Annotated in this window: 44 protein-coding genes and 1 pseudogene (2 of these 45 cut by a window edge); 17 read left to right on the top strand and 28 right to left on the bottom strand. The window is 74.0% G+C overall.

All coding sequences use genetic code 11. The features are described 5' to 3' along the window. Positions 1-482, top strand: partial view of an alpha/beta hydrolase gene (locus tag ACIPSC_RS24705; protein ID WP_400828236.1) — the end only. Its footprint begins 1,177 nt before the window's first position; the window shows 482 of its 1,659 coding nt (coding positions 1,178-1,659); its start codon lies off the left edge, out of view; its stop codon occupies positions 480-482. Positions 483-609: 127 nt separating this feature from the next. After that, the gene (locus ACIPSC_RS24700) at positions 610-1,278 is read left to right on the top strand and encodes a 2-oxo-4-hydroxy-4-carboxy-5-ureidoimidazoline decarboxylase (protein ID WP_400828235.1); all 669 of its coding nucleotides are present in this window, start codon (positions 610-612) and stop codon (positions 1,276-1,278) included. Between the two features lie 55 nt (positions 1,279-1,333). On the opposite strand, the gene ACIPSC_RS24695 is transcribed toward ACIPSC_RS24700, so the two are convergent. After that, on the bottom strand, positions 1,334-2,095 hold the full coding sequence (locus tag ACIPSC_RS24695; RefSeq protein WP_400828234.1) for a hypothetical protein: 762 nt from the start codon (positions 2,093-2,095) through the stop codon (positions 1,334-1,336). A 255-nt stretch (positions 2,096-2,350) separates the two neighbouring features. On the opposite strand from ACIPSC_RS24695, the gene sdhC reads away from it, so the two are divergent. The 4 genes from sdhC to ACIPSC_RS24675 are packed head-to-tail and all read left to right on the top strand — an operon-like array spanning position 2,351 to position 5,778. Continuing rightward, positions 2,351-2,731 (top strand): succinate dehydrogenase, cytochrome b556 subunit, encoded by a 381-nt coding sequence (sdhC, locus tag ACIPSC_RS24690; protein WP_238862918.1) that lies wholly within the window; start codon positions 2,351-2,353, stop codon positions 2,729-2,731. 8 nt (positions 2,732-2,739) lie between these two features. Continuing rightward, positions 2,740-3,231 (top strand): succinate dehydrogenase hydrophobic membrane anchor subunit, encoded by a 492-nt coding sequence (locus tag ACIPSC_RS24685; RefSeq protein ID WP_238862919.1) that lies wholly within the window; start codon positions 2,740-2,742, stop codon positions 3,229-3,231. Between the two features lie 31 nt (positions 3,232-3,262). Further along, positions 3,263-5,005: a succinate dehydrogenase flavoprotein subunit gene (gene sdhA / locus ACIPSC_RS24680; RefSeq protein ID WP_400828233.1), complete on the top strand. Its 1,743-nt coding sequence runs from the start codon at positions 3,263-3,265 to the stop codon at positions 5,003-5,005. Then, entirely contained in the window at positions 5,005-5,778 is a 774-nt protein-coding gene (locus ACIPSC_RS24675; RefSeq protein ID WP_313764122.1) for a succinate dehydrogenase iron-sulfur subunit, read from the top strand. Before sdhA ends, ACIPSC_RS24675 begins: the two co-directional genes overlap by 1 nt. 67 nt (positions 5,779-5,845) lie before the next feature. On the opposite strand, the gene ACIPSC_RS24670 is transcribed toward ACIPSC_RS24675, so the two are convergent. Then, the gene (locus ACIPSC_RS24670; RefSeq protein ID WP_400828232.1) at positions 5,846-7,498 is read right to left on the bottom strand and encodes a hypothetical protein; all 1,653 of its coding nucleotides are present in this window, start codon (positions 7,496-7,498) and stop codon (positions 5,846-5,848) included. A gap of 100 nt (positions 7,499-7,598) precedes the next feature. After that, positions 7,599-7,856 carry an SCO4848 family membrane protein gene (locus ACIPSC_RS24665; protein ID WP_400828231.1) on the bottom strand — a complete coding sequence of 86 codons (258 nt, stop codon included), beginning with the start codon at positions 7,854-7,856 and terminating at the stop codon, positions 7,599-7,601. A 143-nt stretch (positions 7,857-7,999) separates the two neighbouring features. On the opposite strand from ACIPSC_RS24665, the gene ACIPSC_RS24660 reads away from it, so the two are divergent. After that, positions 8,000-9,238, top strand: coding sequence for a D-alanyl-D-alanine carboxypeptidase family protein (locus ACIPSC_RS24660; protein WP_400828230.1), 1,239 nt, complete (start codon positions 8,000-8,002; stop codon positions 9,236-9,238). Positions 9,239-9,301: 63 nt separating this feature from the next. Here ACIPSC_RS24660 and ACIPSC_RS24655 read toward each other — a convergent pair whose 3' ends face one another. Both ACIPSC_RS24655 and ACIPSC_RS24650 read right to left on the bottom strand, forming a co-directional pair. Continuing rightward, the gene (locus tag ACIPSC_RS24655; protein WP_400828229.1) at positions 9,302-10,261 is read right to left on the bottom strand and encodes a YihY/virulence factor BrkB family protein; all 960 of its coding nucleotides are present in this window, start codon (positions 10,259-10,261) and stop codon (positions 9,302-9,304) included. A gap of 145 nt (positions 10,262-10,406) precedes the next feature. Next, complete coding sequence (locus ACIPSC_RS24650; RefSeq protein WP_400828228.1) at positions 10,407-11,408, bottom strand: glycosyltransferase family 2 protein; 1,002 nt, start codon at positions 11,406-11,408, stop codon at positions 10,407-10,409. Positions 11,409-11,614: 206 nt separating this feature from the next. Here ACIPSC_RS24650 and ACIPSC_RS24645 point away from each other — a divergent pair, with 206 nt between their 5' ends. Together ACIPSC_RS24645 and ACIPSC_RS24640 are read left to right on the top strand one after the other, a co-directional pair. Next, positions 11,615-15,187 (top strand): CDP-glycerol glycerophosphotransferase family protein, encoded by a 3,573-nt coding sequence (locus tag ACIPSC_RS24645; protein ID WP_400828227.1) that lies wholly within the window; start codon positions 11,615-11,617, stop codon positions 15,185-15,187. Positions 15,188-15,456: 269 nt separating this feature from the next. Then, positions 15,457-17,952: a CDP-glycerol glycerophosphotransferase family protein gene (locus ACIPSC_RS24640; RefSeq protein ID WP_400828226.1), complete on the top strand. Its 2,496-nt coding sequence runs from the start codon at positions 15,457-15,459 to the stop codon at positions 17,950-17,952. Between the two features lie 54 nt (positions 17,953-18,006). Here ACIPSC_RS24640 and ACIPSC_RS24635 read toward each other — a convergent pair whose 3' ends face one another. The 6 genes from ACIPSC_RS24635 to ACIPSC_RS24610 form a co-directional block, all read right to left on the bottom strand. Continuing rightward, positions 18,007-18,591, bottom strand: a complete 585-nt coding sequence (locus ACIPSC_RS24635) for a 2'-5' RNA ligase family protein (RefSeq protein WP_400828225.1) — start codon at positions 18,589-18,591, stop codon at positions 18,007-18,009. Then, a complete protein-coding gene (gene trpS, locus ACIPSC_RS24630) occupies positions 18,588-19,583 on the bottom strand; it encodes a tryptophan--tRNA ligase (RefSeq protein WP_400828309.1) in 996 nt (331 codons plus the stop codon). Before trpS ends, ACIPSC_RS24635 begins: the two co-directional genes overlap by 4 nt. 75 nt (positions 19,584-19,658) lie before the next feature. Further along, positions 19,659-20,981 (bottom strand): hemolysin family protein, encoded by a 1,323-nt coding sequence (locus tag ACIPSC_RS24625; protein WP_400828224.1) that lies wholly within the window; start codon positions 20,979-20,981, stop codon positions 19,659-19,661. Positions 20,982-21,065: 84 nt separating this feature from the next. Continuing rightward, positions 21,066-22,058 (bottom strand): malate dehydrogenase, encoded by a 993-nt coding sequence (locus tag ACIPSC_RS24620; RefSeq protein WP_400828223.1) that lies wholly within the window; start codon positions 22,056-22,058, stop codon positions 21,066-21,068. A 213-nt stretch (positions 22,059-22,271) separates the two neighbouring features. Then, positions 22,272-22,688 carry a DUF3017 domain-containing protein gene (locus ACIPSC_RS24615; RefSeq protein WP_313764132.1) on the bottom strand — a complete coding sequence of 139 codons (417 nt, stop codon included), beginning with the start codon at positions 22,686-22,688 and terminating at the stop codon, positions 22,272-22,274. 26 nt (positions 22,689-22,714) lie between these two features. After that, positions 22,715-23,569, bottom strand: a complete 855-nt coding sequence (locus ACIPSC_RS24610; RefSeq protein WP_400828222.1) for a bifunctional methylenetetrahydrofolate dehydrogenase/methenyltetrahydrofolate cyclohydrolase — start codon at positions 23,567-23,569, stop codon at positions 22,715-22,717. Between the two features lie 522 nt (positions 23,570-24,091). Here ACIPSC_RS24610 and ACIPSC_RS24605 point away from each other — a divergent pair. Then, positions 24,092-24,835: an RDD family protein gene (locus ACIPSC_RS24605; protein ID WP_400828221.1), complete on the top strand. Its 744-nt coding sequence runs from the start codon at positions 24,092-24,094 to the stop codon at positions 24,833-24,835. Positions 24,836-24,902: 67 nt separating this feature from the next. Here the strand turns inward: ACIPSC_RS24605 and purH are convergent, their stop codons facing one another. Together purH and purN are read right to left on the bottom strand one after the other, a co-directional pair. Beyond that, complete coding sequence (gene purH / locus ACIPSC_RS24600) at positions 24,903-26,480, bottom strand: bifunctional phosphoribosylaminoimidazolecarboxamide formyltransferase/IMP cyclohydrolase (protein ID WP_400828220.1); 1,578 nt, start codon at positions 26,478-26,480, stop codon at positions 24,903-24,905. Beyond that, positions 26,477-27,136: a phosphoribosylglycinamide formyltransferase gene (gene purN / locus ACIPSC_RS24595; protein ID WP_400828219.1), complete on the bottom strand. Its 660-nt coding sequence runs from the start codon at positions 27,134-27,136 to the stop codon at positions 26,477-26,479. The genes purH and purN overlap by 4 nt, the downstream gene beginning before the upstream one ends. Positions 27,137-27,506: 370 nt before the next feature. Here purN and ACIPSC_RS24590 point away from each other — a divergent pair, with 370 nt between their 5' ends. Next, positions 27,507-28,157, top strand: coding sequence for a hypothetical protein (locus ACIPSC_RS24590; protein ID WP_400828218.1), 651 nt, complete (start codon positions 27,507-27,509; stop codon positions 28,155-28,157). Positions 28,158-28,217: 60 nt separating this feature from the next. On the opposite strand, the gene ACIPSC_RS24585 is transcribed toward ACIPSC_RS24590, so the two are convergent. Continuing rightward, positions 28,218-29,864 (bottom strand): DUF6350 family protein, encoded by a 1,647-nt coding sequence (locus ACIPSC_RS24585; protein ID WP_400828217.1) that lies wholly within the window; start codon positions 29,862-29,864, stop codon positions 28,218-28,220. A gap of 135 nt (positions 29,865-29,999) precedes the next feature. Here ACIPSC_RS24585 and ACIPSC_RS24580 point away from each other — a divergent pair, with 135 nt between their 5' ends. After that, a complete protein-coding gene (locus ACIPSC_RS24580) occupies positions 30,000-31,904 on the top strand; it encodes a LuxR C-terminal-related transcriptional regulator (protein WP_400828216.1) in 1,905 nt (634 codons plus the stop codon). Between the two features lie 97 nt (positions 31,905-32,001). Here ACIPSC_RS24580 and sucD read toward each other — a convergent pair whose 3' ends face one another. The 5 genes from sucD to ACIPSC_RS24555 all read right to left on the bottom strand — a co-directional run bounded on the left by sucD (position 32,002) and on the right by ACIPSC_RS24555 (position 39,162). Next, entirely contained in the window at positions 32,002-32,883 is an 882-nt protein-coding gene (gene sucD / locus ACIPSC_RS24575) for a succinate--CoA ligase subunit alpha (RefSeq protein ID WP_400828215.1), read from the bottom strand. Between the two features lie 19 nt (positions 32,884-32,902). Continuing rightward, positions 32,903-34,075: an ADP-forming succinate--CoA ligase subunit beta gene (gene sucC / locus ACIPSC_RS24570; RefSeq protein WP_400828214.1), complete on the bottom strand. Its 1,173-nt coding sequence runs from the start codon at positions 34,073-34,075 to the stop codon at positions 32,903-32,905. Positions 34,076-34,412: 337 nt separating this feature from the next. Further along, the gene (locus ACIPSC_RS24565) at positions 34,413-35,585 is read right to left on the bottom strand and encodes a VWA domain-containing protein (RefSeq protein WP_400828213.1); all 1,173 of its coding nucleotides are present in this window, start codon (positions 35,583-35,585) and stop codon (positions 34,413-34,415) included. Between the two features lie 91 nt (positions 35,586-35,676). Beyond that, positions 35,677-38,034, bottom strand: a complete 2,358-nt coding sequence (locus tag ACIPSC_RS24560) for a DUF5682 family protein (RefSeq protein ID WP_400828212.1) — start codon at positions 38,032-38,034, stop codon at positions 35,677-35,679. Positions 38,035-38,079: 45 nt separating this feature from the next. Then, positions 38,080-39,162, bottom strand: a complete 1,083-nt coding sequence (locus tag ACIPSC_RS24555) for an AAA family ATPase (protein ID WP_400828211.1) — start codon at positions 39,160-39,162, stop codon at positions 38,080-38,082. Between the two features lie 175 nt (positions 39,163-39,337). Here ACIPSC_RS24555 and ACIPSC_RS24550 point away from each other — a divergent pair, with 175 nt between their 5' ends. Together ACIPSC_RS24550 and ACIPSC_RS24545 are read left to right on the top strand one after the other, a co-directional pair. Beyond that, a complete protein-coding gene (locus ACIPSC_RS24550) occupies positions 39,338-40,645 on the top strand; it encodes an SWIM zinc finger family protein (protein ID WP_400828210.1) in 1,308 nt (435 codons plus the stop codon). Between the two features lie 77 nt (positions 40,646-40,722). After that, positions 40,723-42,381, top strand: a complete 1,659-nt coding sequence (locus tag ACIPSC_RS24545) for a DUF5691 domain-containing protein (protein ID WP_400828209.1) — start codon at positions 40,723-40,725, stop codon at positions 42,379-42,381. An 86-nt stretch (positions 42,382-42,467) separates the two neighbouring features. Here ACIPSC_RS24545 and ACIPSC_RS24540 read toward each other — a convergent pair whose 3' ends face one another. Further along, the gene (locus tag ACIPSC_RS24540; RefSeq protein ID WP_400828208.1) at positions 42,468-42,875 is read right to left on the bottom strand and encodes a cobalamin B12-binding domain-containing protein; all 408 of its coding nucleotides are present in this window, start codon (positions 42,873-42,875) and stop codon (positions 42,468-42,470) included. 338 nt (positions 42,876-43,213) lie between these two features. Between ACIPSC_RS24540 and ACIPSC_RS24535 the strand changes: the two genes are divergently transcribed. Then, a complete protein-coding gene (locus ACIPSC_RS24535) occupies positions 43,214-44,041 on the top strand; it encodes a M23 family metallopeptidase (RefSeq protein WP_400828207.1) in 828 nt (275 codons plus the stop codon). An 86-nt stretch (positions 44,042-44,127) separates the two neighbouring features. Here the strand turns inward: ACIPSC_RS24535 and pcrA are convergent, their stop codons facing one another. The 3 genes from pcrA to ACIPSC_RS24520 all read right to left on the bottom strand — a co-directional run bounded on the left by pcrA (position 44,128) and on the right by ACIPSC_RS24520 (position 48,934). Further along, complete coding sequence (gene pcrA, locus ACIPSC_RS24530; protein WP_400828206.1) at positions 44,128-46,755, bottom strand: DNA helicase PcrA; 2,628 nt, start codon at positions 46,753-46,755, stop codon at positions 44,128-44,130. A 114-nt stretch (positions 46,756-46,869) separates the two neighbouring features. Next, positions 46,870-47,544: a LuxR C-terminal-related transcriptional regulator gene (locus ACIPSC_RS24525; RefSeq protein WP_400828205.1), complete on the bottom strand. Its 675-nt coding sequence runs from the start codon at positions 47,542-47,544 to the stop codon at positions 46,870-46,872. Continuing rightward, a complete protein-coding gene (locus ACIPSC_RS24520) occupies positions 47,537-48,934 on the bottom strand; it encodes a PspC domain-containing protein (RefSeq protein ID WP_400828308.1) in 1,398 nt (465 codons plus the stop codon). The genes ACIPSC_RS24525 and ACIPSC_RS24520 overlap by 8 nt, the downstream gene beginning before the upstream one ends. A gap of 205 nt (positions 48,935-49,139) precedes the next feature. On the opposite strand from ACIPSC_RS24520, the gene ACIPSC_RS24515 reads away from it, so the two are divergent. Together ACIPSC_RS24515 and ACIPSC_RS24510 are read left to right on the top strand one after the other, a co-directional pair. After that, positions 49,140-50,588: a PspC domain-containing protein gene (locus ACIPSC_RS24515; protein ID WP_400828204.1), complete on the top strand. Its 1,449-nt coding sequence runs from the start codon at positions 49,140-49,142 to the stop codon at positions 50,586-50,588. After that, entirely contained in the window at positions 50,585-50,809 is a 225-nt protein-coding gene (locus ACIPSC_RS24510; protein ID WP_400828203.1) for a hypothetical protein, read from the top strand. The genes ACIPSC_RS24515 and ACIPSC_RS24510 overlap by 4 nt, the downstream gene beginning before the upstream one ends. 61 nt (positions 50,810-50,870) lie before the next feature. Here ACIPSC_RS24510 and ACIPSC_RS24505 read toward each other — a convergent pair whose 3' ends face one another. From ACIPSC_RS24505 to ACIPSC_RS24485, 5 genes and pseudogenes are all read right to left on the bottom strand, one after another. Then, on the bottom strand, positions 50,871-51,320 hold the full coding sequence (locus tag ACIPSC_RS24505; RefSeq protein WP_400828307.1) for a ubiquinol-cytochrome c reductase iron-sulfur subunit: 450 nt from the start codon (positions 51,318-51,320) through the stop codon (positions 50,871-50,873). Positions 51,321-51,368: 48 nt separating this feature from the next. Then, positions 51,369-51,893, bottom strand: a pseudogene (locus tag ACIPSC_RS24500) (DoxX family membrane protein); the annotation flags it as partial. Positions 51,894-52,087: 194 nt separating this feature from the next. After that, positions 52,088-53,683 (bottom strand): glutamine-hydrolyzing GMP synthase, encoded by a 1,596-nt coding sequence (gene guaA, locus ACIPSC_RS24495; RefSeq protein ID WP_400828202.1) that lies wholly within the window; start codon positions 53,681-53,683, stop codon positions 52,088-52,090. A gap of 1,144 nt (positions 53,684-54,827) precedes the next feature. Next, a complete protein-coding gene (locus ACIPSC_RS24490) occupies positions 54,828-56,387 on the bottom strand; it encodes a hypothetical protein (protein WP_400828201.1) in 1,560 nt (519 codons plus the stop codon). 368 nt (positions 56,388-56,755) lie between these two features. Beyond that, positions 56,756-57,671, bottom strand: the 3' portion of a protein-coding gene (locus ACIPSC_RS24485; RefSeq protein WP_400828200.1) for a GMC oxidoreductase. 902 nt of this gene lie beyond the right edge of the window; 916 of the gene's 1,818 nt are visible here — the last part of the coding sequence; its start codon lies off the right edge, out of view — the gene reads right to left on this strand; it ends in the stop codon at positions 56,756-56,758.

The following is a 57,671-nucleotide window of genomic DNA, read 5'->3' as shown; positions in this document are numbered from 1 at the left end:
ACCTGCTGGCCTTCGCCGACGAGTACAACGGCCGCGACGAGGACGGCCACTACAGCCCGATGGAGGAGGCCAACGGCGCGATCAGCTGCGCCGACACCTCCCGGCCGGCGCCGACCCCCGAGCGCGCCCGGCAGGCGGTGGCCCGGCTCCAGTCCGAGGCCCCGCTGCTCTCCAAGGGCGTCACGGTCGAGGACTACGACGAGCCCTCCTGCGCCTACTGGCCGTTCAAGACCACCGAGAAGCCGCACGCCGTCCGCGCCGAGGGCGCCGCGCCGATCCTGGTGGTCGGCACCACCGGGGACCCGGCCACGCCGTACGCCTCGGCCGAGGCGCTGGCCAAGGGCTTCGCCGACGCCACCCTGCTGACCCGGGTGGGCGAGGGCCACGGCGCCTTCGGCAAGGGCAACAGCTGCATCGACGCCGCGCTGGAGTCGTACCTCGTCGAGGGGACCATGCCGACCGCCGGGACCAGGTGCTCCTGAGGGGCCGGGCATGCCCAGGGATCCGGAGTATTAGCAGATGAAGGCGGGGAGGGCGCTGACAGAGAGGTGTCAACGTCACAACTTGATAGCTCGATCGGATGAATTCCGCGTGCGCCCTCCCCAACCGATGACCGCTCAACTACCGTTGAGCCGCTGCCCGGCGGGCGCTGGACGCCGCTCCGCAGCCCCATACTTCATCTGCTCCACCCCCTTCCCATCGGCACCTTCCCGCCCTCACGAGGAGGACCCGCTGGCCAGCGACATCCCGCCGCAGCGGCTCGATCCACGCTCCGAGCCGACCCTCCTCGGGCTGCACCGCTTCAACGAGGCCGACGCCGGGGCCGCCGAGGAGGCCCTGCTGGCCTGCTGCGGCAGCCACCGCTGGGCCCTGCGGCTCACCGCGCACCGGCCCTACCCCGACATAGAGTCCCTGCTGGCCGCCGCCAGTGAGGCCTCCTACGACCTGCGCCCGGCCGACCTGGCCGAGGCGCTGGCGGACGAGAGCTGGATGCCGCAGCCGCTCCTCGGCATGCGCGCTCCGGGCAGCCAGGCCGCCCACACCGCCCTGCGCGCGGCCCACGCCGCGTACGAGGCCCGGTTCGGGCACGTCTTCGTGGTCTGCCTGGAGGGCGTCGCCCCCGAGGAGATGCTCGACACCGTCCTCGACTCGATCCGCACCCGGCTCTCCAACGACCCGGACGAGGAGCGGCTGATCGCGGCCGACGAGCTGCGCCGGATCGCCCTCACCCGGTTGGAGCACCTGGTCGCCACCCACTCCGGGGCCACGGCCCGCTGAACCGGGGCCGAAACGGCACCGCGGCTCACGGCGCCGCGCTTCACCGCACCGCGGGTCACCGCACCGCCTGCGCGGCGCGGAGCTTGGCCGCCTGCTGCCGGACGATCCGCTCGTCCGGCGCGGCGGCCGGCTTCGCGCCGACGCCGACGGTCGTGAAGACCGCCAGCACCTGGCCGACCCGGACCACCACCGCGCGCTGCGAGAGCACGACCGAACCCGATTCATTCGTCAGGGTGAACCCGGTCGCCGCGTCCACTCCCCCGGGCGTGGGCGTGTCGTCCCGGGTCAGCCGGTGCCTGGTCCGCAGCACCTTCCGCGACCGGTCCGCCGGCGGGGGCGGCGCCGTGGAGGAGAAGGAGGCGCACGGGCCGAACAACTTCTCCAGCTCGGACTGCAGCCGGGCCGCCCGACCGGGCCGGTAGCCCAGCAGCCCGCCGTACACCCCGCCCTCCGGGTCGGCCGCCCGCGCCACGCTCAGACCGGTCTCCGCGTACGGGCCCTCCGGTCCGGGCGAGGGGGAGGCGCCGGCGGCCGGGGCCGCCGGGGTCACCGCGTCCAGCAGCGGCTGGCAGGCCGGCACGTCGGAGACCTCCCGCGCCCCGCCGGAGCCGGTCTCCCCGTGGCCGGGGGTCATCACCGTCACCGTGTAGCCGGGCCCGAGGTCGGCGTCCGCCACCGCGGCCGCCCGCAGCTCCCCTGCGGACAGCTCGCGCGCCGGCCCGGCCCGGTCGGCCGAGCCGCCGACCGTGGTGCAGCCCGCCGCGAGCATCAGCGCGAGGACGGCGGCGGCGAGGGGGCGGGGCGGGCGGAGCGGCACGGCGGCCTCGGCAGGGTGTCGGCACGGACGGCGGGCGGCCACCGTAGCGCAACCGGAACGTCACCCTGCGTGCCGAATCCGGGCGGAGTTCCCGGCAGACTAGGCCAGTCGTGCCTGATTGATCACACCTCGGGCCCCCGGAGGCGGTTACCGAGAAGGCGTCGATAGGATGCTCGCGGCCGGTGGACCGTACCCGGCCGGGCTGACCGACACCGAAGCCGGCCGAGCCCCCAATCGCTTCCGGAGGGTTTTTCCGTGCCGGCTGGAACGCTGTACCGCGGCCGGGAAGGCATGTGGAGCTGGGTGGCTCATCGAGTCACCGGCGTCCTCATCTTCTTCTTCCTGTTCGCCCATGTCCTGGACACCGCGCTGGTGCGGGTGTCGCCCGAGGATTACGACACCGTCATTCAGACGTACAAGACGCCGCTGGTGAACCTGATGGAGTACGGCCTGGTGGCCGCCATCCTGTTCCACGCCCTCAACGGCCTGCGCGTCGTCGCCGTCGACTTCTGGTCGAAGGGCCCGAAGTACCAGAAGCAGATGCTCTGGTCCGTGGTGGGGGTGTGGGTCGTCCTGATGGCCGGCGCCTTCTACCCGATCCTTCAGCACACGCTGACCTCCTGGTTCGGGAAGTGATCTGAGACATGTCCACGGAAATCTCCGACGCCCTGGTCGTCCCCTCCGCCCAGGCGCACACCGGCAAGGGCCTCGGCACCGGCAACCCGGCCGACGCGTTCGTGATCGAGCCGGCCCGGCAGCGGACCAAGAAGACCCCGCGCCGCACCCGTACCAACTTCGAGATGCTGGCCTGGCTCTTCATGCGCCTGTCCGGCATCGTCCTCGTGGTGCTGATCCTCGGCCACCTGCTGATCATGCTGGTGCTCGACGGCGGCGTCTCCCGGATCGGCTTCGCCTTCGTGGCCGGCCGCTGGGCCTCGCCGTTCTGGCAGGGCTGGGACCTCCTGATGCTCTGGCTCGCCATGCTGCACGGCGCCAACGGCATGCGGACGGTCATCAACGACTACGCCGAGAAGGACTCCACCCGGCTCTGGCTGAAGGGCCTCATGGGCGCCGCCACGGTTTTCACCGTGCTGCTCGGCACCCTGGTCATCTTCACCTTCGACCCGAACATCTAATCGGCAGAGGCCAGAGGCGAGTTAGAACCCCATGCAGATTCACCAGTACGACACCGTCATCGTCGGGGCCGGTGGCGCCGGCATGCGCGCGGCCATCGAGTCGACCCAGCGCACCCGCACCGCGGTGCTCACCAAGCTGTACCCGACCCGGTCCCACACCGGCGCGGCCCAGGGCGGCATGTGCGCCGCCCTCGCCAACGTCGAGGAGGACAACTGGGAGTGGCACACCTTCGACACGGTCAAGGGTGGTGACTACCTGGTCGACCAGGACGCCGCCGAGATCATGTGCAAGGAGGCCATCGACGCCGTCCTCGACCTGGAGAAGATGGGCCTGCCCTTCTCCCGCACCGAGCAGGGCCGGATCGACCAGCGCCGCTTCGGCGGTCACTCCCGCAACCACGGCGAGGCCCCGGTCCGCCGCTCCTGCTACGCGGCCGACCGCACCGGCCACATGATCCTCCAGACGCTGTTCCAGAACTGCGTCAAGCACGGCGTCGAGTTCTTCAACGAGTTCTACGTCCTGGACCTGCTGATCAACGACGGCAAGACGGCCGGCGTCGTGGCCTACGAGCTGGCCACCGGCGAGATCCACGTCTTCCAGGCCAAGTCGGTCGTGTTCGCCTCCGGCGGCACCGGCAAGTTCTTCAAGGTCTCCTCCAACGCCCACACCCTCACCGGTGACGGCCAGGCCCTGGTCTACCGCCGCGGCCTGCCGCTGGAGGACATGGAGTTCTTCCAGTTCCACCCGACGGGCATCTGGCGCATGGGCATCCTGCTCACCGAGGGCGCCCGCGGCGAGGGCGGCATCCTGCGCAACAAGGACGGCGAGCGCTTCATGGAGCGCTACGCCCCCGTCATGAAGGACCTCGCGTCCCGTGACGTCTGCTCCCGCGCGATCTACACCGAGATCCGCGAGGGTCGCGGCTGCGGTCCGGACGGCGACCACGTCTACCTGGACCTCACCCACCTGCCGCCGGAGCAGCTGGACGCCAAGCTGCCGGACATCACCGAGTTCGCGCGCACCTACCTCGGCATCGAGCCCTACACGGACCCGATCCCGATCCAGCCCACCGCGCACTACGCCATGGGCGGCATCCCGACCAACGTCGAGGGTGAGGTCCTGCGCAACAACACCGACATCGTCCCGGGCCTGTACGCGGCCGGCGAGGTCGCCTGCGTGTCCGTGCACGGCGCCAACCGCCTGGGCACCAACTCGCTGCTGGACATCAACGTGTTCGGCCGTCGCGCGGGCATCGCCGCCGCCGACTTCGCCAACGCGAACGACTTCGTCGAGCTGCCCGAGAACCCGGCCGAGAAGGTCCAGGCCCTGGTCGACGGCCTGCGCGAGTCCGCCGGCACGGAGTCCGTGGCGCAGATCCGCAAGGAGCTGCAGGAGTCCATGGACGCCAACGCGATGGTGTACCGCACCGGCGCCACCCTGAAGCAGGCGGTCGAGGACATCGCCGCGCTGAAGGAGCGCTACAAGAACGTGGCGATCCAGGACAAGGGCTTCCGTTACAACACGGACCTGCTGGAGGCCGTCGAGCTGGGCAACCTGCTCGACCTGGCCGAGGTGCTGGCGGTCTCCGCGCTCGCGCGCGAGGAGTCCCGCGGCGGCCACTACCGCGAGGACTTCCCGACGCGTGACGACGTGAAGTTCATGCAGCACACCATGGCGTACCAGGAGGTTGCCGAGGACGGCACCACCTCCATCCGCCTCGACTACAAGCCGGTCGTCACGACCCGCTACCAGCCGATGGAGCGTAAGTACTGATGAGCACTCCGACCGTGGAGAAGCACTCGGCCGCTCTGGACGCGGCCGAGGCGGGTGCCGTCCAGCTGATCACCGTCACCTTCCGGATCCGCCGGTTCAACCCGGAGGAGCACCCGGACCCGGTGTGGGTCGACTACCAGCTGGAGATGGACCCGAAGGAGCGCGTCCTGGACGCGCTCAACAAGATCAAGTGGGAGCAGGACGGCACCCTCACCTACCGCCGTTCCTGCGCGCACGGCATCTGCGGCTCCGACGCCATGCGGATCAACGGCCGCAACCGGCTGGCGTGCAAGACCCTGATCAAGGACGTCAACCCGGAGAAGCCGATCACGATCGAGGCCATCAAGGGCCTGACGGTCCTCAAGGACCTGGTCGTGGACATGGACCCGTTCTTCCAGGCGTACAAGGACGTCATGCCGTTCCTCATCACCAAGGGGAACGACCCGACCCGCGAGCGCCTGCAGTCCGCCGAGGACCGCGAGCGCTTCGACGACACCACCAAGTGCATCCTGTGCGCCGCGTGCACGTCGTCCTGCCCGGTCTTCTGGAACGACGGCCAGTACTTCGGCCCGGCCGCGATCGTCAACGCGCACCGCTTCATCTTCGACTCGCGCGACGAGGGTGCGGAGCAGCGACTGGAGGTCCTGAACGACCGCGAGGGCGTCTGGCGCTGCCGGACCACCTTCAACTGCTCGGAGGCCTGCCCGCGTGGCATCGAGGTCACCAAGGCGATCCAGGAAGTGAAGCGGGCGCTGGTCACCCGCCGCTTCTGATCCCGGCCTGACACGGCGAGGGCCCCGTCCGATCGATGGATCGGACGGGGCCCTCGTGCGTGCCGGCTCAGCGCAGGACGCCGAGGTCCTTCGGGGTGGTGAAGCCCTTGTACGTCAGCAGGTGCCGGTCGCCCGTGACGGCCCACAGGTCCGGCACGCCGTCGCCGTCCCCGTCACCCGAGCTCCCGAGCGCCGGGTAGGCGTCCACGGTGAACCCGGTCGCGACCACACCGGAGGCGGGGTCGGCCAGGGCGGTGAAGTCGAAGGTGCCATCGGCCCGCTTGGGGATCGCGTACGCGTGCAGCGCGCCGGTGGCCCGCTCGCGCGCCCAGAGCGCGAGGTTCCCGGCGGCGTCCGCACCGGGGGCGATCAGGTCGTAGCCGTTCCACGCGCCACCGCTGGTGAGGCGTGCGGAATTGGAGAACATGCCGCCCCCGGCGAACGGCTTGGCCAGGTAGAGGTCCCCGCTCCACATCGTGAGCAGGCCCGGGTTGGCCGGGTTGGTACCGCTCACCCGGCCGACCAGCGCGAGATCCTGGACGTCCGACCAGCTGGTGCCGTATCCCGTGCAGTCACCGGTGCAGTCCGGCCGGTTGACGCCCATGGTGGCGGACCGACTGAACTCTCCGGTGCCGTAGACGTTCTTCAGGAGGGCGACGCCACCGAATCCGCCGATCTCCCGGACCAGCAGGTCGTCGGCCAGGGAGCTGCTCCGGCTGCGGTGCGCGACCTGGTAGTTGTTCCAGTTCCGAGCCGTGCCGGGGGCGAGGTTCGCCGGGAGGACCGAGGACGGCGTGGTGTCGTTCGCCCGGGCACTGATGATCTGCAGGTTGCCGGCCGCGTCCGGCAGCAGGATGTCCGGGATCGCATCGCCGTCGACGTCGCCGAGCGCGCTCGGCTTGGGGCGCGAGTCCCACGGGGCGTAGAAGGTGTAGCCGGTCGTGAAGCTGCTGTTGCCCGCGTTGTCGACCGCCACGACGTAGAGGGTGTTGGTGCCCCACTCCTTCACCTTCAGGTTGAGGGTGGTGGAGCCGTCCGCGCCGGGCTTGACGCTGTCGGCATCGCAACCACCGCTCAGCAGGGAACTGTCGTTGAAGGCGTACTTGTAGCACGCGATGCCCGAGGCCTCGCCGCCGCCGGCCGGGGCCGGGTCGGTGCCGGTGAGGGTGAAGGTGCCGGTCTCGCCCGCGTACTTGGTCGCCGTCCGGCCGGAGCCCTGGGCCGGGAAGTCCGTGGAGGTGACGGACACGGTGGCGCTGGTGAGGTCCACCCGGAAGTGGCAGTCGGCCGACGCCGGGGAGATCCTGTGGCCCTGGAGGGCGCGGGCCTGCCAGGTGTAGCCGTGGCCGTCCGTCAGGCCCGGGACGGTGATCCGGGCCTGGCCGGCGACCGCCGGGGCGATGCCGCTGAAGACGGCCGTGTCCGCGCCGGTCGTCGTGTCCCAGACGGCGAAGCGGGCCGAGAGGCCGCTGGTCTGCTCGGCGGCGACCGTCGCGTTGAGGGCCGGGCCGTCGACGGTGCGCCCGATCCAGCCGGGCGTGGTGGTCGAGTCGCAGGCGTCCGTGACGGCGCCCGTGGAGACGGTCCGCGGCTGCGGGGACGCGGTCGTCGCGGTGACCCGCAGGCCGGTGTCGGCCGCGGCGGCCGGGGCCGCCAGCAGGCCGGCGGTCATCGCCGCGGTCGCCGCGGCGCCCCACCGGCGCAGGTGCGCAGGCTTCATGAAAGTATCCACCCCTTGGAATCGAAGAGAGGTTCGACCTCTACCCAAACGGTGTGGATCTTGCCAGTGGCCCCACCGGCCGGCAACCGGGTTTGACCGCTCAGTCGACGGCCGGCTCGCGCCGGGTGGCGCGGAGGCCGCGGACGCCGATGGCGCCGATCCCGATGCCGAGGACGAAGGACGTCACCGCGAGCAGGAGGTGCACCCAGAAGAAGGCGGTGGGCTGCGAGTGGTCGCCGCCGGTGAAGGCCTGGCCGCCCGAGTCCTTCCAGAGGTTCTTGACGAAAGTCGTCCAAATGATCATGGACCAGACGCCGAAGGCGGTCAGGAACCAGGACGTGCGGCGGCTGAGCTTCATGAGGTCCTCAACGGGCGGTGACGTGAAGAAGGCGTGTCCCCCCAGTATGCGCGGGGGGCCGTTCGGCGTACCGCAGCCCCCTCCTGCGGAGGACGGGCCCGGAGTGGCGGACGACCGGGGCCCCGACTGGGTACGGTCTGCTGGTGCTCACACGCCCTAAGCTCGCACAACTGATCGCCGCGTGCCTCGCGGCGTTCCCGGTCCTCCTCGCCACCCCGGCGGCCGTCGCGGCCCCGTACTCCCCGCCGCCCCCGCAGACCGCGGTCGGCGGCGAGCGGATGGGGCTCTCCGGCGTCCAGGTGGACCCGCTCGCAGGCGCGCCGGCGCTGCCGCGGGACCTCACCGGGCGCTCGTGGATAGTCGCCGACGCCGCGTCAGGGGACGTGCTGGCGGCCAGCAGCCCGCATCTGCGACTGGCGCCCGCCAGCACGCTGAAGATCCTCTTCGCGGACACCGTGCTGCCCAAGTTCGACCGCAACGCCGTGCACCGCGTCGCGGACGCGGAGATCCAGGGCATCGGCCCCGGCAGCAGCCTGGTCGGCATCAAGGAGGACCTCGACTACAAGGTCGAGGACCTCTGGCGCGGAGTCTTCCTCAGCTCCGGCAACGACGCCGTGCACGTCCTGGCGCACATGAACGGCGGCATCCAGCAGACCGTCGCCGAGATGCAGGCCCGCGCGGAGGCGCTGCAGGCGAAGGACACCAGGGTCGTCTCGCCGGACGGCTACGACATGGAGGGCCAGCTCTCCTCGGCCTACGACCTCACGCTGTTCGCCCGGGCCGGGCTGCGCAACCCCGACTTCCGGATGTACTGCGCCACCCGGGACGCGCTGTTCCCCGGCGCGGTGGACAAGAACACCGGCCAGCGCGGCAGCTTCGGCATCGCCAACACGGACCGGCTGCTCGGCAAGTACCCGGGCCTGATCGGCGTGAAGAACGGTTTCACCACCGAGGCCGGCTCCACCTTCGTCGGCGCCGCCGAACGGGACGGCCGCACCCTGCTGGTGACGGTGATGCACCCGACCACGTACCAGAAGGTCTACGACGAGACCGCGGCGCTGCTGGACTGGGGGTTCGCCGCGGCCGACAAGGTCACGCCGGTCGGGCGGCTGGTGGACGAGGCGCCGGCCGCGGAGCCGTCGCCCGGCGGGCAGGCGGGCGGCACCGCCGGGGCCCCCGCGCCGCCGCCGCACCCCTCGCCGTCCGCGCAGACCGAACAGACCCCGCGGACCCCGCAGCCCGCGGCCGCCCGGACGGCCTCCGGCGGCGACGGCGGCGGACTCGGCACGGTCGGCTGGCTGCTGACCGCGCTCGCCCTGGCGGCGGGCGGCACCGGGGCACTGCTGCTCCGGCGGCGACGGGCCGGCCGGCCGGCCGAGTAGCTCCCCACGGCTTCCGGCCGAGCGCCGGCCGCCGTCACGATCCGAGGCCCCGCGGGCCCGGTCTCACTCCCGGGACCGGGCCCGCGGCGCGTCCTTCCCCGCCGCCGCCTCCGCCTCGTCCGCCTCCGCCACCATCTCCCGGGCCCGCTCCCGGGCCCGGTCCCGGGCGGCGGCCGGGTCCGCGGTCGCCGTCCAGGCGACGCAGTACATCAGCAGCCGGCAGACGAAGTTGATCCAGAGCAGCAGCGCCACCGGCACGCCGAAGGCGCCGTAGAGGCTCTTCCCGGCGACCGAGCCGAGGTAGGAGGCGAGCAGGATCTTCAGCAGTTCGAAGCCGACCGCGCCGATCAGCGCGCCCTGCAGCACGTCCCGCCGGTGCTGGCCGCCGATCCGCGGGAAGGGCGCCAGCAGGTAGGCGAAGAGCAGCGCGTCCGAGGCGACCGCGATCAGCAGGCCGACGCCGGTCAGCAGGTAGCCTCCGGGGCCCCCGGTGCCCAGGCCGATCCACTCGGCGATCCGCCCCGCCAGGGTCGTCCCGGCGGCCGAGGCGGCCAGCGAGAACAGCGAGACCAGGCCCAGTCCGAAGAGCACCACGCAGTCCCAGGCCTTGCGCAGCGCCAGGTTGCCGCCGTCTTCGGGCAGCTGCCAGACGTCCCGGATCGAGGTGCGCATGGTGTCCACCCAGCCGAGGCCGGAGAGCAGCAGCAGGATGCCGCTGACCAGGCCGACGGCGCCCGCGTTGGCCACCAGCGAGGGAAGGTTGAGCGCGTCGGAGATGCCCGGCAGCTGCTCGGTGATGTGCTTCTCGATGTCGGCGACCCGGGTGTCGGAGAGGGTCGCGACCGCGATCGCCAGCGCCACCGTGAGCAGCGGGAAGAGCGCGAGGAAGCCGAAGAAGGTGATCGCTCCGGCCAGCCGGTTGCCGCGGGCGGCGGTGAAGTGCTCGTACACCCGGTACGGGCGGCTGCGCAGCACCCGCGCCGCGAGCGGGCCGATCACGGGGAGGCGGGTCAGGAAGTCCACCCGACCGGTTATACCGGCCGGTCGCCCGAACGGCCGTCAGGCTCGGCGCACACCCGGGCGTTTGGGCACCGGACGCGCACCGAGGCGGACGGTGGTCAGCGCCGGGCGTGTCTGACGATTCGCGTCGCACGCCCGGCGGGAATCGTCAGGCCCGCCCGAGCAGACGGCGGGCCTTCGCCAGGGCGCGGACGGTCTGGTAGGCGCCGTAGCGGCCGTGGCTGAGCAGCTCGGTGCGCACGCCGTCCACCCCGGCGGGGGCCTTGTAGCCGGCCGGGCGGAGCCGGGCGCAGTGCTCGGCGGCGCGGCGGAAGTACTCGCGGCGGTCGCCGGGCGGGACCCGGCCGGGCCGGGAGACCACCGTGTTGAGGTGGTGCAGCATCCGCCCGTAGACCACCGGGCGCCAGCGGTCGAGGTCGGGGCGGCGGTCCAGGAAGGCGAAGACCAGGTCGTACTGGGCGAAGACGTCGAAGTGCTTGCGGCTGGCCGTGGCCAGGATGTTGCCGCCCTCCTGGCGCTGCCGGTAGTGCACGCCGACCTGGTCGAGCAGGGTGATGCTCGCCGCGGCGAGCAGCGCCGGGTACGTCCAGGGGGTGTCCTCGTAGTAGCCCGCCGGGAAGGTCAGGCCCTGCTCGGCGATGAAGCCGCGGCGGTAGGCCTTGTTCCAGACCACCTGCAGCAGGTCCAGCAGGTCGGGGCGGCGGTCGAGGTCGAAGACGTCCGGCGAGTCGGCGCCGAAGACGTGCGCCGAGGCCGCCCGGGTGATCCGGCCGTCGGAGTACGTGCGGGCGTAGTCGTAGACCAGGATGTCCGGGTCGTCGCCGGCCGCGAGCCGGTCGTCGACGGCCTTGAGCAGGCCGGGGGTCAGCGTGTCGTCACTGTCCAGGAAGATCACGTACTCGCCGGTGGCGACCTCCAGGCCGGCGTTGCGGGCCCGGCCGAGGCCGACGTTCTCCGGCAGGTGCAGCACCCGCACCCGGGGGTCGCGGGCGGCGGCCTCGTCGAGCAGCGCGCCGCAGCCGTCCGGGGAGCGGTCGTCCACCGCGATCAGTTCGAAGTCCGGGCCGCCCTGGCCGAGGACGGAGTCCAGGCATTCGGGGAGGTACTCCTGAACCCGGTAGACCGGGACGATCACGCTGAAGCGGGGCATGGGGCACAGAGTAGTGGCCGCTCCGACCGGCCGGCCCACCGCGTCCGCGGGCCGCCGCCGCGGGCCCCGGCGGCGGGCGCCGGGCGGGCCCGGAGGGGTCCGGAGGCCGGACGGTAGGATCGACGGGCACGTACGCACCGATCAAAAGTGCGGCCAGACCCCGACCGGGCTGCCACGCTCCTTCCCAAGAAAGGCCTGCGTAGCCGATGGCTCCCCGCCTCTCCATCGTCGTACCGATCTACAACGTCGAGCGCTACCTCGTGGAATGCCTCGACTCGATCGCCGCCCAGACCTTCACAGACTTCGAGTGCGTCATGGTCGACGACGGTTCGAAGGACGGCAGCGCGGCCCTCGCCGAGGCGTACGCGGCCAAGGACTCCCGGTTCCGGCTGGTCCGGCAGGTGAACAAGGGCCTCGGCGCGGCCCGCAACACCGGCATCCGGCACATCGACCCGGACGGCGAGTTCCTCTGCTTCGTCGACAGCGACGACTCGATGCCGCCGAGCGCGTACGAGCTCATGATCAACACGCTGGACGAGACCGGCTCGGACTTCGCCACCGGCAACGTGCTGCGGTTCCGCGCGGTCGGCTACTACCAGTCCGGCGGCCACAGCCGGCCGTTCGCCAAGACCGCGCTCAAGACGCACATCACCGAGATCCCGTCGCTGGTCACCGACCGCACCGCGTGGAACAAGGTGTACCGCCGCTCGTTCTTCGACGCGGCCGGCCTGCTGTACCCCGAGGGCATCCTGTACGAGGACGCCCCGGTCAGCGTGCCGCACCACTACCTCGCCAAGAGCGTGGACGTGCTCTCCGAGCCGATCTACCACTGGCGCGAGCGCGAGGTCGGCGAGATGTCGATCACGCAGATGCGCACCAACCCCAAGGGCCTGATCGACCGCGTCACCTCGGTGGAGCTGGTCCGCGGCTGGCTGAAGAAGCAGACCGACCCGCGCTTCGCGCAGTACCTGCGCACCTACGACGAGAACACCCTCGTCGAGGAGATCCCGATGTTCTTCTGGTCCGTCGTGGACGGCGACAAGGAGTACCGGGACGCCTACATCAAGAACGTCAGCCGGCTCCTCCGGGCGATCGGCCCGGAGCAGGTCCGCAAGCTGCGCGCGCCGCTGCGGCTGAAGTACCACCTGACCCTGCAGGGCCGGATCGACGAGTTCGTCGAGCAGATCAAGTTCGAGGGCGAGAGCAACGGCGGCGTCACCGCCCGCGGCCTGCTGCGGCCGTACGCCGACTACCCGTTCCTGCGCGGCGGCCGCAAGAGCGTGCCCTCCAGCGTCCTCAAGCTGGACAACTCGCTGGTGATCCGCAGCCGGCTGTACGAGACGGCCTGGGTCGGCGGCAAGTTCCAGCTGACCGGGCACGCGTACCCGGAGCAGCTGGGCGCCGAGAACAAGCACGACATGGTCCGGGTGCTGATCCTGCGCGAGGCCAAGGGCCGCCGCGTGGTCGCGATCCCGACCAGGACCACGTACAGCCCCGAGGCCACCGCCACCTGCCACCACGACCTGTACAACTGCGACTGGGCCGGCTTCACCGCCTCCATCGACCCGAAGAAGCTCAAGCAGCGCGGTCAGTGGAAGGACGGCAACTGGCGCGTCCTGATGGCCGGCGGCGGCAAGGGCGGCGTGTACAAGGGCCGGATCTGGGCCGGCTGGAGCGACACCGCGCTCTACATGCCGGCGCACTGGGTCGAGCCGGACGTCCGGATCGTCCCCTGGGTCCGCGACGGCAACGTCTACCTGCGCGTCGAGACCGTGCAGGCCCGGGTGACCGGCATGGCCGCGCACGGCGGTCGGCTGGAGGTCTCCGGCGCGATCCGCACCGGCGCGAGCCTGGCCGGCGCCCGGCTCAAGCTCACCCACGTCGAGTCCGACCGCGACCTGCAGTACCCGCTGGAGCTCGCCGACCCGGTCGGCACCCTGCGGCCGTTCAGCGTCTCGGTCCCGACCGCCGAGCTGACCGCCGTCCGCGAGGCCTGGGCGGAGCTCGACCCGGTCGCGCCGACCCGTGCCCGCGACCGCTGGGACGCCGTCCTGCTGCTCGCCGACGGCACCTCCGTCCCGATGGCCTGGGACGACCGCAACGCGCCCGAGCAGCTGCACGTCGCGCTCAACCCGGAGGCCGCCGGCCCGAAGCGCCGCGCGCTCTACGCCAAGCCCTCCCCCGGTGGCTACCTGCAGCTCACCGACCAGCTGCTGCAGCCGGTGGTGGACGAGGTCGTCTCCCGCGGCGCCGACGGCTTCCTGCTCAGCGGTGCCTTCCCGCTGCCCGGCGCGCACCGCTGGGAGCTGGTGGTCCGCCACAACTGGCGCGAGGAGGAGCACGTCTACCCGGTCGAGATCGCGGACGGGCGCTTCCGCACCACGCTGCCCTCGGTCCCGACGGCGTCCTTCGCCGGCCGGGTGCCGCTCGCCCAGGGCACCTGGGACGTCTTCTTCCGCCCGGTCGGCGCGCCGGTCGACTCCGAGGCCACGCTGCACGCGCTGATCGCGCCCAGCTGCTTCGGCGCACTGCCGCTGGAGACCGAGTCGCGCGGCAAGCGGATCGTGCTGGAGCGCCGCCACTACGACGGCCTCTCGCTGGAGTCGCACAACGCGCTGCTGCCCGAGGAGCGCAGCGGCTGGCGCCAGCGCCAGCTGCGCACCGTGGACTACCCGGCAGCGCGCCGGCTCCCGCTGCGCGACACCGTGCTCTACAACGTGGCGCTCGGCGGCCTCTACGCCGACTCGCCGCGGGCGATCCACGAGGAGCTGGTCCGCCGCGGCCTGCCGCTGGAGCACCACTGGGGCAGCGACGACATGCAGGCCGACCTGCCGCAGACCACGAGCGCGCTGCGGCTCTGGAGCCCGGAGTGGTTCGAGACCCTGGCCACCGCCAAGTACATCGTCACCAGCGCGCACCTGCCGGACTTCTTCGTCCGCCGCCCCGGCCAGGTGGTCGTCCAGACCTGGCACGGCACCCCGCTGAAGCAGATCGGCTACGACTTCGAGAAGGTCTGGTTCACCGACGCCAACTATCTGAAGGGCGTCGCCAAGGAGGTTCCGAACTGGAGCCTGCTGGTCGCCGGGAACACCTGGTCGGCCCCGGTGCTGCGGCGCGCGTTCGACTACAAGGGCGAGATCCTGGAGAGCGGTTCGCCCCGCAACGACCTGCTGTTCGCCCCCGACCGGGAGAAGACGGCGGAGCAGGTCCGCGAGCGGCTCGGCCTGCCCGAGGGCAAGAAGGTCGTGCTCTACGCACCGACCTTCCGCGAGGACCGGCGCCGCCCGAACGGCGGCTACCAGATGGACCTGCGGATCGACCTGGATGCGGCCAAGGCCGCGCTGGGCGACGACCAGGTGCTGCTGGTCCGCCGGCACAGCGTGATGTGCGGCCAGGTGCCCGACGCCGGCAACGGCTACGTCTGGGACGTCGGCAGCTACCCCGACATGGCGGAGCTGCTGCTGATCGCCGACGTGCTGGTCACGGACTACTCGGCGTCGGTCTTCGACTTCGCCACGACCGGCAAGCCGATCCTGTTCTTCACGTACGACCTGGAGCACTACCGCGACAACCTGCGCGGCTTCAGCCTGGCCTTCGAGTCGGAGGCGCCCGGCCCGCTGCTGGCCACCTCCGCCGAGCTGGTCTCCGCGCTGGGCCGGATCGACGCGGTGGCCGCCGAGCACGCCGAGAAGTACACGGCGTTCCGCGAGGCGTACTGCGACCTGGACGACGGCCAGGCCGCGGCCCGCGTGGTGGACGGCATGCTCCGCCAGCAGTAGCGCAGCCCGTCCCGGAGGCGCCCGACGCGAACCGCGTCGGGCGCCTCCGGGCTTTCTGGGAGTTCTCTGGGAGTTGCCCGTCCTTTACACCCGCATTGCACTCGAACTCACGTTTCGCGAACGAATTTCCGAGCAAATCTGCCGGACCGTACAGTTGACCCCGGGTGTCATTCCGGTATGGGATGCGCATTGGCCTTCGCACTTCCCCCCACCGTGCGCAGGTCTCCGGCCCGCCGCCATGGACCGGATCCCGCTCCGAAGGACCTCCCATGCCTGTCCTCACCCGGCTCGTACTGCCGCATGCCGATCCCCGGTCCGCGGACGGCCTGCCACCCGCCGACGAGGAGGCCGTCTTCGGCCTACTGCGTGCCCGCTGGAGCGCCCGCGGGCTGGAGCTCACCGGCTTCGCCCGCCCCGAGGACGCGGACACCGCCCGCCCCGGCTCCGCCTGGACCTGGCTGACCCTGCACCGCAGCGAGGACGAGCCCCCGGTCCACCTCCGCACCAGGCCGCGCCGTCTGCCCGAGGTCACCGACGACAGCGCCCAGCCCGACCACAACCACGACTGGTCCGGATTCACCGCCCTGATCGAGCCGCGCCGGCTCCGGCGCGGCGAGGAGTGGCTGCTCGGCGAGTGGCAGGTCGAGGCCACCCTCTTCACCCGCCCCCGCCCCACCCGGCTGCGCCGCCAGTACGGCCTGCTCGCCCCGCACTGGTGCGGCTCCGGCGAGTACCCGCCCGCCCGCTGGGTCGACCGGGACGTCCGGCTCCAGCCCCGGTTCGAGGACGGCCGGCTCTGCCTGCTGCTCGAACGCCCCGGCGTCCGGCTCACCCACGCCGTCCCCGACGCGGACGGCCTCGACCTGCGCGGCACCGCCGACCACTGCCCGTCCGGCTCCGTGCTGCGGCTGCGCCACCGCGAGAGCGACGCCGTCGTCGAGCGCCCGGTCGCCCGCACCGGCAACAGCTTCGCCGTCCACCTGCCGTACCGGCCGTTCACCGCGGACGGCCGCGGCACCCGCGAGCTGGAGCACTGGGACGCCGAGCTGCTGCGGCCGGACGGCTCCACCGAGCAGCTCACCCTGGACGAGCGCGGCGGCCCGGTGGCCGGCCAGCACCGGCTGCCCGGCGCGCCCGACCGGGCGCTCTACCTCAAGCACCTGTCCGACGGCCGGCTCCAGTTCTGCGTCCAGCCGCCGGCCGGCTACGTCGAGCGGGCCGAGCCGCGGGCCGGCGGATTCGAGCTCACCGGTCACTGCCCCGGCACCGGACCGTTCGAGCTGGTCCTGCGGCACAGCGGCACCGCCGGCGAGGTCCGCCACCCGGTCGAGCTCGGCGCCGACGGACGCTTCCGGATCCACCTGCCCGCCACCCGCACCGGCTCCGACGGCGCCGCCCTGCCGCTGCGCAAGGGCGTCTGGGAGGCCGCCCTCCACCCGGCCGGCCGGCCCGGTCCGCGGCGCCCGCTGATCGCCGCGCCCGCCCTCGTCCCCGCGCTGCCCACCGCCACCCAGGCCGGCGGCAAGCGGATCCTGCTCCAGCGCCGCTGGCACGACACCCTGCTGCTGGACTCCACGCCCGTCCTCACCGCCACCGAGCGCAGCGCCTGGACCCAGACCCGCCAGCGCACCGCCGGCTACCCGGCCGCCCGCCGCGAGCCGCTGCGCGACGCGGTGCTGTACGACGTCTTCGGCGGCCGCGGCTACTCCGACTCCCCACGCGCGGTGCACGCCGAACTCGCCCGCCGCGGTGCCCCGCTGGAGCACCTGTGGGTGGTCGACGACGCCCAGGCCGAACTGCCCGCCGGGGTGCGCCCGGTGCGGATCTGGAGCCCCGAGTGGTACCGGGCGCTGGCCACCAGCCGGTACCTGGTCGGCAACACGCACTTCCCGGACTTCCTGCGCCGCCGCCCCGGCCAGGTGGTCGTCCAGACCTGGCACGGCTCGCTGCTCAAGCGGATCGCCCACGACGTCGACAACCCCTGGCTGGCCGACCACGGCTACCTGGAGGCACTCGACCGGGAGACCCCGCAGTGGAGCCTGCTGCTCTCCCCCAGCGCGTTCGCCACCCCGATCCTGCGCCGGGCGTTCCGCTTCGACGGCGAGATCCTGGAGTCCGGCTACCCGCGCGGCGACGTACTGGCCCGGCCGGACGCCGGCCGCATCGCGGCGGTCCGACGCCGGCTCGGCATCCCGGACGGCAAGCGGGTGGTGCTGTACGCGCCGACCTGGCGCGAGGACCAGCAGCACGGCGACGGCGACGGGTTCCGGCTGGACCTGAAGATCGACCTCGACCGGGCCCGGCACACCCTCGGCCGCGACCACGTGCTGCTGATCCGCCCGCACGTGCACGTCCGCGAGCCGTTGCCCGGCGCCGGGGACGGCTTCCTCTGGGACTGCGGCGACTACCCGGACGTCCAGGAGCTGCTGCTGATCGCGGACGTGCTGGTCACCGACTACTCGTCGATCATGTTCGACTTCGCGATCACCGGTCGCCCGCTGCTCTTCTTCACCTACGACCTGGAGCACTACCGCGACACCCTGCGCGGCTTCTACTTCGACTTCGAGGCGCAGGCACCGGGGCCGCTCGTCCCCACCTCCGCCGAGCTCCTGCACGAACTGCGCGAGCTCGCCGACCGCGGCGCCGCGGTGCCCGCCGGCTACGAGGAGCGCCACCGCCGGTTCCGGGCCGAGCACTGCGGGCTGGACGACGGCGGCGCCGCAGGCCGGGTGGTCGACCGGATGCTCCGGCTCGGGCGGGCCTGACCGCCCGGGCCCCGGGGCCGCCGGGACGGCACGGCCACCGTGACCGCCGGGCGCTCAGGAGAAGTCGTACGCCCGCCAGGGCCGCCAGACCTCGTCCTCGTCGAAGCGGGAGAGGCTGAAGCCGGGCACCGGGAAGGCCGCCCGGAAGCCGCGGGCCTGCTCGAACGCCCGGTCCAGCACGTCGTCCGGCAGGCCGTGCGCCACCGTGACGTGCGGGTGGTACGGGAAGGCCAGCTCCCGCGCCAGCGGGCCGGAGCGGATGTCCGCCTCCAGCAGCCGGCACTCCTGCGCGCCCTCCTCCACCCGGACGAAGACCACCGGGGAGACCGGCCGGAAGGTGCCGCTGCCCTGCAGCAGCATCCGGAACGGCCGGTGCGCGCGCGCCACCGTCGCGAGGTGCTCCTCGATCTTCGGCAGGTCCGCGGCCGCCACCTCGGTGGGCGGCAGCAGGGTGACGTGCGTGGGTATCGAGCGGGCCAGCGGGTCGCCGTGCCCGGCCCGGGCGTCCTGGACCGCCGAGCCGTACGGCTCCGGGACGCTCACGGACACGCCGATGGTGAGCACCTCCCCGCCGAAGGGCTCGGCGGGGAGGGACTCGTCGGCGGGGTGCCCGGAGGCGGACGGCGAGTTGCCGGTCACCGCTTGGCGGCCGGGAGGAAGCCGATCCGGTCGTACACCGTCTCCAGGGTCTGCGACGCCACCGCGCGGGCCTTGTCGGCGCCGATCGCCAGCACCCGGTCCAGCTCGGCCGGGTCGTCCAGGAAGGTGCGGGTGCGCTCCTGGAAGGGCGTCACCCACTCGGTGAACAGCTCGGCCAGCTCGGTCTTCAGGGCGCCGTACATCTTGCCCTCGAAGTGGGCGACCAGCTGCTCCACCGTCTGGCCGCTGAGCGCCGAGTGGATCCGCAGCAGGTTGGAGACGCCCGGCTTCTCCTCCTCGTCGTAGGAGACGACGGTGCCGGTGTCGGTGACGGCGCTCTTGAACTTCTTGGCGCTGGCCTTCGGCTCGTCCAGCAGGTTGACCAGGCCCTTGGGCGAGGAGGCCGACTTGCTCATCTTGACGGCCGGGTCCTGGAGGTCCTGGATCTTCGCCGTCTCCTTGAGGATGTACGGCTTCGGCACGGTGAAGGTCGGGCTGTAGCGGGTGTTGAAGCGCTCCGCGACGTCGCGGGTGATCTCCACGTGCTGGCGCTGGTCCTCACCGACCGGGACGGCGTCGGCCTGGTAGAGCAGGATGTCGGCGATCTGGAGGATCGGGTAGGTGAACAGGCCGACCGTGGTGCTGTCCGCACCCTGCTTGGCGGACTTGTCCTTGAACTGCGTCATCCGGGCGGCCTCGCCGAAGCCGGTGAGGCAGTTCATCACCCAGCCGAGCTGCGCGTGCTCGGGGACGTGCGACTGGACGAACAGGGTGCAGTGCTCCGGGTCCAGACCGGCGCCGAGCAGCTGGGCGGCGGAGACCCGGGTGTTCTCGCGCAGCAGCTTCGGGTCCTGCGGCACGGTGATCGCGTGCAGGTCGACCACCATGTAGAAGGCGTCGTTGGCCTCCTGCAGGTCGACCCACTGGCGCACCGCGCCCAGGTAGTTGCCCAGGTGGAACGAGCCGGAGGTGGGCTGGATCCCGGAGAGCACCCGGGGACGGTCCTTGACCGGACCAGTGACCGCTGCGTTGACCATGGGGGCCATTGTTCCAGTTCCACCGACCGCTCAGGAAACGTCCGCCCCTGGAGGTTCCGACAGTGTGACCGCACTCACCCTCACCCGGGCGATCCGCCGGCCCTCCAGCTTCGCCACCGTCAGCCGGACCTCCTCGTCACCGATCGGGATCCTGACCTGGTCACCGTCGGCCGGCAGCCGGCCCAGCGCGGCCACCAGACAGCCGGCCACCGTCTCGTACGGGCCCTCCGGAAGGGTGACGCCGGTCTCCTCGGTGAAGTCGCCGAGGTTCAGCAGGCCGTCCAGCTCCATGCCGCCGCCGGCCAGCCGGCGGGTGGTGGTCGGCTCCTGCGAGTCGTACTCGTCCCGGATCTCGCCGATCACCTCCTCCACCAGGTCCTCCAGGGTGACGATGCCGGCGGTGCCGCCGTACTCGTCGACCACGATCGCCAGGTGGTGGCCCTCGCGGCGCATCTCGCCCATCGCCTCCAGCACCCGCTTGGTGCCGGGCAGCAGCTTGACCGGGCGGGCCAGGTCACGGACCTTCACCGCCTGCTCGCCGCGGGCGCCGTAGAGGTCGCGGACGTGCACGAAGCCGGTGACCGCGTCGTAGCTGCCCTCGACCACCGGGTAGCGCGAGTGCGGGGCGGAGCCGGCCTGCTCGCGGACCTCGCCGAGCGGCTGCTCTGCGTCCAGGAAGGTCACCTCGGTCCGCGGCACCATCACCTCGCGCAGCTGGCGCTCGCCGGCCGAGAACACGTCCGCGATCAGGGCGCGCTGGTCGCTGCCGAGTTCGGTGTTGGCGGCGACGAGGCCGCGCAGCTCCTCGGAGCTCATCGAGCCGCGGCCGGCCGCCGGGTCGCCGCCGAGCAGACGGACCATCAGGTTGGTGGAGTGGCCGAGCAGCCAGATCGCCGGGCGCAGCACCACCGACATCACGTCCACCACCGGGGCGGACAGCACCGCGATGGAGTCGGCGCGCTGGAGGCCGATCCGCTTCGGGGTGAGCTCGCCGAGCACCAGCGAGACGTAGCTGATCACCAGGGTCAGCCCGACCAGGGCGACCGCGTCGGCGACGCCCTCGCTGAGCCCCGCCTCGACGAACAGCGGGGCCACCTTGCCGGCCAGGGTGTCCGCGCCGAAGGCGGCGGAGAGGAAGCCCATGCAGGTCACGCCGACCTGGACGGCGGCCAGGAAGCGGTTCGGGTCGGCGGCCAGGTGCGCGGCGCGGGCCGCCCGGCGGGTGCCGCGCGCCTCCAGCGACCGGATCTGGCCCTCCCGCAGCGAGATCAGCGAGATCTCCGCGACGTTGAACAGGCCGCCCAGCATGATGAAGACGAGGACGAGCGCCGCGTCTTCGATGGTTTCGCTCACGGGGGGCAGTGTAGGGGCACCCCAGAGCGACGGCCCGCCGCCTCGTGGTGAGGCGGCGGGCCGGGTCGCTCAGCGGAGCTGCGCTCAGATCAGGCCGAGGCCCTGGACCGCGTCGCGCTCCTCGACCAGCTCGTTGACCGAGGCGTCGATGCGGCCGCGGGAGAACTCGGAGATCTCCAGACCCTGGACGATCTCGAACTTGCCGTCCTTGGCGGTGACCGGGAAGGAGGAGATCAGGCCCTCCGGCACGCCGTAGGAGCCGTCGGAGACGACACCCGCGGAGGTCCAGTCGCCCTCGGCGGTGCCGTTGACCCAGGTGAAGACGTGGTCGATGGCGGCGTTGGCGGCCGAGGCGGCCGAGGAGGCGCCGCGGGCGTCGATGATGGCCGCACCGCGCTTGGCGACGGTCGGGATGAAGTCACCCTCCAGCCAGGCCTGGTCGGCACCGACGGCCTCGAAGGCCGGCTTGCCGGCGATCTCGGCCTGGAAGATGTCCGGGTACTGGGTGGCGGAGTGGTTGCCCCAGATGGTGACGCGCTTGATGTCGCCGACCGTGGCGCCGGTCTTCAGGGCCAGCTGGCCGAGCGCGCGGTTGTGGTCCAGGCGGGTCATCGCGGTGAAGCGCTCGGCCGGGACGTCCGGGGCGTTGCGCTGGGCGATCAGGGCGTTGGTGTTGGCCGGGTTGCCGACGACCAGGACCTTGATGTCGTCCGCGGCGTGGCCGTTGATGGCCTTGCCCTGCGGGCCGAAGATGCCGCCGTTGGCCTGCAGCAGGTCGCCGCGCTCCATGCCGGCGGTGCGCGGGCGGGCGCCGACCAGCAGCGCGACGTTGGCGCCGTCGAAGGCCTCGTTGGCGCTGTCGGTGATCTTGATGTCGCGCAGCAGCGGGAAGGCGCAGTCGACGAGCTCCATGGCGGTGCCCTCGGCGGCCTTGAGGCCCTGCGGGATCTCCAGGAGGCGCAGGTTCACCGGCACGTCGGCGCCGAGCAGGTGGCCCGAGGCGATGCGGAAGAGCAGCGCGTAGCCGATCTGGCCGGCCGCTCCGGTGATGGTGACGTTGACGGGGGTGCGGGTCATTTCTACCTTCTCCAGCAAATCGCCAGGTGCCCCAGGCACACCGGCGCACTGGAGCCGAGGACGGTCTCTCGACGTCGAGAGACCGGCGTCAGGTTATCGCAAAGGGAAGCCTACGCCGCGTGTGCGGGCGTGGCTGATACGTCACAGAAGCAGCGGCCCCCGCCCGGGGATTCCGGGCGGGCGCCGCTGTCGGTGACTGCTCCGGGGCCGGCGTCAGCGCCGCGGGCGGCCGATCAGCTGGCCGATGTTGTCGAGCAGCGAGATCTCCAGCCACGGGTTGGGCTGGGCCACCAGCGTCAGCAGCACGATCGAGACGCCCATGACGCTCAGCACGATCACGTCGGTGAACCGGCTGCGCACCGCGAGCATGCCGACCTCGGGCAGGACCAGCCGCAGCACCGCGCCGAGCAGCACGCCGCCGCCGAGGATCAGCAGGCCGTACTTGAAGCCGTCCTGGAAGTCGGCGAACCAGGTGACGGCGAGCCCGGCGCCGACCACCAGCAGGACCAGCGTTATCGGCCACTGCCGCACCGGGAGCGAGTGCTCGCGCCCCAGCGCCGCGGCCGAGCCCTCGGGGGGCAGCGTGCCGGTGGTCTTGACCGGCCTGCGCCGCGACCGTGCCTCACTCATGGCTGGACGTCCCAATCCCTCTGGTGTCAGACGCCGGCGCGGCGCTCGGCCGCCACGACGATGTTGTTGAGCAGCATCGCGCGGGTCATCGGGCCCACGCCGCCGGGGTTCGGGGAGATCCAGCCGGCCACCTCGGCCACGCCCGGGTGGACGTCGCCGACGATCTTGCCCTCGCTGCGGCTGACGCCGACGTCCAGCACGGCCGCGCCGGGCTTGACGTCCTCCGGCTTGACCAGGTGCGGCACGCCCGCGGCGGCCACGACGATGTCCGCCTTGCGCAGGTGGTAGCCGAGGTCCTTGGTGCCGGTGTGGCAGAGGGTGACGGTGGCGTTCTCGCTGCGGCGGGTGAGCAGCAGGCCGATCGAACGGCCGACGGTGACGCCGCGGCCGATCACGACCACCTCGGCGCCGTTGATCTCGACGTCGTGGCGGCGCAGCAGCTCGACGATGCCCAGCGGGGTGCAGGGCAGCGGGCCCTCGATGCCGAGCGCGAGGCGGCCGAGCGAGGTCGGGTGCAGGCCGTCGGCGTCCTTGTCCGGGTCCATCAGCTCCAGGACCGGGTTCTGGTCGAGGCCCGTGGGCAGCGGGAGCTGGACGATGTAGCCGGTGCAGGCCGGGTCGGCGTTCAGCTCGCGGACGACGTTCTCGACGTCCTCCTGGGTCGCGGTGGCGGGCAGTTCGCGCTGGATCGAGGCGATGCCGACCTCCGCGCAGTCCCGGTGCTTGCCGTTGACGTACCAGCGGCTGCCCGGGTCGTCGCCGACCAGGACGGTGCCGAGGCCGGGCGTGACACCCTTCGCCTTGAGGGCCGCCACGCGGGCGGCGAGTTCGGACTTGATCGCGGCCGCGGTGGCCTTGCCATCGAGAATCTGGGCAGTCATGACCCCATTCTCCCGGATCGCCGCAAGCTTCCGCGCCAGCCCCGGCGGCACCCCCGCGGAGGTCCGGTCCGCGGCCGCCCGGCGGGCCCGGAGGGTGCGGCCCACGTTGCGGTTGCGCCACAGTCCGGTCCGGTGCGCGAACGCGGCTGGACAGCGCCGGGTGGTCGGGTTGACGATGAGCGGGCATTCCCTGCCGCATCCGGCCCGGTGACGGGCCGACGGACACACCGGCGGGGCGTACCCGGGGGAAGAACAGAGTGAGCCGACCACACCAGACCGTGCCGCCCGACCGCCACGGCGGCGTGCCGCCGTGCCCGCAGCCCTGGTTGCTCCCGTCCGCACCACGGCCCTCGTTCCCGCGCTTCCCACGGCTCTGAGCCGGACGGCGGGCGCCGCTTCCTGCGCGCCCCCTTCGTCGCCGCGCTCCGCCACCCTCCCGAGCGACCGCAGGCCCGACCGGCGGTCCGTTCCGGGTCCCGTGCTGTCCCGCCACCAGTCCCCACATCCTGCCCGGAGGCATCGATGAGTTACCCGCCCGACCCGAACAACCCGTACGGCCAGCAGCCGCCGCAGGGCTACGGCTACCCGCAGCAGGCTCCGCCGGCTGCCGGCTACGGCTACCCGCAGCAGCCGCCGCAGGCCCCGGCCTACGGCGTCCCGCAGCAGCAGGCGTACGGGTACACGCCGATGCCGGGCACCCTCCAGGCGAACAACGGCTACATCAACCTCCACCACCTGGGTGCGGTGAAGCTCGCCACCATGGGCCAGCGGTTCCTGGCCCGCCTGATCGACGGTCTCGCGATCGGCGCGATCATCGCGCTGGTGATGGCGCTCGGCCTGGCCAGCGCGCTCGGCATCGCCAAGGACCAGAAGGACTGCAGCGGCCTGTACTCGTACAGCGGCTCCAACTCCGCGTACTACGACTGCCTGAACAGCAACAACGAGGCCGCCGCCGGCTTCTTCGTCACCATGATGATCATGGTCGGCGTGCTCTCGCTGTTCAACCTGCTCTACGAGTGGCTGATGGTCTCGTTCGCGGGCGCCACCCTCGGCAAGATGGCCATGGGCCTGCGCGTGGTCAAGGAGAGCACCGGCCAGGTCCCCGGCCTCGGCGGCGGCTTCATCCGCTTCATCATCCCGATCGTCGGCGCCTTCCTCTGCTACATCGGTGCCGCGCTGGTCTACCTGTCGCCGTTCTTCGACAACTCCGGCAAGCTGCAGGGCTGGCACGACCGTGCCGCCGGCACGCTGGTGATCAAGAAGTAGCGGTTCCCGCACACACGACGGAGCGGCCCGGTCCCCGCGGAGGGGGCCGGGCCGCTCTGTCGTACCGTCAGTGGAAGAAGTGGCGGGTGCCGGTGAAGTACATCGTCACGCCGGCCGCGGCGGCCGCCGCGACGACCTCCTCGTCACGGATCGAACCGCCGGGCTGGACCACGGCCTTGACGCCGCCGTCGATCAGGATCTGCAGGCCGTCCGCGAACGGGAAGAACGCGTCGGACGCCGCGTACGAGCCCTTGGCCCGCTCACCGGCCCGCTCGACCGCGAGCTTCGCCGAGTCGACCCGGTTGACCTGGCCCATGCCGACGCCCACCGAGGCGCCGCCCTTGGCCAGCAGGATCGCGTTGGACTTGACGGCCCGGCAGGCCCGCCAGGCGAAGGCCAGCTCGGCCAGCTCGGCCCCGGACAGCGCCTCACCGGTGGCCAGCGTCCAGGTCGCCGGGTCGTCGCCCTCGGCGTGCACCCGGTCGGTCTCCTGCAGCAGCACGCCGCCGGAGATCGGGCGCAGCTCCTGGCGGTTGGCCGGCGCCTCGGGGGCGAGCAGCACCCGCAGGTTCTTCTTCCGGGCCAGCACCTCGACGGCGCCGTCCTCGTAGCCCGGGGCCACGACGACCTCGGTGAAGATCGGGGCGATCTGCTCGGCCAGCTCGACGCTGACCGGGCGGTTGACCGCGATCACGCCGCCGTACGCGGAGACCGGGTCGCACTCGTGCGCCTTGCGGTGCGCCTCGGCGACGTCGGCGCCGGTCGCGATGCCGCACGGGTTGGCGTGCTTGATGATCGCGACGGCCGGCTCGGCGTGGTCGTACGCGGCGCGGCGGGCGGCGTCGGTGTCGACGTAGTTGTTGTACGACATCTCCTTGCCGTGCAGCTGCTCGGCGCCCGCCAGGCCGCCGGTGCCGTCGACGTAGAGAGCGGCGCCCTGGTGCGGGTTCTCGCCGTAGCGCAGCACGTTCTGGCGCTCGTAGGTGCCGCCCAGGAACTCCGGGAACCGCTCGTCGCTCGGCGCGTAGCCGGCCTCGAACCAGGAGGCGACCGCGACGTCGTACGCGGCGGTGTGGGCGAACGCGGCACCGGCCAGGCGCTTGCGGGTGGCCAGGTCGAAGCCGCCCTCCTGGGCCGCCTTCAGCACGTCGCCGTAGCGGGCCGGGTCGACCACGACGGCGACCGACGGGTGGTTCTTGGCGGCGGCGCGGACCATGCTCGGGCCGCCGATGTCGATCTGCTCGACACACTCGTCCGGGGTGGCCCCGGAGGCGACGGTGGCCTTGAACGGGTAGAGGTTCACCACGACCAGGTCGAAGGGCTCGACGCCCAGCTCGGCCAGCTGCGCGCGGTGCGACTCCAGGCGCAGGTCGGCGAGCACGCCGGCGTGCACGCGGGGGTGCAGCGTCTTCACGCGCCCGTCCAGGCACTCCGGGAAGCCGGTCAGCTCGGAGACCTCGGTCACCGGCACGCCGGCGGCGGCGATCCGGCCGGCGGTGGAGCCGGTGGAGACGATCGCGACCCCGGCGGCGTGCAGGCCCTGGGCCAGCTCCTCCAGACCGGTCTTGTCGTACACGCTGATCAGCGCGCGACGGATCGGACGGATGTTCTCGGAGACAGGGGGGGTGGTGGAGCTGGCACTCATGCCGGGATCCATACCTTTCGGTCCTCGATGCGGTGACCCTCGCGGGCCAGCCGGCCCACGACGTCGACGAGCAGCTTGCGCTCGACAGTCTTGATGCGCTCGTGCAGCGCTTCGCCGCCATCGGCGTGGTCGGCGTCGACGATCTCGACGACGCCCTGCGCGATGATCGGCCCGGTGTCCACGCCGGAGTCGACCAGGTGGACGGTGCAGCCGGTGACCTTCACCCCGTGGGCGAGCGCGTCGGTGACGCCGTGGGCACCGGGGAAGGAGGGCAGCAGTGCGGGGTGGGTGTTGACGATCCGTCCGGCGAAGGCGGCGACGAACGCCGGGCCGAGGATCTTCATGAAGCCGGCGGTGACCACCAGGTCCGGCTCGTACGCGGCGACGGAGGCGGTCAGGGCGCGGTCCCAGTCGGCGCGGTCGGCGTGGTCCTTCACCCGGTGCACGAAGACCGGGAGGCCGGCGCGCTCGGCGCGGTCCAGGCCGGCGATGCCGTCGCGGTCCGCTCCGACGGCGAGGATCTGCGCACCGAAGGCCGGGTCGGCGGCGGCCTCGATCAGCGCCTGCAGATTGGTGCCGGAGCCGGAGACCAGCACCACCAGACGGGCCGGTCCGGGCGTGCGGGGCGGGAAGAGCTGAGCGGGGGCGGCGGCCACTGCGCGATTCTCCGTAGGTCGGGCGCCGCCCGCTGGTACGTCCACCGGCGGTGGGGCCACTACGAACGGCAGGTCGAGCGAGGGGGAACACCAGGAGAACCCGCCGCGACGCGGGCCCCGGGGAACCTCTGTGAGCTGCTGACCGTCACCACGATAACGGCTGGTCGGACGGCCTCTGAAACGGCCTGCGGGCGCTACGCGCGTAGTTGAGACGGGGATCTCCTCCCGCCCGCCGGGCCCGTCCGCGCCGGGCGCCCCGGCGGGTGTCCCGGGCCCGGCGGCAGGCCGCAGGGCTGCCCCGGGACGGGTGCGGGATCATAGGGTGGCGCGGGCGTCCGCCCCACCGACCGAGTAAGGAATGGCTGAAACCATGAGCAGCGGTGACGACACCGGCGAGCGCAACCCCTTCGCGCCGCCGCCGGCGGATGCCCCGGACCAGCCGTGGCGGCCGCGCAACCCCCGGCCCACCGGCGGGTCGGAGCCGTCCGACGGCGAGGGCGGACCGGAGGAGCGCCCGCAGGTCCCGCCGCCGCACCCGTGGAGCCCCGGCTACCAGGGCGGCGGCTGGCACCCCCGTCCCCCGGCCCCGCAGCCGCCCCGCCTCGACCCGAACGACCCGGCGCAGCGCAAGGCCCGGAACGCCGCGCTGGCCGGCATCGCCTCGCTGATCTGCGCGCTGGCCGCGCTGCACTACGTCGCCCTGTTCGTCGGCGCGCTCGCCGTCGCCTGGGGCATCGGCGCGATGCGGGCCCCGAAGCCGGCCGCGGGCGCTGCCGGGGGCGCACCCGCCGCCCCCGCCGCGGTCGAGCCCGGCGCTCCGAACCCGCTCACCCCGGCGGCGCTCGCCGGGGTGCTGACCGGTGCGATGACCGTGGTCTTCGTGACCTCGGCGATCGGGCTCAGCCTCTACTACAACGACTACGTCACCTGCGTCCGGGACTCGCTCACCACGACCGGTGCGGACAACTGCGAGCGGCTCGCGCCGAAGTGGTACGTCGACGTGACCAGGCAGAGCGAGTAGTCCCGCCCGGTCCTCGGTCGGCGCCGGGCCTCGCCGTCGGGCCTCGGGCGGCGCCGGGCCTCAGTCGGTGTCGGGCTGTCCGGGGGCGGGGGCGGCCGGAGCGGCGGGGGCCGTCGACCGTGCGGACGACCCGTCCGGGCCGTCCGGCCCGTCGACGGCGTCCGGGGCCATCGGCGCGCCGCTCAGGCGCAGGACGAGCCCGTACGCCCGGGCCCGCAGCCAGAGCCCGCTCCCGCGGACCCGGCCGGTGAACGTGACGACGAACCGGCCGACGGCGCCGACCGTCCGGGGCCCGGTCTCAGCACCCTCCCCGGCCGCAGCCCCGGCCGCAGCGCCGGCCAGCGCCCGGGCCCGGGCGAGCAGGGCTCCCGGCACCGCCACCACGGCCACCCAGCCGGCCGCCGCCAGCCCCGTCCGCCACGGCACCGGACCGAGCTCGGCCATCCGGCCCCCGGCCAGCGCCCCGCCGGCGAGCCAGCCGAGCACCATGGCGGCCGCACCGGTCAGCAGCGCCGCCGCCAGGACCGCGACGGCGGTCGCCACCGGATGCCACGGGCCGGTCGCGGTGGACGACGGGTCGGCCGGGTCCGGCTCGTCCAGCCCGTAGTCCTCGAAGCCGCCGCCCTCCGGGCGCCGCCCGCCCCTGCCGCGTACCTCCGGCTCCCCGCCGTACGGCCATCGCGGGCCGGCCGCCGCCGCCCGCCCCAGCATCAGGGCCGGGACCACCCCGGCCAGCGCCGGCAGCGCGCAGGCCGCGAGCCGCCAGCCGCCCGCCCCCGGCTCCGCCACCAGCACGAACAGCGGGAAGTCCGGCACCGGCCCGAGCACCGCCCCGGCCGGCGCCACGAGCGTCCCCTCCCCCACCGCGAACCCCGGGCCGAGCGCGTACGCCGCGCCCCAGACCACCGCGTTCGGCAGCACCGCCAGGCTCAGCAGCAGCAGCCCGGCCACCGCGGCCGGACCGCGGGCCGGCGCTGCCGCCGCCGGCCCGGCGCCGCCCACCGCGGCCAGCACCGCCGCCACAGTGACCACCAGCGCGCCCGCCGCCACCAGCCCGGCTCCGGCCGCCAGCGCGGCCGCCCGGACCGCCGGCGCTCCCCCGTCGGGCCGCGCCCACCCCGGCACCCGGTCCAGCCACTGCCGCCAGTGGCCGGACCACCCCGGGCCGGCCACACCGCCGCCGGGCCCGGGCCGGCGGGCGGCCCGGGCCCCCGAGCGCGTCGCCGCGGCGGCCAGCGCCGCCACCACCAGGACGTCCGGCAGCACCCGGGCCCGGAACAGGCCGGGGCCCGCGCACTGCGCCACCACCGCGCCCGCCACCGCGCAGTAGCCGCACCACACCGCCCACGGCCCGCCCCAGCGCGGCCGCGGACCACGCCGGGCCGCCACCCGGGCACCGGCCCGGCGGAGCTGGACCACCGCGAGCAGGCCGAGCAGCAGCGGAGTGACGGTCAGCGGGGCCTGCGCGGCACCGCGCAGGACCGGGGCACCGTGTCCGAGCAGCCAGAGCGCACCGGCGAGCCGGACGGCCCCGGCCGCACCGTCGTCCGCGAACGGGGTCACCACCCAGAGCGTGAGCACCGGAACGGCGACCGCCGCCAGCCCGAGCAGCGCCGTCCGCGCCCCGGTGAGCAGGTCGGCCAGGACGGGCCTGGCCCCCAGTTCACCCGGCACTTCCACGATCGGACGGCCCATCAGCTGCGTCATGCGCCTCATGGTGCCAAGGCGACTCGCCATGCTTCGTGAAGAGGCAAACCGCCGTCGTGTCCCAGATTATTGGCTTATGCGCATTTTCGGACCCGGCCCGCTCGCTGCGGCCCCCACCCCGGCCCGGAGTGTCTGATGAGCACACCACCAACCGCCGAGCGCCCCACCGGCGCGCCCGCCCCCACCGACGCCCCGGCACCGCAGGGGCGCCCCGGGAAGGGCCGGCCCGGACGCGGCCGCGCCGCCGCGAAGCCCGCAAAGGGGACACCGAGTGCGCCGGAGGCGCAGGCCGTCCCCGCCGGGCAGGCCGCCGGAAGCGCGCGCGGCAGGGCGGCCGGCGGGGGCTCCGTCGATCCCGCGGAGGCGTCCCGGCTGCTGCGGCAGCTGACTCCACGTGAAGCCCAGGCGCTGGCCCATCTCGCGGCCGGTCGCCCGCTCGCCGAGTCGGCGGCCGTACTGGGCGTCACCCCGGCCACCGCGCGGACCTACCAGCACCGGGCGATGCGCAAGCTCGGCACCCGTACCCGCGCGGAGATCGGCGCCTTCGCCGCGCTGCTGAGCCCGGCTCAGGCCTCGCCCGCGGCCGGGGAGACGGCGGGTGCCGCGGGCCGTCCCGACCCGGCCCCGCCCGAACGCGGCGCGGCGAAGCCCCCGGCCGGACCGGACCGGAGCCGGTCGGGCGGGAGCGGGGCGGGCGGGAGCGAGGCGGGCGGCGCCCTCGTCGGCGTGCCGGACCGCAGTGCACCGGACCGCAGTGCACCGGGCGGTGCGGCAGCCCCGGCCGCGCCCGGCGGGCGGCACCGCCGCAAGGACCCGGCCGACGGTGCCCGCCCCGGCGCGCCGGACGGTGCGCCGCCGGACACCGCTGAGCGGCCCGGCGGCGGACGGCACCGCCGCAAGGACCCGGCCGGCCAGACGCCTCCGGCACACCGCCAGGCCGACCGACCGGCCGAGCGGCAGCACAGCGCCGCCCCCGCCGCCCCCGCCGGGCCCGGCACCCCCGTGCCGGCGGCCGCCCCCACCCTCACCTTCGAGGAGCTGTACGAGACCGTCCACGCCCGCCTGGTGCAGCAGACGTTCCTGCTCACCGCCTGCAAGCACCGGGCCCTGCACTGCGTCGGACGGGCCTTCGCCGAGGCCCAGCGGCACTGGATCGAGGTGTCGGGCGAGCCCGACCCGGAAGGCCGGCTGCGGACCCGGGCCTTCGAGGCGGCGCTCTCGCCGTGGCACCGCGGCGGCCCGCGCCGGACGCACGTCTGGCGACTGCCGCACCGCCGGATCAAGGTCCGCCCGGCCGACGAGACGCAGGCGGTGCTGCCGGACCACGACCGGCTCACCGACCACGACCGCGCCCTGCTCAAGGCGCTCAAGCGGCTCTCCCGCCCGCAGCGCCGGGCGCTGGTCCTGCACGACGGCCTCGGCCTGCCCGCCGACGCCGTGGCCGTCGAGGTGGAGTCCACCGTGACGGCCGCCGAGGGCCGGGTCTGGGCGGCCCGGGCGGCGCTGGCGCACTGGGTGCCGGAGCTGGTCGGCCCGGATCCGGCGGCGGACGGCTTCGCCGACCGGCTCAGCGGGCTGCTGCACCGCGCGGCCGTCCGTGGCTGCCCGGAGCCGCACCGCCCGCCGGCGCCGCTGCTGCGCGCCCGGCACGGGCTGGCCGACGCCGGCCGGACCGGCGCCGCGGCCCTGCTCACCGCCGCCGTCGGTGCGGCCGTGGTGGCGACGCTGAGCGGCGGCGGGCCCGGGCAGCTGTTCCGGCCCGGCGAGCCGCCCGCGCCGACGCTCTGCGCCACGGCCGAGACCACCGCCGCCGTCCCGGCTCTGCCGGAGGCCCCGCCGACCGGCGTGCACAGCCTCTGGTGCAGCCCCACACCGGGGGTCGAGCCGGTCGTGGTGGACCCGCCGCCGCCCCGCCGCCTCTGGGAGCTGCCGTCCGCCGGGCACACGGCCGAGGCGCTGCCGCCGCCCGGCGCGGTCGTGGAGGGCCCGCCGGCCTGCACGGGCTGGACGCTGCACCCCTGCCCGACCGACGACGCCTGAGGCCCGGGCCCTGTCCGGGCACCCGCGTGGCCGGGCCCGGAAACGGCGAGCGCCCCCGCCCGGGATCCGGACGGGGGCGCTCGACGAGCGGGTGGCGTCAGCCGATCAGCTCGCGCGCCAGGCGGGCGGTCTCGGACGGCGTCTTGCCGACCTTGACACCGGCGGCCTCAAGGGCCTCCTTCTTCGCCTGCGCGGTGCCCGAGGAGCCGGAGACGATGGCGCCGGCGTGGCCCATGGTCTTGCCCTCGGGGGCGGTGAAGCCCGCGACGTAGCCGACGACCGGCTTGGTGACGTGCTCGGCGATGTAGGCCGCGGCACGCTCCTCGGCGTCGCCGCCGATCTCGCCGATCATGACGATCAGCTCGGTCTCCGGGTCCTCCTGGAACGCCTTGAGGGCGTCGATGTGGGTGGTGCCGATGACCGGGTCACCGCCGATGCCCACGGCCGAGGAGAAGCCGATGTCCCGCAGCTCGTACATGAGCTGGTAGGTCAGGGTGCCGGACTTCGAGACCAGACCGATCTTGCCGGAGGAGGTGATGTCGGCCGGGATGATGCCGGCGTTCGACTGTCCGGGGCTGATCAGGCCGGGGCAGTTCGGGCCGATGATCCGGGTCTTGTTGCCCTTCGAACCGGCGTGGGCCCAGAAGGCGGCGGTGTCGTGCACCGGGACGCCCTCGGTGATGACGACGGCCAGGCCGATCTCGGCGTCGATGGCCTCGACGACGGCGTCCTTGGTGAACTTCGGCGGCACGAAGATGACGGTGACGTCGGCACCGGTCTTCTCCATGGCCTCGGCGACGGTGCCGAAGACGGGCACCTCGGTGCCGTCGACGTCGACCGTGGTGCCGGCCTTGCGCGGGTTCACGCCACCGACGATCTGGGTGCCCGAGGCGAGCATGCGGCGGGTGTGCTTCATGCCCTCGGAGCCGGTCATGCCCTGGACGATGACCTTGCTGTCCTTGGTAAGGAAGATAGCCATGGTTGTGTAGTCCCCTTCCTTACTTGTTGGCCAGCTCGGCGGCGCGGTCGGCCGCACCGTCCATGGTGTCCACCTGCTCGACGAGCGGGTGGTTGGCGTCGGTCAGGATCTGACGACCCAGCTCGGCGTTGTTGCCGTCGAGACGGACGACCAGCGGCTTGGTGACGGCCTCGCCCTTGCTCTCCAGGAGCGCGAGGGCCTGCACGATGCCGTTGGCGACCGCGTCGCACGCGGTGATGCCACCGAAGACGTTGACGAAGACCGACTTGACGTCGGCGTCGCCCAGGATGATCTCCAGGCCGTTCGCCATCACCTCGGCGGAGGCGCCGCCGCCGATGTCGAGGAAGTTGGCCGGCTTGACGCCGCCGTGCTTCTCACCGGCGTAGGCGACCACGTCGAGGGTGCTCATGACGAGGCCCGCGCCGTTGCCGATGATGCCGACCTGGCCGTCGAGCTTGACGTAGTTCAGGCCCTTGGCCTTCGCCGCCGCCTCCAGCGGGTTGGCGGCGGCCTTGTCCTCGAGCGCCTCGTGCTCCGGCTGGCGGAACTCGGCGTTCTCGTCCAGCGAGACCTTGCCGTCGAGCGCGATGATCTTGCCGTCGCCGGACTTGATCAGCGGGTTGACCTCGACGAGGAGGGCGTCCTCGGCGATGAAGACGGCCCACAGCTTCTGCAGGACCTCGGCGACCTGGTCCGCGACCTCGGCCGGGAACTTCGCCGCGGCGACGATCTCGGCGGCCTTCTCCGGGGTGCAGCCCTCGTTGGCGTCGACCGGGATCTTGGCGAGCGCCTCGGGGTTCTCCTCCGCGACGACCTCGATCTCCACGCCGCCCTCGACGCTGGCCATGGCCAGGAAGGTGCGGTTGGTGCGGTCCAGCAGGAAGGAGACGTAGTACTCCTCCTTGATGTCCGCGGTCTGGGCCAGCATCACCTTGTGGACGGTGTGGCCCTTGATGTCCATGCCGAGGATCGCCTCGGCCTTGGTGACGGCGTCCGCCGGGTCGGAGGCGAGCTTCACGCCACCGGCCTTGCCTCGGCCACCCACCTTCACCTGAGCCTTGACGACGGCGCGGCCGCCGAAGCGCTCCGCGATGGCGGCAGCGTCTGCGGCGGTCTCGATGACATCACCGTCAAGCACGGGCACGCCGTGCTTGGCGAAGATGTCCCTCGCCTGGTACTCGAACAGGTCCACGTGTTTGTCCTTGTTCGTGGTCGCGGATTGTGTCTCTACGAGCGTGCCACGGCAGGATCTTCGCTGCGGGTCGTCGGGGCGGTGCGGGTACGCAGAGGTACGGCCTTGCGGCCCACACAGCCACGGGCGCACACGTCAATCAACACGCGCGTCACGTCCGTCTGGCAGGTTATCCCCGTCCGACGGGACTCTTTCGCCCGGGGCATGCCCGTATTGGGTGAGAACCGTCACAGCCAGCCTACGGCCGGGTGACGTGCAGCGGGTGCGATCAGGCGCCGGTCCGGGCGCCCCGACGGGCGCGGGTTCGCCCGTCCGGGTGAACCCGCGCACCGGTCGGCTACACACTCCGGTCGGGCACCGGAATCGGGCGCTTCTCGATCGCCGCGGCCATGATGTCCGGGAAGGCGTCGGGAGTGCAGGCGAACGCCGGGGCCCCCAGCGCGGCCAGCGCGGCGGCGTGCGCGTGGTCGTACGCGGGCGCACCTTCGTCCGAGAGCGCGAGCAGGGCGACGAACTGGACGCCGGACGCCTTCATCGCCGCCACCCGCTTGAGCATCTCGTCCCGGATGCCGCCCTCGTAGAGGTCGCTGATCAGCACCACGACGGTCTCCGACGGGCGGGTGATCTTCGACTGGCAGTAGGCGAGCGCCCGGTTGATGTCGGTGCCGCCGCCGAGCTGGGTGGCGAACAGGACGTCCACCGGATCGGTGAGCTGCTCGGTCAGGTCGACCACCGAGGTGTCGAACACGACCAGCCGGGTGTCCAGGGACTTCATCGAGGCCAGCACCGCGCCGAAGACCGCCGAGTGCACCACCGAGGGGGCCATCGACCCGGACTGGTCGATGCAGAGGATGACGTCCTTCTTCACCGCTCGCTGCGCCCGGGCGTAGCCGACCAGCCGCTCGGGCACGACGGTGCCGTGCTCGGGCAGGTAGTTCTTCAGGTTGGCCCGGATCGTGCGGTCCCAGTCGATGTCACGGTGGCGCGGGCGGTTCACCTTGGCACTGCGGTCGAGGGCGCCGCCCAGGGTGGCCCTGGTCCGGTCGGCGAGCCGGCGCTCCAGCTCGGCGACCACCTTGCCGACCACCGCGCGGGCGGTCTCCCGGGTGGTCTCGGGCAGCGCGTGCTTGAGCGAGAGCAGGGTGCCGACCAGGTGGACGTCGGGCTCGACGGCCTCCAGCATCTCCGGCTCCAGCAGCAGGTGGTCCAGCCCGAGCCGGGTGATGGCGTCCTGCTGCATCAGCTGGACGACGCTGGTCGGGAAGTACTCGCGGATGTCCCCCAGCCAGCGCGCCACCTGCGGCGCCGATCCGCCCAGCCCGGCGCTGCGCCGGCCGGCCCGCCCGGCCCGGCCCTCCTCCGGCGCGCCCCGGTACAGAGCGGCGAGCGCGCCGTCCATCGCGGCGTCCCGGCCGCGCAGGGTGCAGCCGGTGCCGTCCGCCTCGCCGCCGAGCACCAGCCGCCAGCGGCGCAGCCGCTCCTCGGCGGCGAGGGGGGTGGTCACTGCCATCGGACGCTCCTTCGGGTCTTCGGGTCTTCGGGTCGTCGGGTTCTGAAGTGGTCGGGTCTTCGGGTCTTCGGGTTCTGCAGCGGGTACGGCGTCAGGTGTCGCGGCCGGAGGCCTGCCGGGGGATCCGGACCGGACCGCCGGGGTGGGCCGGAGCCGCCGGCAGGCCGAGCAGCAGCGCGACCACGGGCACGGCCGCGTCGGCGCGGGCCCGGTCGAGCGCCGGACCGGGCTCGACGGCCCCGGCCGGCTCACCGTCGAGCGGGCCGGCGGCGACCCGGCTGCCGACGGTGTTGCGCACGCCCGCCTCAAGCCCGGCGAAGGTGCGGCGCAGCAGTGGCAGCACATCGGTGAAGACCTCCGCCGGGACGGCCGTCAGCCAGGCGTCCAGCAGGCCCAGCAGCCGGGGGTCGTGCAGCAGCAGCGCGCCGCCGCCGGTGAGGAAGCCCTCCACCCAGCCGGCCGCGTCCGCCGGGGCGCTGGCGGCCGACAGGACCAGGCCCATCCGGCGGCCGGCCTCGGCGGAGTCCAGCCGACCGTCGTCCAGCAGCAGCCGGACGGCGCGGCCGCGCAGCAGGCCGGGGACGCCGTCGGCCGGGCCGGCGGCCGGCTCCCGCCGGGCGAGCGAGCCCAGCGTGCCGGCCCAGCGGTCGGCCAGGCCGGCCGCGCCGTCCGCGTCCAGCAGCCCGATCGCGCCGTGCACCTCGTCGAGGTGGCCGCGCATCGCCGACGCGCCGTCGGCGTCCAGGCCGGTGCAGGCCGGCGGCAGGCCGACGCAGATCCGGTCGGCGAGGCCGGTCGCGACCTCGCCGAGCGCGTCGCCGTCGGTGCCGCGGACGTCGCCGTAGCGCAGAGCCCGCACCAGCGCGGGCAGGGCGCCCGCGAGGCGGGCGACGTCGGTGTCCAGCGCAGCGCAGTCGGCCAGCACCCGCATCACCGCGGGCAGCGCGCCGGACAGGCCGGCCAGCAGGCAGGTCTCCACCAGGGCGGTCAGCTCGGCCAGCTCCACCGCGGCCCGCGCGGTGCCGACGGCCTTGCCGGCGGCGGCGTCCTCGACCGTGGTGCCCCACTGCGCGGCCTCGACGATCCGGACCGCGAAGTCGGGCTGCCAGCAGAGCCACCAGCTCTCCCGGAAGGTACCGGTGGAGTTCACCGTGGAGCGCGCGGGCACGCCCCAGTCGATGCCGAGCAGCCGGAGCCGGTGCAGCAGCCGGGAGCGCGCCGCGTCGTTCTCCTTGCGCAGGTCCAGGTCGAGCTCGCGCGGCTCGGCCTCCGGCTTCAGCCGCAGCGAGCGCTGCAGCCGGGCGAGGTCGCGCTGGAGCGGCACCGCCGGTGCGCCGTCCGGGACTTCACCGAGCGCGTCGCCGATCACCAGGCGGTCGCGGACCAGCTCCAGCGCGACGTCGGAGCCGTCGCACATCACCGACCGGACGGCGTCCAGCGTCTCGGTCAGGCCGGCCAGCGGGCGGCCGCGCATCACCGCGAGCGTGCGGGCCAGCCGGACCGCCTCGATGACGTGGGCGGAGGAGACCGGGTGGTCCTCGGCCCGGAGCAGCTCGGCGGCCCTGGTCAGCCACTTGGGCAGCGGGTCTCCCGGCTCGGCGAACAGGTGGTGGTACCAGCCCGGCGAGACGATCCCGGCGCCGTAGCCGCTGAGCTGGGAGAGCCGGCGGTGCGTCCAGGGCACCCAGGTGATGTCGGTCCGCACCTTCTTCGGCAGGCCGGCCAGCAGCGCCCGGTCGTGGGCGACGGTCGGCAGCACGGCCAGCGCGGGCACGTGGAACGCGCCGCAGACCACCGCGATCCGCCGGTGCCCGGCCCGCTTGGCGGCGCGGATCTGCTGGCGCATGTACGCCTCCCGCAGGTCGTCCCGGCGGGCCTCGCTGCCGGCCACCCCCGCCTCGCGCAGCGCCGTCATCGCCTCGGCCACGGCGGCGAACGGGGCGAGCGGGTCGGTGCCGGGGGCGCGGTGCTCGATCACGTCCTCCCACCAGCGCTCCGGGTCGTCGTGGCCGGCCGCCTCGGCGAGCAGGGCGATCGGGTCCCCCGGCCGGTCCTCGACGGCACCGTCCCCGGCCGCGCCGCCGTCGACCGCGCCGTCCTCCGAAGCGCCGTCCTCCACCGGGTCCGGGGCGAGTCCGTACGCCGCCGGCAGGTCGATGAAGCGCACCGGGACCTCGGCGTCCAGGCCGTACCGGATCGCCACCCACTCCGGGGAGAACTCGGCGTACGGCCAGAACGCGGCCCGGGCCGGGTCGTCCACGGCGTGGGCGAGCAGCGCGACCGGCGGCACCATGTCCTTCCCGGCCGCCAGTGCGACGATCGGATCGGCCTCCGGCGGGCCCTCGATCAGCACCGCGTCCGGCTGCAGCGCCTCCAGCGCGGCGGCCACCGCGCGGGCCGAACCGGGACCGTGGTGCCGTACGCCCAACAGCGTCACCTCAGCGCTCACGCGCCCTCCTCCCTCCACGAACTCCAACCTCGGACCGTCACCACGTCAGCGGGCGTTCTCCCGGGCGGCGCGGTAGAAGTCCTTCCAGCCGTCCCGCTCGCGCACCACGCCCTCGACGTACTCGCGCCACACCACCTGGTCGGCGACCGGGTCCCGGACGACCGCGCCGATCACACCGGCCGCGACGTCGCCGGCCCGCAGCACGCCGTCGCCGAAGTGGGCGGCCAGCGCCAGCCCGTTGGTCACCACCGAGATCGCCTCGGCCGTCGACAGCGTGCCGCTCGGCGTCTTCACCTTCGTCCGGCCGTCCGCGGTGATCCCCGCCCGCAGCTCCCGGAAGACGGTGACCACGCGCCTGATCTCCTCGGCGCCGCCGGGCAGTTCGGGCAGCTGCAGCGAACGGCCGAGCTGCTCGACCCGGCGGGTGACGATGTCCACCTCCTCCTCCAGCGAGGCGGGCAGCGGCAGCACCACGGTGTTGAAGCGCCGGCGCAGCGCGCTGGAGAGCTCGTTCACCCCGCGGTCGCGGTCGTTGGCGGTGGCGATCAGGTTGAAGCCGCGGACCGCCTGGGTCTCGGAGCCCAACTCCGGTACCGGGAGCGTCTTCTCGGACAGGATCGTGATCAGGCTGTCCTGCACGTCGGCCGGGATGCGGGTCAGCTCCTCGACCCGGGCGATCTTGCCGTCGGCCATCGCCCGCATCAGCGGCGACGGCACCAGGGCGTCCCGGCTGGGCCCGTTGGTGAGCAGCTGGGCGTAGTTCCACCCGTAGCGGACGGCCTCCTCCGGGGTGCCGGCGGTGCCCTGCACCAGCAGGGTGGAGTCGCCGCTGATCGCCGCGGCCAGGTGCTCCGACACCCAGGTCTTCGCCGTCCCCGGCACGCCGAGCAGCAGCAGTGCGCGGTCGGTCGCCAGCGTGGTCACGGCGACCTCGACGACCCGCCGCGGCCCGATGTACTTGGGCGTGATCACGGTGCCGTCGGCCAGCTCACCGCCCAGCAGGTACTGGGCGACGGCCCAGGGCGACAGCTTCCAGCGCTCCGGACGCGGACGGTCGTCCTGGGCGGCCAGCGCGGCCAGTTCGGCCGCGAAGGCGTCCTCGGCGTGCTGCCGCAGAACGTCGGTCATGGGGCTCCTTCGGGTCGGCCGCCGGACACACCTGTGGCAGGCGGCGGGGTGATCGGGGGGAGCCAGGTCGGCGTCCCGGCCTGCAGGAACCACCCTGCACCGGGCCACTGACAATCCTGACCGGACCTCAGTTCGACGGTCCGGACTGTCAGTCCCCCCGCCTACCGTCGTCGGCATGGAGGAACGCTGGAGCACCGAACACGTCCTGTCCCTCGCACCCGACGCCGCGTCGCAGAAGGCCGCGGGCAAGCTCTCCTCGCCCGCACCCTGGTCGGCCGCGGGCACCGACGGCAGCGCCCTCTGGGGGGAGTGCAAGGGCAGCGGCCGGACGCCGTACCGCACGGTCGTCGAACTCGGCACGCCCGCCTACAGCTGCACCTGTCCTAGCCGGAAGTTCCCGTGCAAGCACGCGCTCGGGCTGCTGCTGCTCTGGAGCGGCAGCCCCGAGGCCGTCCCGGCCGCCGAACCCGCCGACTGGGCGTCCGAGTGGCTCGCCCAGCGCCGCGACCGCGCCGAGCAGCGGGCCGCCCGGGCCGAGGCCCCGGCCGATCCCGCCGCCGCGCGCCGCCGCGCCGAGCGGCGCTCGACCCGGGTCGCCGCCGGGGCGGCCGAGCTCCGGCTGCGCCTGGCCGACCGGATCCGCCACGGCCTGGCCGACCAGTCCACCGCCGGCCCGTGGGAGGAGGTCGCCGCCCGCATGGTCGACGCCCAGGCCCCGGGCCTGGCCACCCGGGTCCGCGAGCTCGACACCGCACCCCAGCACCGCCTCCTGGAGGAGTACGCCATGCTCCACCTGCTCGCCACCGCCGCCACCCGCGTCGACGAGCTGCCCGACCCGCTCGCGGCCACCGTCCGCGCCCGGGTCGGCTACACCACCGACGCCTCCGACCTCCTGGCCGGCCCGACCGTCCGCGACCGCTGGCACGTGCTCGGCAGCCGGGACACCTCGGACGACCGGCTCACCACCCGCCGGGTCTGGCTCCGCGGCGCCAAGACCGGCCGGCCCGCCCTCCTGCTCGCCTTCGGCCGCCCCGGCCAGGCCCCCGACCTCGCCCTCCCCACCGGCCACCTGCTGGAGGCCGAGCTGGCCTTCCACCCCGGGGCCCGCCCGCTGCGCGCCGCGCTCGGCACCCGCTACGGCGCGCCCGAGCCCGGCCCGGCCGTCGAGCCGCCCGGCCTCACCGTCGCCGAGGCCGTCGCGGGCTACGGCACCGCCGTCGCCGACGACCCCTGGCTCGACACCTGGCCCACCGTCCTGAGCGAGGTGGTCCCCGTGCTCAGCCCCGAGGGCTGGCACCTCACCGACGGCCACCACACCCTGCCGGTCCACCGCGCCGGCGTCCCCGAGTCCGCCCTCTGGCGCCTCGCGGCCGTCTCCACCGGGCGCCCCCTCACGGTGTTCGGCGAGTACGGCCACCGGGGCTTCTCCCCCGTCACCGCCTGGGGTCCCGACGGGCGCCCGATCGGCCTCACCACCCCCTGACCTCCGGGCGCGCAGCCCCGCCCGTCGGCGGCCGCCCCGGCCGCCCCGCCAGTCCACCTCACCCCTCAGGAGCCCGCATGCCCGACCCCTGGGAGTCCCTCCACACCACCGCCCTGCTCGGCACCGACCGCCGCCCGCTCCCCGCCGCCGACCCGGCCGTCCCCGCCACCGGTGCGGTCGACCGCAGCGACCCCGCCACGGCCCTGCTCGAACTGGCCGCCCTGGAGACCGTCCGCCGCCGTGCCGGCGCCCTCCCCCGTGCCGCCACCACGCCGACCGACCCGCCCGCTCCGGCGGACGCGCGGCCCGAGCTGCCGGCGCCCGCCGCACGCCGCCTCTCGCTGCTGCTCGGCACCAGGCCCGGCGGCGGCAGCGCCGTCCTCGCCAACGTCGCCGAACTGCTCCCCCAGTGGCTCAGCACGGCCCGCGCCCGGGGGTTCCGCCCGCCCGCCGCGCTCGTCCCGAGTCTGCTGGACGCCGCCCGCGCCCGCAGCGAACTGCGCCCCGACGCGGTCGTCCTGGCCGGTCCGCTCGGCCGGTGGCTGGCCGCCCGGAACCCCGACTGGCGGTTCGTCCTGCGCACCACCGGCGAGGTCCCGGCGACCGGCCGGACCCCGACGCACGGCGAGGCCCCGGCCGCCGGCGAGGCCCCCGCGCCCGGCGCCGCGGCGCCCCGCAGCGCCGACGGTGACCACCACCTGTGGCACGAGGGCCTGTTCGCCGAGCGGGTCACCCACCTGACCGTGCTGCGCCGCACCGACCCGGCCGCCGGCCTCGCCCTGCTGCAGAGCACCTGGCCGACCGAGCGCGCCGAGGACCGGCTGCTCTTCCTGGACGCCCTGCAGGAGGGCCTCTCCGCCGCCGACGAGCCCTTCCTGGAGGCCGCGCTCGGCGACCGCAGCAAGAACGTCCGCGCCACCGCCGCCGAGCTGCTCTCGGCACTGCCCGGCTCCGCCCTCGCCCGGCGGATGGCCGAGCGGGCCCGCGCCGCCGTCCGCCTCTCCGACCGCGGCACCCACCTGCTGGTCACCCCGCCCGCCGAGTGCGACGCGGCCATGCAGCGCGACGGCATAGCGCCCAAGTCGCCCACCGGGCGCGGCGAACGGGCCTGGTGGTTCGGCGAGGTGATCGCCGCCTCACCGCTGTCCGGCTGGTCCGCGACCACCGGGCTGACGCCCGATCAACTGCTCGCGCTGCGGGTCGGCGACAGCCTGGACGAGACGGACGGCAGCTGGTCCGACGACCTGCGCGAGGCGTGGGCGCGCGCCGCCGTCCGCCAGCAGGACGCCGACTGGGCCCGGGCGCTGCTCGGCCCCGCGCCCGCCCCGGCCCCGGAGCAGCGGCGGGCCCGCGCGCCCCGGCCGACCGGCGCCCCGGCCAAGCTGCTCGCGGTGCTGCCGGCCGAGGAGCGGGCCGCCTGGACGGCCGCCTTCATCGAGGTGCACGGCCTCGGCGAGGCCTTCCAGCTGCTCGGGGCCTGCGCGACACCGTGGACACCGCCGCTCTCCACCGCGGTGGTCGCCGCCCTCGCCCGGGCGGCCGCCTCCGGCGCCTACCCGTGGAGCCACAGCGGGGTACTGGGGATGACCGAGCGCGCGCTCGCCCCCGAGACCGCCGCCGCGGTGGAGGAGCTGGCGGCGGACAGCACACCGGCGACGGCCTGGGCCGAGACCTTCGCCCGGCTGGCCGGCACCCTGCGCTTCCGCGAGGCCATGCTCGCCGAGCTCGCCGCCTGACCGTTCGGCCCGCTCCCGAAGAACGACCGGGCCGGTACGGGGTGAACACCCCGCACCGGCCCGGCGAGCCATGTGGGACGGTCGGCTCAGCCCGCCACGCGCAGGTTCGCCTCGACCCACGCCACCACGTCCCGGGTCGGCGTCCCGGGGGTGAAGATGTCCGCGACGCCCATCGCCTTGAGCTCGACGATGTCCTCGTCCGGGATGATGCCGCCGCAGAAGACCTTGATGTCCTCCGCCTCGCGCTCCTTCAGCAGCTCCAGGACGCGCGCGCAGAGCGTCATGTGCGCGCCGGAGAGGACCGACAGGCCGATGCCGTCCGCGTCCTCCTGGATCGCGGTGTCGACGATCTGCTCGGGCGTCTGGTGCAGGCCGGTGTAGATGACCTCCATACCGGCGTCACGCAGGGCGCGCGCGATCACCTTGGCGCCGCGGTCGTGACCGTCGAGCCCGGGCTTGGCGACCACCACACGGATCGGGCCTGACACACCCATCACTGCCTCCTGGACCTCGTCGTCCACCACCCCACCGGGCCTCGTGGGCCACGGGCGCGGTTAACCAGCAATAACCAACCTGAGGGGAGGTTAGCGCCACCCGGCCACCCTGGCCGCGCCGCCCCTCAATTGGAGGGGAAAATCACAACGGGCCGCCCCGCGACCCGCCCACCACCTGCCGGTATACCCCGCGGAATCCGCGCCCAGCCCGCCCACGACCTGCCAGCTCACCTCTTGACATCCGGACTTTTGTCCGGATGTCGGCGTTGCGGCTACAGTCTCGGCAGTTTTCCCTCGCCCGATGACGTGCCCGAGGCCCACCGAGGAGGCAGCCCCCGATGGCTCCCGATGCAGCCGCCCGCCCGACCCGGGCGGAGATGCGGATGGCCGCCCGTGAGCAGTCGCGCGCCCAGCGCCGCGACGCCGCCAAGGCCGCCACCCGTACGGCACTGCTGCGCGTCGCGCTGCCCTCGGTGGCCGCACTCGGAGTGGCCGCGGCGGCGGCCGTCACCGTCCAGGGGGAGGCCGGCCAGCGGCGCGCCCAGGCGGCCGGCACGGTGCCCGACCAGGCCTCCGCCGCCACCGCCGCCGACAACGCGCCGGCCCTGGACGCCGCCCAGCAGGCCCTAGCCGGGAACGGCGCCCCGCAGGCCTCCCGGGCCGACGCCCGCGAGCCGCTCGCCGGGGCCCAGCCCGCCGGCGCGGCCGACCCCGGGAGCGCCGACCCGGCCGGGGCCGCGGCCGCCGAGGCTCCGCAGCAGCAGCGCCCGGCCGTCTCGCTCCCGGTGGCCCAGCACGGGCTGGGCGAGATGTTCGGCGCCGCCGGCACGCACTGGGCGAAGCGGCACACCGGCATCGACTTCCCGGTGGACGGCGGCACCCCGGTCATGGCCGTCACCGACGGCACGATCCGTACGCAGTGGAACCCGTCGTACGGCTACATGACGATACTGAAGATGGCCGACGGCACCGAGGCCTGGTACTGCCACCTGCGCTCGTACAAGATCCGCAAGGGCACGGTGAAGGCCGGCGACGTCATCGCCTTCGTCGGCAGCAGCGGCAACAGCACCGGCCCGCACCTGCACTTCGAGATCCGCCCGGCGAGCGGCACCGGCCCGGTCGACCCGCTGCCCTGGTTCCTCGCCCAGGGCGTCGACCCGCGCTGATCCGCCCGCGCCGGCCGCCGGCGCGGGCCGCGCCCGGGGCCCGTCCTGCCGGTCGGGCCCGGGCCGCGGGCCCGACCGGCAGGGCTTCAGAGCTTCTCGACCGGCGCGTACCGCAGCAGCAGCTGCTTGCGCCCCTCCGTCCCGAAGTCCACCGTGGCCTGCGCCTTGTCGCCGACGCCGGTGGTGGCCACCACCGTGCCCAGGCCGAAGGTGTCGTGGGTGACGCGGTCCCCGACCGCCAGCGCCACGACCTCGCGCTCGACGGCCGCACCGGAACGCCGCGCCGACTGGCCCCAGCCCGCCTTCGGCGAGGCCGCCGCCGAACCGCGCGCCGCACCCCGCGCGGAGCCGCCGCCCGAGCCGGCCGACCGGCCGCCCCAGGACGACCCCGAGGAGTAGCCGCGCGAGGCCGGCGCCGAAGCCGCCCCGGTCCGCTTCCACTCCACCAGCGAGTCCGGGATCTCCTCCAGGAACCGCGACGCCGGGTTGTACGCGGGCTGGCCCCAGGCGCTGCGCAGCACCGAACGGGTCAGGTAGAGCCGCTCCCGCGCCCGGGTGAGCCCGACGTACGCGAGCCGGCGCTCCTCCTCCAGCTCCTTGACCTGGTTGAGCGCCCGCATGTGCGGGAAGATCCCGTCCTCCATGCCGGTCAGGAAGACCACCGGGAACTCCAGGCCCTTGGCGGTGTGCAGGGTCATCATCGTGATGACGCCCTGCCCCTCCTCGTCCTCGTCCGGGATCTGGTCGGAGTCGGCGACCAGCGCGACCCGCTCCAGGAAGTCGGCCAGCGAGCCGACCGGCGGCGTGCCCTCCTCGTCGGCGTCGGGCCGCTCACCCGGGTCCTGCTCGTACTCCAGGGCGACCGAGGCGAGCTCCTGGAGGTTCTCCACCCGGGTCTCGTCCTGCGGGTCGGTCGAGGACTGCAGCTCGGCGAGGTAGCCGGTCTCCTCCAGCACCGCCTCCAGCACCGCGGCCGGCCCGGCGCCCGACTCGACGACCTGGCGCAGCCCGGCCATCAGGTGGTTGAACTTCTTCACCGCGTTGGCCGAGCGCGCGGCCATGCCGTACGCCTCGTCGACCCGCAGCAGCGCCTGGGCGAAGGAGATCCGCTCCCGCGAGGCCAGCGCGTCGATCATCGCCTCGGCCCGCTCGCCGATGCCGCGCTTGGGCACGTTGAGGATCCGGCGCAGCGGCACGGTGTCCTCCGGGTTGGAGAGCACCCGCAGGTACGCCAGGACGTCCCGGACCTCCTTGCGCTCGTAGAAGCGCACCCCGCCGACCACCTTGTACGGCAGGCCGACCCGGATGAACACCTCCTCGAACACACGGGACTGGGCGTTGGTCCGGTAGAAGATCGCGACGTCGCCGGGCTTGGCCTCGTCCTTGTCGGTGAGCCGGTCGATCTCGTCGGCGATGAACTGGGCCTCGCCGTGCTCGTCGTCCGCGACGTAGCCGACGACCTTCTCGCCGTGCTCGCCGGCCGTCCAGAGCTTCTTCTCGCGCCGGTTGGCGTTGCGCTCGATGACGGCGTTGGCGGCGCTCAGGATGGTCTGCGTGGAGCGGTAGTTCTGCTCCAGCAGGATGGTCGTCGCGTTGGGGTAGTCCTCCTCGAACTGGAGGATGTTGCGGATCGTCGCGCCGCGGAAGGCGTAGATCGACTGGTCCGCGTCACCGACCACGCAGAGCTCGGCGGGCGGCACCTCGGCCAGCCGGCCGGCAGCCGGGTTCACGTAGTCGCCGTCGGCGGTGCGCTTCGGGGCGTCCGCGACCGCGCCGCCGCTCAGCTCGCGGACCAGCGTGTACTGGGCGTGGTTGGTGTCCTGGTACTCGTCGACCAGGATGTGCCGGAACCGGCGCCGGTAGTGCTCGGCGACGTCGGGGAAGGCCTGCAGCAGGTTCACCGTCGTCATGATGATGTCGTCGAAGTCGAGCGCGTTGGCCTCGCGCAGCCGCCGCTGGTAGAGGAAGTACGCCTCGGCGAGCTTCTTCTCCATCGGGTTGGCGGCCTGGTCGGCGTAGCTCTCCTCGTCGATCAGCTCGTTCTTGAGGTTGCTGATCTTCGCGGTGAAGGACTTCGGGGGGAACTGCTTGGGGTCCAGGTCGAGGTCCCGGCAGACCAGCGACATCAGCCGCTGCGAGTCCGCCGAGTCGTAGATCGAGAACGACGAGGTGAAGCCGAGCAGCTTGGACTCACGGCGCAGGATCCGCACGCAGGCGCTGTGGAAGGTGGAGACCCACATCGCCCGGGCGCGCGGGCCGACCAGCTGCTCGACGCGCTCGCGCATCTCGCCGGCGGCCTTGTTGGTGAAGGTGATGGCCAGGATCTCGCCCGGCTGCACCCCGCGCGCGCCCAGCAGGTGGGCGATCCGGTGGGTCAGCACGCGCGTCTTGCCGGAGCCGGCGCCGGCCACGATGAGCAGCGGCGAGCCCGCGTGCAGCACCGCCTCGCGCTGCGGGTCGTTCATGCCCTCCAGCAGCTGCGCCGGGTCCACCACCGTGCGGGCGGCGCCGTTGCGGTACCAGGCGTCCCGCTCGGCCTCGGCGGCGTGGTCGGTCCGGAAGAGGCCCTCCGGGATCGACTCCTCGTACGCCTCGTACGGGAGGTCGTCCTCGTACGGCGGCGGCTCCTCGTCGATGGGTGCGGGCTGCTGCTTCGACCCGGCGGCGGGGGCCTCGAAGCCGGGGAGCGGGAGGTCGTCAAAGAGGCTACTCATGGCACATCGAGTCTATGGCCCCGCACCGACAAGCCCGCCCGGCCCTGACGGACCGGGCGGGCTCGGGCGGGCTGAGCGGGCGCGGGCTGCGGACCGGCGGGCCCGCGGAGCAGCTCAGACCAGGCGGCGGGCGGTGGCCCAGCGGGTCAGCTCGTGCCGGTTGCTCAGCTGGAGCTTGCGCAGCACCGCCGAGACGTGGCTCTCCACCGTCTTCACCGAGATGAACAGCTGCTTGGCGATCTCCTTGTACGCGTAGCCGCGGGCGATCAGCCGCAGCACCTCGCGCTCGCGCTGGGTCAGCCGGTCGAGGTCCTCGTCCACCGGCGGGGTGTCGGTGGCGGCGAAGGCGTCGAGCACGAAGCCGGCCAGCCGCGGCGAGAACACCGCGTCGCCGTCGGCGATCCGGAAGATCGCGTCCACCAGGTCGGTGCCGGTGATCGTCTTGGTGACGTAGCCGCGGGCGCCGCCGCGGATCACGCCGATCACGTCCTCCGCCGCGTCGGACACCGAGAGCGCGAGGAACTTGACGCCCGGCTCCCCCATCAGCCCGGCCGAGCGGCGCAGCACCTCGACGCCGCCGCCGCCGGGCAGGTGGACGTCGAGCAGCACCACGTCCGGCCTGGTCTCGGCGACCACCCGGACCGCGGACTCGACGTCGTCGGCCTCGCCGACCACGTCGATGCCGGTCGCCTCGGTGCGCCCGATCTCGGCCCGGACCCCCGTCCGGAACATCCGGTGGTCGTCGACCAGCACGACCCGCGCGGTCCTGTCCGGCGCTGCCTCACTCATTCGCTCTCTCCATCTCCAGCTCGACCTCGGTCCCGCCGTCCGGCGCGGGCCGCACCCGTGCGGTGCCGCCGTTGCGCTTCATCCGGCCGAGGATCGACTCCCGTACTCCCATCCGGTCCTCGGGCACCGAGTCGGGGTCGAAGCCGGGTCCGTGGTCGCGGACGAACACCATCACGGTCCTCCCCTCGACCTCGGCGTAGACCTGGACCGGTCCCCCGCCACCGTACTTGGCCGCGTTGACCGTCGCCTCCCTCGCGGCCTGCATCTGAGCCACGATCCGCTCGTCCATCGGGCAGTCGCCGACGATGACCAGCTCGACCGGGACGCCGTGGCGGTCCTCGACCTCGGCGACCACCGCGCGCAGGCTCTCCGCCATGGTGTCCGGCGCGGCCTCGGCGGCGGCCTCCGGCCGGTACAGCCAGAGCCGCAGCTCGCGCTCCTGGGCCCGGGCGAGCCGCAGCACCTCCTTGGGGTCCTCGGCCCGGCGCTGGATCAGGGTCAGCGTGTGCAGCACCGAGTCGTGGACGTGCGCGGCGATCTCGGCGCGCTCCTGGGCGCGGATGCGGGCGGTGCGCTCGGCCCCGAGGTCCTGCCACATCCGCAGCGCGTACGGGCCGACCAGCACCAGCACACCGGCCAGCACCGCGAGCGCGGCCTCGATCACCGAGCCGATGGTGGAGCCGCTGCCCTGCAGGGCGAGGAAGGCGATGGTGCCGACCACCACCAGCAGCACGCCGGCACCGACCCGGGTGTAGGCGCCGCGACGCTTCTCGCCCTCCTCCAGGCCGAACCAGCGCTGCCAGCGCGAGTCGTCGGCCTGCCGCCAGACCAGCGCGACACCGACGCCGATGGCCAGCAGCGGCCAGGTGTACGGCCGGGCGGTCTGCACGCCGAGCGCGCTCAGCAGGGCGATCAGGCCGATCACCACCATGACCAGCGCGGCGAGCTGCCCGAGGCCGCCCTGGCGCGGCGCGGCCGCCCTGACCTGCGCGGGATCGGCCGCCGGCACGGTGGCGGGCTCGCCCTGCAGGGCGTGCTGCAGCAGCTCCCGCAGCCGGCCGATCCGGCCGCGCCGGCCCTTGCTCAGCTCAGTGCCGGGCCCGCCGGAGGCCTGCCAGGAGCCGGCCGGTACGAAGGCGCCGTTGACGTACACCCAGTGCGCGCCGCCGCGCTGCGCGGGCTCGCCGATGCCGATCGGCACCACGAACCAGAACGCCGCGTACAGCAGGGCACCGATCCCCTGCGCGAAGAAGAGCAGGACGAAGGCGATCCGGACCCAGGCGACCGGGAGCCCCAGGTGCACCGCGAGACCGTGCGCGACCCCGCCGAGCATGCGGCCCTGCGGGCTGCGGTAGAGGCGCCGGTAGGGCGGCCGGCCCTCGCCGGGCACGGTCGGATCGCCGCCCGGCGACGGCGGGGCGTCGGGGACGAGCGGACGGGGGTCGGTACCGGGGGCTGCCACGCCACCGATCGTTCCACGCGGGCGGGTGCGGCCGCATCAGGGTCGGTCCCTACCCCCTCTCAGGGGCAAGTCAGGGTACGGACAGGGCCGCGAGCGGTTGGGCGGGCGTCCGGGAGCCACCAGGATGGTGGGCATGACCGAGGACCCTCGTATCCAGGAGGCCGGGCCGAGCGCCCCGCCGGCGCCGGACCGCCCCCCGCTGAACCGCACCGAGCACCACCGCGTGGTCGCCGGCGTCTGCGGCGGCCTGGGCCGGCACCTGGACATCGACGCGGTGGTCTTCCGCGTGGTGACGGTGGTGCTCTGCCTCTCCGGTGGCCTCGGCCTCTTCCTGTACGGGCTGGCCTGGCTGATCGTCCCGACCGAGCCGGTCCCGGACGGCAAGGGCGGCAGCCGGGCGGGCCGCACCGAGCTCCAGCGGGTGCTCACCGGCCGGGTGGACGGCCAGTCGGTCGGCGCGGTCCTGCTGACGGTGATCGGCACCGGCGTCTTCTTCTCCTCGATGGGCGACGGCGACCAGTTCTTCCCGCTGCTGCTGCTCGCCGCGCTGGTCTTCCTGGCCGTCCGCTACGACCCGGAGCGCCACCGCGGCCGGGTGCGCGGGCGCCGGCGCGGCCGGGAGCGCCGGCACGGCCCCTACGACCGGCTCTTCCCCCAGGCGGAGCCGACGGACTCGGCCACCACCTGGACGCGCCCGGCCGAGGACGAGGCGATCCGCGAGCGGCACGCCCGGGAGCGGGCCGCCGGGACGGTGCCGGTCGACACCCCGCACGCCGGCCCGACCGGCTACCTGTGGGACCCGCGCCACCCCGAGCGCAACCCGTACGGCGAGGCCGGCGCGACCCCGCCGCCCGGGGGCGCGGCCCAGCCGTGGTGGCAGCGCACCGACCTGCCGCAGGGCGATCCGCTGCGCAAGAGCGGCCCGGCCGCCGCCCCGCCCCGGCCGCCGGTCGTGGTGCACCGGCGCCGGCGCGAACACTCGCCGCTCGGCCTGATCGGGCTGCTGCTGGCGGCCGGTGCGGCCACCGCGGTCTGGTCGGCCTCCTCCCGGGGGCACAGCGTCACCGTGGTGAGCGCCGCCGCGCTGGCGACGGCGCTGCTGGTGATCGGGGTGACGCTGCTGGTCGGCGCGAAGTTCGGCCGGGCCCGCAAGCTGGTCGTGCCCGGACTGCTGCTGACGCTGGCGCTCACCTTCGTCGGCCACTCGCCGACGTCGATGCAGAACGCGGCCGGCGAGCGCACCTGGACGGTCACCTCGGCCACCGAGCTGGAGGAGCGCTACAGCCTCGGCGCCGGCGAGATCAGGCTCGACCTCGGCGGGCTGGACCCGGCGGGCGCCGCCCTGGCGACCACCGTGGAGCTCGGCGCCGGGGAGCTGACCGTCACCCTGCCGCGGGACGTGACGGTGAACCTGACGACCCGGGTGGTGCTCGGCGACGTCAAGGCCCCCGGGGAGCCGGTCAGCCGGCAGAACGTGACCCGCCAGTACCAGTACCACCCGTTGAACGGTCAGACATCCAAGGGCACGCTCGACCTGAAACTGACGGTCGGGCTCGGCGACATCAAGGTGGTCCAGTCGTGAGGAAGCACCAGCTCGATCTCTTCTCGCTGATCGCGGGTGGGCTGTTCACCGTGATCGCGGTGCTCTACCTGGTGGCCGCACTCAACCACCAGTCGGTGAACGGCCGGATCGTCCTCCCGGTGACCTTCATCGTGCTGGGCGTCGGCGGGCTGGTCGGCGCGGTCGCGGCGATGGCCCGGCGCAGCCGCCCGGACGAGCCTGAGCAGGACGACACGTTCTGAGCACGGTACGGCGGAGGCGGGTCGCCGTACGACGACCCGCCTCCGCCTTCGGGCGAGCAGCTCAGCTCTGCAGCGGCCCGAGGTTCAACCTGTCGCCGTCCTTGGTGACGCCGTACTTCGGCAGCGGCTTGGTGGCCGGGCCGTTCACCACCGCGCCGGTCGCGGCGTCGAACCGGGAGCCGTGGCACGGGCAGTACATCTGCCCGTTCTTCGGCGCGTCGACGGCGCAGCCGGAGTGCGTGCAGACCGAGGAGAAGGCGCAGTACTGGCCCGCCTTGGGCTGCACGATGTAGACCGCGTCGCCGGTGGCCGGGTCCTTGACCTGGGCCGAGCCGCCGACCGGGACGCTCGCGGCGGCCACCGAGGCGGGCGGGCCGGCCGGGCCGGCGGGGGCCGGGGCGGCGGACTGCTTGGACTTGGCGGCGTTCTCGTCCCGCCCGAAGGTGTTGGTCAGCGAGCCGGTGAGCAGCCCGGCGCCGCCGATCGCGACGGCCGCGATGCCGCCGTCCATCACGGCCCGCCGGCGGACGTGGCTCTCGGCCAGCCCGCGCTCGCGGTCCCGGGCGGCGCGCTTGCCCAGGTAGCCGTCCAGCGAGAGGTACGGGGTGCCGGCCAGCACCAGCGGGGTCCAGGCCATCAGGTAGGCGAGGTCGTTGCCGAGGTAGTAGGGCGAGACGTTCCAGCTCACCGTCAGCCAGAGGCTCAGGTTGATCAGCGCGCCGCCGAGGGCCGCCACCCGGCCCCAGAGGCCGAGCAGGGTGCCGAGGCCGACCGCCAGCTCGCCGAAGGCGATGGCCAGCGCGAACAGCGTGGGCGCGTCCAGCGCGAGGCCGAGCAGGAAGGAGATCGGGCTGGTGCCCTTCACGGCCTGGGTCTGCGAGACGAAGGAGGCCGGGTCGCCCGCGCCGGCCAGGTAGTGCGCGTCCGAGAGCTTGTCCAGGGACGCGTAGACGAAGGTGACCCCGAGGAAGATCCGCAGCGGCAGGAGCGCGTACTTCGACGCCACCGCCTTCCGCAGGGCCGCTCGCTCGGCCCTGCCGCCCGCGTCCGCGACGGTCACCCCGGCGCCGCTGGCCTCCGACATTCCCCACACCTTCCTTCGCGGCCCGCCAACGCCTGACAGGTCCGGTCCGCATTCTGCACGGTTGTGAGCACTTTCGGTGGGATGGCCCACCCGGTGGGCTCCCCGTCCACCGCGAACGGCCGCGCCGCCGCTCCCTTGTATACGGGAACGACGGCGCGGCCGTTCAATTCCGGTTCAGAACCGGTCGGGAGTGATCACTCCCACTCGATGGTGCCCGGCGGCTTGCTGGTGCAGTCCAGCACCACGCGGTTGACGTCACGGACCTCGTTGGTGATCCGGGTGGAGATCTTCGCCAGCACCTCGTACGGCAGGCGCGACCAGTCGGCCGTCATGGCGTCCTCGGAGGAGACCGGGCGCAGCACGATCGGGTGGCCGTAGGTGCGGCCGTCGCCCTGGACGCCGACGCTGCGGACGTCCGCCAGCAGGACGACCGGGCACTGCCAGATCTCGCGGTCCAGGCCGGCCGCGGTCAGCTCCTCGCGGGCGATCGCGTCGGCCTCGCGGAGCAGGTCCAGACGCTCCCTGGTGACCTCGCCGACGATCCGGATGCCCAGGCCCGGGCCCGGGAACGGCTGGCGCTGGACGATCTCCTCCGGCAGGCCGAGCTCCTGGCCGACCATCCGGACCTCGTCCTTGAACAGCTTGCGCAGCGGCTCGACCAGCTGGAACTGCAGGTCCTCGGGCAGACCGCCGACGTTGTGGTGGGACTTGATGTTGGCGGTGCCGGTGCCGCCGCCGGACTCCACCACGTCCGGGTACAGGGTGCCCTGGACCAGGAACTCGACCGACTCGCCGTGCTCGCCGGCCTCGGCCACGATCTCGGCCTGCGCCTGCTCGAAGACCCGGATGAACTCCCGGCCGATGATCTTGCGCTTCTCCTCCGGGTCGCTGACGCCCTTCAGCGCGTCCAGGAAGCGCTCCTGCGCGTCGACGACCTTCAGCTGGACGCCGGTGGCCGCGACGAAGTCCTTCTCGACCTGCTCGGTCTCGCCCTTGCGCATCAGACCGTGGTCGACGTAGACGCAGGTGAGCTTCTCGCCGATGGCCTTGTTGACCAGGGCGGCCGCGACCGCCGAGTCCACACCGCCGGAGAGGCCGCAGATGGCGCGCTTGTCGCCGACCTGGGCGCGGATCAGCGCGACCTGCTCGTCGACCACGTTGCCGGTGGTCCAGGTCGGCGCGATGCCGGCGCCGCGGTAGAGGAAGTGCTCCAGGATCTGCTGGCCGTGGTCGGAGTGCAGCACCTCGGGGTGGTACTGGACGCCGTAGAGACGGGCCTCGTCGTTCTCGAAGGCCGCGACCGGCACCAGCTCGGTGGAGGCGGTGACGGTGAAGCCCTCCGGGGCCGCGGAGCAGGCGTCGCCGTGCGACATCCACACCGAGTGCTGCGCCGGGACGCCCTCGAACAGGGTGGAGCCGGTGCGGGAGACGGCCAGCGGGGTGCGGCCGTACTCGCGCGCGCCGGTGTTGTCGACGGTGCCGCCGAGGGTGATCGCCATCAGCTGGAAGCCGTAGCACATGCCGAAGACCGGGACGCCGGCCTCGAAGAGCGCGCGGTCGAGCCGCGGCGCGCCCTCCTCGTACACCGAGGACGGGCCGCCGGAGAGGATGATCGCCTTCGGGTTCTTGGCGAGCATCTCGGCGACCGGCATGCTGCTCGGCACGATCTCGCTGTAGACCCGGGCCTCACGCACCCGTCGGGCGATGAGCTGGGCGTACTGGGCACCGAAGTCGACGACCAGGACGGTGTCGGTCTCGGGTGCGGTCTGGTCGGGAATAGCAGAGGACACGGACGGCCTTCCGGCAGCGGTATCTAGCGTGTCGCACGCTTGGCGCCCCCGGCTGGGGCGGCGGCGACGGGCGGGGGTCTCACCCCGAGTCTACCGGGCTGGCCGGTTTCACTCGTCTGCCCGTCCAGGAGACCGTGACCGTGCGGGCCGCCGGTTCGTTGCTTCAGACGACCGTGCCACCGCGCCGCGCCCGCCAGGCGCGCCGCCTCCGCCCCGGCCGGGGCACCGCCGCACGGGCTTGCAGGACCACGCGTGGAGCTCATCCCAGTCCACCGGCGCACGTGGTGCCACCGCCGTCCCGGCTCCGCCGGGAGCGGGGGCGCCGTGGGACCGTGCGCGGGTGCAGCGGCCGGCCAGCAGGGGACAGCGACCCCGGCCGCGACTGGACCAAGGAGGTGGGGCGGTCGGCTCCCGGGGACGCCCGGAGGCCGGCCGCCGCACCCCGGCGCAACCCAGGCGCACACCGTTCACCGTCCCGCGCCGCTACGCGCGTCCTCGTGCGCTCCGGCGCCACCACTACGCACCGTGATCATCCAACCCACCCTGCCCGGGTGTCACAGAGCGCCTCCGAGCGGCTCCGGCCGGGCCGGAGCGGAGCGGCCGGGCCGAAAATGGACTGTGCCGAATCATGCCGAATCGGTTGCAGACCAAGCCCTTCGTCCAGCACGATGCTGCGTGGAAGAGGTTCTCCCGATGGCCGAAGGCCTACTGCGGAGTACCGGACCGGTGCCGCCGAGACCCGCGGTGGCAACGATTATCACCTCACGCTCCGTGAGCGAAGGCCCGGCGCAGGCATGCAGCCGGACCCGCACCGCGGGCGTGCGCGCCCCGCGCGACCGGCCCACCCGCGCCGGAACGCGACGGTGCGACCCGAAGCCGACCGTCCCGACGGCGCTCCTCCCCCGGCGCCGTCACCCCAGCACCGGCGCAGCCCTGACGCCGTGTGCTGAACGACAAAGGGCCCCGTTCCCCCGCGGGGCCCTTTGCCCTGTCCTCGCGCCCTGTCCTTACGCCCTGTCCTGCGCGCCCCGCCCGAGCCGCCCCTGCCGGAGCCGCCCTCCCCGCCGGGCGTGACCGACGTCCTGCGCGCCGGGCGCGGGACGGCCCCCGCGGCCCGGCGCGCGGCGTGCGCCCGGTCGGCCCGCTACGGGTGCTTGCGCCAGACGCTCGGGTCCGACGGGGTGTCGGCCTGGCCCGCCGGGGGTGCGGCGGGCGGCGTCGGGTCCTCGCCGTGGGAGCCGATCACCTCGCTCACCCCCAGACCCGGCGCGAACGGCTCCGCCACGTGCCCGGGCGCGGAGGCGGGCGCGGAACCGGGCGCAAGGCCGGCGGCGTCCGGCGGACCGCCCTGCGGGGGCACCGCGGCGACCGGGCCGCCGGGCGCGCCGCCGCGGACCGCCGTCAGCAGCGGCGGCAGCGCGAGCGCGCCGACCGCCGCCCACACCGCATTGGCCGCCAGTACGGTGCCGAAGAGCAGTCCGGCCGAGTACTCCTGGCCGAGGTCCCGGCTGCGGCCGGAGTACGTCGAGGTGGCGCCGGAGCTGACCAGCGCCCCGGCCACCGTCATCAGCAGCGTCAGCCCCACCGCGTGGATCGCCGCCAGCCGGAGCCGGTCGGCCGCGTCGAGCCGGCGCCGGTACGCCGTCCAGCCCAGGTAGGCCGTGGCGGCCAGGGCCAGCAGGCCGGTCCACCGCCAGTCGGCGCTCTCCCCGTGCAGGTCGAAGAAGGAGAATTCGGCGTCGTCCGCCCCGCCGTCGGCCCCCCAGGGCCCGGTGGAACCCCCGCGCCCGTCGTCGCTGCCGCCCCGGAGGGTCGCACCCGAGCCGAGGCCGAGCAGCAGCAGGCCGGCGTTGGGCAGGAAGGCCACCGAGGCGCCGGTCTGCCAGCCCTCGCCCTGGGCCGCGATCAGCACGAAGGCGGCGAGCGAGGACAGGCCGACCGTGAACGCCAGCGCCCGGCCCGCGCTGAGGCCGGCCACCGCCCAGCCGCGCACCGCCCGGTTGCGCCAGGCCGCCCAGCGCAGCGCGTCGGTGCCGTGGACGGCGAAGGCGAGCAGCCCGGCGAGCAGTGCGGTCCAGCCGGCCGCCTGCAGCCAGCCGGCGTCGGTGGTGTACGAGGCCCGGCCGAACAGGCTGCCGTAGTCGAAGTCTCCGGGGCGGCCGCTGCCGCGCGACCCGCCGGGGTGCCACTCGGCGCCGGCGACGAGCCCCAGCAGCAGCGTCACGCCGCCCGCGACCAGCGCGGTGCGCAGCGCCTCGCCGGCCGCCTGCCGCCGGGTCTGCTGCTCGCCGGTCCGGGCCTGTCGGGCGCGCGCACCCGCGCGCAGGCCGAGCCAGAGCGCGAACAGCCAGGCCGCGGTGACCGTCATCGGCACCAGCCGAACCGTGGTCTCGCCGCCGCCCGCTCCGCGCAGCGTGCCGAGGTCGACGCTCAGCCGGAACGGCGCGCCGAGCGCGGCCAGGGCCATGGCGAGCGCGGAGCCGAAGCGGTCGTCGAACCCGGGCGCCTCGAAGTAGAAGGAGTACCCGTAGTCGTCCGGGATCGCGGCGATCAGGGCGGCGAGCAGGAGCACCGCGGTCGGCGCGATCAGCGCACGCAGTGCCGGGCGCCAGTCCTCGCCGGTGAGCAGGCGCAGGGCGGCCGGCTGCGCCGCGGCCGGGTCGTACGGCCGGCCGGCGCCCCAGCTGCCGACGGCGGGAGGCACGGCGGGGGGTGCGGCAGGCGGCACGGCGGGCGGCAGGTACCCGGGCACGACGGGCTGCACCGGCGGAGGCGGCGGCACGGCCGACCCCGCAGCGGCCGGCGCCGCGACCGGGGGCGGCGGCACCGCCGGGGCCGCTCGGTCCGCGGGTGGGGCGGGCGGCGGCGGGGGCGGCACGAGCGGCCGTCCGCACGAGGCGCAGCCGAGCGCCCCCTCCGCCGAAGCCGCACCGCACGCTGCGCAGATGGCCATGAACCGCGTTCCCCCCGGTCGAACGAGCCCCTGGTCCCCCCAGGGAGCCCGTTTATCCCATCGTGCCCGGAGGGATGTCAACCGGCACCGGCACGCCGCCGACCAATCCTGACGCGGACTCAGGACTCCTTCGGCCCGGCCTTCTTCGGCACCTTCGGGACGGCCAGCAGCGGCAGCCGCAGCGCGCCGAAGGCGTCCGCCGGCACCGCCGGGCGCACCGGCGCGACCGGCTCGACCCTCCGGTAGGCGTCGCCCGGGGCGGGGCGGAGGTCCTTCTCGCCCTTGTTGGGCCACATCGACATGGCGCGCTCGGCCTGGGCGGTGATCGTCAGCGAGGGGTTGACCCCGAGGTTGGCGGAGACGGCCGCGCCGTCCACCACGCTGATGCCGGGGTGGCCGTAGAGGCGGTGGTACGGGTCGACCACGCCGGTCTCGGCGGAGTCGCCGATCGGGCAGCCGCCGAGGAAGTGCGCGGTCATCGGGATGTCGAAGATCTCGCCGACGGTGCTGCCCGCGAAGCCGTTGATCTGCTCGGCCAGCGCCCGGGCGCCCTGCTCGGCGGCCGGGATCCAGGTCGGGTTCGGCGCGCCGTGGCCCTGGGTGGAGGTCAGCTGGCCCTTGCCGAGGCCGTTCTTCTTGAGCGAGACGGTGATCGAGTTGTCCAGCGACTGCATCACCAGGCCGATGATCGTCCGCTCCGACCAGCGGCGCTGGTTCATCGAGCGGGCGAAGGTGACCGGGTGCCGGACCGAGTTGCCCAGGTAGCGCAGCCAGCGCGGCCCCTTCCCGGCGCCCTTGACCTGCGCGATCGAGAGCGCGCCCATCGCGTTGGACCCCTTGCCGTAGCGCACCGGCTCGATGTGGGTGTTGTCGTTCGGGTGGATCGACGAGGTGATCGCGACGCCCTTGGTGAAGTCCGCCCGGCTGCCGTACCGCCGGTCGGTGGTCTGGGCTCCGACCAGCGCCTCCGAGTTGGTCCGCGTCAGCTCGCCGAGCCGGGCCGAGAGCCGCGGCAGGTGGCCGGCGTCGCGCATC

This window comes from Kitasatospora sp. NPDC090091 (assembly GCF_044747365.1).
Classification (GTDB): Bacteria; Actinomycetota; Actinomycetes; order Streptomycetales; family Streptomycetaceae; genus Kitasatospora.
This window is presented reverse-complemented; position numbering and strand designations above follow the sequence as displayed.

Bases quoted from the DNA above. Each gene is read 5' to 3' on its own strand.
- ACIPSC_RS24700 (WP_400828235.1), top strand. From the start codon at position 610: ATGACCGCTCAACTACCGTTGAGCCGCTGCCCGGCGGGCGCTGGACGC.
- ACIPSC_RS24685 (WP_238862919.1), top strand. From the start codon at position 2,740: ATGTCCACGGAAATCTCCGACGCCCTGGTCGTCCCCTCCGCCCAGGCG.
- sdhA (WP_400828233.1), top strand. From the start codon at position 3,263: ATGCAGATTCACCAGTACGACACCGTCATCGTCGGGGCCGGTGGCGCC.
- ACIPSC_RS24675 (WP_313764122.1), top strand. From the start codon at position 5,005: ATGAGCACTCCGACCGTGGAGAAGCACTCGGCCGCTCTGGACGCGGCC.
- ACIPSC_RS24670 (WP_400828232.1), bottom strand. From the start codon at position 7,498: ATGAAGCCTGCGCACCTGCGCCGGTGGGGCGCCGCGGCGACCGCGGCG.
- ACIPSC_RS24665 (WP_400828231.1), bottom strand. From the start codon at position 7,856: ATGAAGCTCAGCCGCCGCACGTCCTGGTTCCTGACCGCCTTCGGCGTC.
- ACIPSC_RS24650 (WP_400828228.1), bottom strand. From the start codon at position 11,408: ATGCCCCGCTTCAGCGTGATCGTCCCGGTCTACCGGGTTCAGGAGTAC.
- ACIPSC_RS24645 (WP_400828227.1), top strand. From the start codon at position 11,615: ATGGCTCCCCGCCTCTCCATCGTCGTACCGATCTACAACGTCGAGCGC.
- ACIPSC_RS24640 (WP_400828226.1), top strand. From the start codon at position 15,457: ATGCCTGTCCTCACCCGGCTCGTACTGCCGCATGCCGATCCCCGGTCC.
- ACIPSC_RS24620 (WP_400828223.1), bottom strand. From the start codon at position 22,058: ATGACCCGCACCCCCGTCAACGTCACCATCACCGGAGCGGCCGGCCAG.
- ACIPSC_RS24615 (WP_313764132.1), bottom strand. From the start codon at position 22,688: ATGAGTGAGGCACGGTCGCGGCGCAGGCCGGTCAAGACCACCGGCACG.
- ACIPSC_RS24610 (WP_400828222.1), bottom strand. From the start codon at position 23,569: ATGACTGCCCAGATTCTCGATGGCAAGGCCACCGCGGCCGCGATCAAG.
- ACIPSC_RS24605 (WP_400828221.1), top strand. From the start codon at position 24,092: ATGAGTTACCCGCCCGACCCGAACAACCCGTACGGCCAGCAGCCGCCG.
- purH (WP_400828220.1), bottom strand. From the start codon at position 26,480: ATGAGTGCCAGCTCCACCACCCCCCCTGTCTCCGAGAACATCCGTCCG.
- ACIPSC_RS24590 (WP_400828218.1), top strand. From the start codon at position 27,507: ATGAGCAGCGGTGACGACACCGGCGAGCGCAACCCCTTCGCGCCGCCG.
- ACIPSC_RS24585 (WP_400828217.1), bottom strand. From the start codon at position 29,864: ATGACGCAGCTGATGGGCCGTCCGATCGTGGAAGTGCCGGGTGAACTG.
- ACIPSC_RS24580 (WP_400828216.1), top strand. From the start codon at position 30,000: ATGAGCACACCACCAACCGCCGAGCGCCCCACCGGCGCGCCCGCCCCC.
- sucD (WP_400828215.1), bottom strand. From the start codon at position 32,883: ATGGCTATCTTCCTTACCAAGGACAGCAAGGTCATCGTCCAGGGCATG.
- ACIPSC_RS24565 (WP_400828213.1), bottom strand. From the start codon at position 35,585: ATGGCAGTGACCACCCCCCTCGCCGCCGAGGAGCGGCTGCGCCGCTGG.
- ACIPSC_RS24555 (WP_400828211.1), bottom strand. From the start codon at position 39,162: ATGACCGACGTTCTGCGGCAGCACGCCGAGGACGCCTTCGCGGCCGAA.
- ACIPSC_RS24550 (WP_400828210.1), top strand. From the start codon at position 39,338: ATGGAGGAACGCTGGAGCACCGAACACGTCCTGTCCCTCGCACCCGAC.
- ACIPSC_RS24545 (WP_400828209.1), top strand. From the start codon at position 40,723: ATGCCCGACCCCTGGGAGTCCCTCCACACCACCGCCCTGCTCGGCACC.
- ACIPSC_RS24540 (WP_400828208.1), bottom strand. From the start codon at position 42,875: ATGGGTGTGTCAGGCCCGATCCGTGTGGTGGTCGCCAAGCCCGGGCTC.
- ACIPSC_RS24535 (WP_400828207.1), top strand. From the start codon at position 43,214: ATGGCTCCCGATGCAGCCGCCCGCCCGACCCGGGCGGAGATGCGGATG.
- pcrA (WP_400828206.1), bottom strand. From the start codon at position 46,755: ATGAGTAGCCTCTTTGACGACCTCCCGCTCCCCGGCTTCGAGGCCCCC.
- ACIPSC_RS24525 (WP_400828205.1), bottom strand. From the start codon at position 47,544: ATGAGTGAGGCAGCGCCGGACAGGACCGCGCGGGTCGTGCTGGTCGAC.
- ACIPSC_RS24515 (WP_400828204.1), top strand. From the start codon at position 49,140: ATGACCGAGGACCCTCGTATCCAGGAGGCCGGGCCGAGCGCCCCGCCG.
- ACIPSC_RS24505 (WP_400828307.1), bottom strand. From the start codon at position 51,320: ATGGACGGCGGCATCGCGGCCGTCGCGATCGGCGGCGCCGGGCTGCTC.